The sequence below is a fragment of the Mycolicibacterium boenickei genome, assembly GCF_010731295.1.
Lineage (GTDB): Bacteria > Actinomycetota > Actinomycetes > Mycobacteriales > Mycobacteriaceae > Mycobacterium > Mycobacterium boenickei.
Genome location: NZ_AP022579.1, coordinates 5,681,603 through 5,738,257, shown reverse-complemented (window position 1 = coordinate 5,738,257; position 56,655 = coordinate 5,681,603). Strand labels below are relative to the sequence as shown.

General features: G+C 67.7%; 54 protein-coding genes, 1 tRNA gene and 2 pseudogenes (2 of these 57 only partly in view). 33 read left to right on the top strand and 24 right to left on the bottom strand.

What is annotated here, in order from left to right:
• On the top strand, positions 1-1,873 hold the 3' portion of the coding sequence (locus G6N57_RS27455) for an ATP-dependent helicase (RefSeq protein WP_097926405.1). The gene continues 1,454 nt to the left of window position 1, outside the view; the window shows 1,873 of its 3,327 coding nt (coding positions 1,455-3,327); its start codon lies off the left edge, out of view; its stop codon occupies positions 1,871-1,873.
• Here G6N57_RS27455 and G6N57_RS27450 read toward each other — a convergent pair.
• The 3 genes from G6N57_RS27450 to G6N57_RS27440 all read right to left on the bottom strand — a co-directional run bounded on the left by G6N57_RS27450 (position 1,870) and on the right by G6N57_RS27440 (position 3,645).
• Positions 1,870-2,361, bottom strand: a complete 492-nt coding sequence (locus G6N57_RS27450; protein ID WP_077743596.1) for a DUF2231 domain-containing protein — start codon at positions 2,359-2,361, stop codon at positions 1,870-1,872. The genes G6N57_RS27455 and G6N57_RS27450 overlap by 4 nt on opposite strands.
• Before the next feature lie 35 nt (positions 2,362-2,396).
• Positions 2,397-3,110, bottom strand: a complete 714-nt coding sequence (locus G6N57_RS27445) for a VIT1/CCC1 transporter family protein (protein WP_077743597.1) — start codon at positions 3,108-3,110, stop codon at positions 2,397-2,399.
• A gap of 145 nt (positions 3,111-3,255) precedes the next feature.
• Positions 3,256-3,645, bottom strand: coding sequence for a DoxX family protein (locus tag G6N57_RS27440; RefSeq protein ID WP_077743598.1), 390 nt, complete (start codon positions 3,643-3,645; stop codon positions 3,256-3,258).
• 75 nt (positions 3,646-3,720) lie between these two features.
• Here G6N57_RS27440 and G6N57_RS27435 point away from each other — a divergent pair, with 75 nt between their 5' ends.
• Positions 3,721-4,815: a potassium channel family protein gene (locus G6N57_RS27435; protein WP_077743599.1), complete on the top strand. Its 1,095-nt coding sequence runs from the start codon at positions 3,721-3,723 to the stop codon at positions 4,813-4,815.
• A complete protein-coding gene (gene nudC / locus G6N57_RS27430; RefSeq protein ID WP_077743600.1) occupies positions 4,812-5,759 on the top strand; it encodes an NAD(+) diphosphatase in 948 nt (315 codons plus the stop codon). Before G6N57_RS27435 ends, nudC begins: the two co-directional genes overlap by 4 nt.
• Positions 5,760-5,777: 18 nt before the next feature.
• On the opposite strand, the gene G6N57_RS27425 is transcribed toward nudC, so the two are convergent.
• On the bottom strand, positions 5,778-6,026 hold the full coding sequence (locus tag G6N57_RS27425; protein WP_036439997.1) for a mycoredoxin: 249 nt from the start codon (positions 6,024-6,026) through the stop codon (positions 5,778-5,780).
• Between the two features lie 94 nt (positions 6,027-6,120).
• On the opposite strand from G6N57_RS27425, the gene G6N57_RS27420 reads away from it, so the two are divergent.
• The 3 genes from G6N57_RS27420 to G6N57_RS27410 all read left to right on the top strand — a co-directional run bounded on the left by G6N57_RS27420 (position 6,121) and on the right by G6N57_RS27410 (position 8,913).
• The gene (locus G6N57_RS27420) at positions 6,121-7,263 is read left to right on the top strand and encodes an acyl-CoA dehydrogenase family protein (protein ID WP_077743602.1); all 1,143 of its coding nucleotides are present in this window, start codon (positions 6,121-6,123) and stop codon (positions 7,261-7,263) included.
• Positions 7,260-8,273 carry an acyl-CoA dehydrogenase family protein gene (locus G6N57_RS27415; protein ID WP_077743603.1) on the top strand — a complete coding sequence of 338 codons (1,014 nt, stop codon included), beginning with the start codon at positions 7,260-7,262 and terminating at the stop codon, positions 8,271-8,273. The genes G6N57_RS27420 and G6N57_RS27415 overlap by 4 nt, the downstream gene beginning before the upstream one ends.
• 112 nt (positions 8,274-8,385) lie before the next feature.
• On the top strand, positions 8,386-8,913 hold the full coding sequence (locus tag G6N57_RS27410; RefSeq protein WP_077743604.1) for a helix-turn-helix domain-containing protein: 528 nt from the start codon (positions 8,386-8,388) through the stop codon (positions 8,911-8,913).
• 19 nt (positions 8,914-8,932) lie between these two features.
• Here G6N57_RS27410 and G6N57_RS27405 read toward each other — a convergent pair whose 3' ends face one another.
• Positions 8,933-9,232: a hypothetical protein gene (locus tag G6N57_RS27405; RefSeq protein ID WP_065461075.1), complete on the bottom strand. Its 300-nt coding sequence runs from the start codon at positions 9,230-9,232 to the stop codon at positions 8,933-8,935.
• Positions 9,233-9,470: 238 nt separating this feature from the next.
• Here G6N57_RS27405 and G6N57_RS27400 point away from each other — a divergent pair, with 238 nt between their 5' ends.
• Both G6N57_RS27400 and G6N57_RS27395 read left to right on the top strand, forming a co-directional pair.
• Positions 9,471-10,256: an aldolase gene (locus G6N57_RS27400; RefSeq protein WP_077743606.1), complete on the top strand. Its 786-nt coding sequence runs from the start codon at positions 9,471-9,473 to the stop codon at positions 10,254-10,256.
• Between the two features lie 37 nt (positions 10,257-10,293).
• Positions 10,294-11,172 carry a dihydrodipicolinate synthase family protein gene (locus G6N57_RS27395; protein WP_077743607.1) on the top strand — a complete coding sequence of 293 codons (879 nt, stop codon included), beginning with the start codon at positions 10,294-10,296 and terminating at the stop codon, positions 11,170-11,172.
• A gap of 3 nt (positions 11,173-11,175) precedes the next feature.
• Here G6N57_RS27395 and G6N57_RS27390 read toward each other — a convergent pair whose 3' ends face one another.
• Complete coding sequence (locus G6N57_RS27390; RefSeq protein ID WP_077743608.1) at positions 11,176-11,643, bottom strand: RrF2 family transcriptional regulator; 468 nt, start codon at positions 11,641-11,643, stop codon at positions 11,176-11,178.
• Between the two features lie 72 nt (positions 11,644-11,715).
• On the opposite strand from G6N57_RS27390, the gene G6N57_RS27385 reads away from it, so the two are divergent.
• From G6N57_RS27385 to G6N57_RS27370, 4 genes are all read left to right on the top strand, one after another.
• A complete protein-coding gene (locus tag G6N57_RS27385; RefSeq protein ID WP_077743609.1) occupies positions 11,716-12,459 on the top strand; it encodes an SDR family oxidoreductase in 744 nt (247 codons plus the stop codon).
• Between the two features lie 36 nt (positions 12,460-12,495).
• On the top strand, positions 12,496-14,619 hold the full coding sequence (locus G6N57_RS27380; RefSeq protein ID WP_077743610.1) for an ATP-dependent DNA helicase UvrD2: 2,124 nt from the start codon (positions 12,496-12,498) through the stop codon (positions 14,617-14,619).
• Between the two features lie 105 nt (positions 14,620-14,724).
• Positions 14,725-14,943 (top strand): hypothetical protein, encoded by a 219-nt coding sequence (locus G6N57_RS27375; protein WP_179968383.1) that lies wholly within the window; start codon positions 14,725-14,727, stop codon positions 14,941-14,943.
• Between the two features lie 158 nt (positions 14,944-15,101).
• A complete protein-coding gene (locus tag G6N57_RS27370) occupies positions 15,102-15,401 on the top strand; it encodes a WhiB family transcriptional regulator (RefSeq protein WP_097926403.1) in 300 nt (99 codons plus the stop codon).
• Between the two features lie 128 nt (positions 15,402-15,529).
• Here the strand turns inward: G6N57_RS27370 and G6N57_RS27365 are convergent, their stop codons facing one another.
• The 3 genes from G6N57_RS27365 to G6N57_RS27355 all read right to left on the bottom strand — a co-directional run bounded on the left by G6N57_RS27365 (position 15,530) and on the right by G6N57_RS27355 (position 19,235).
• Positions 15,530-16,864, bottom strand: coding sequence for a macrolide-binding ATPase MABP-1 (locus G6N57_RS27365; RefSeq protein ID WP_163646673.1), 1,335 nt, complete (start codon positions 16,862-16,864; stop codon positions 15,530-15,532).
• A 42-nt stretch (positions 16,865-16,906) separates the two neighbouring features.
• The gene (locus tag G6N57_RS27360) at positions 16,907-17,767 is read right to left on the bottom strand and encodes a bacteriocin biosynthesis cyclodehydratase domain-containing protein (protein WP_077743613.1); all 861 of its coding nucleotides are present in this window, start codon (positions 17,765-17,767) and stop codon (positions 16,907-16,909) included.
• A 61-nt stretch (positions 17,768-17,828) separates the two neighbouring features.
• Positions 17,829-19,235 (bottom strand): zinc-dependent metalloprotease, encoded by a 1,407-nt coding sequence (locus G6N57_RS27355; protein ID WP_077743614.1) that lies wholly within the window; start codon positions 19,233-19,235, stop codon positions 17,829-17,831.
• 91 nt (positions 19,236-19,326) lie between these two features.
• Here G6N57_RS27355 and G6N57_RS27350 point away from each other — a divergent pair, with 91 nt between their 5' ends.
• From G6N57_RS27350 to G6N57_RS27335, 4 genes are all read left to right on the top strand, one after another.
• Positions 19,327-20,355, top strand: a complete 1,029-nt coding sequence (locus G6N57_RS27350; protein ID WP_077743880.1) for a YlbL family protein — start codon at positions 19,327-19,329, stop codon at positions 20,353-20,355.
• 96 nt (positions 20,356-20,451) lie between these two features.
• Positions 20,452-23,463, top strand: a complete 3,012-nt coding sequence (locus G6N57_RS27345) for a UPF0182 family protein (protein WP_077743615.1) — start codon at positions 20,452-20,454, stop codon at positions 23,461-23,463.
• 170 nt (positions 23,464-23,633) lie between these two features.
• Complete coding sequence (locus tag G6N57_RS27340; RefSeq protein WP_077743616.1) at positions 23,634-25,025, top strand: FAD-binding oxidoreductase; 1,392 nt, start codon at positions 23,634-23,636, stop codon at positions 25,023-25,025.
• 84 nt (positions 25,026-25,109) lie between these two features.
• Positions 25,110-25,186, top strand: a tRNA-Met gene (locus G6N57_RS27335).
• A gap of 78 nt (positions 25,187-25,264) precedes the next feature.
• Here the strand turns inward: G6N57_RS27335 and G6N57_RS27330 are convergent.
• Together G6N57_RS27330 and G6N57_RS27325 are read right to left on the bottom strand one after the other, a co-directional pair.
• Positions 25,265-26,044, bottom strand: a complete 780-nt coding sequence (locus G6N57_RS27330; RefSeq protein ID WP_133118402.1) for an RsiV family protein — start codon at positions 26,042-26,044, stop codon at positions 25,265-25,267.
• A 9-nt stretch (positions 26,045-26,053) separates the two neighbouring features.
• Positions 26,054-27,139 (bottom strand): class I SAM-dependent methyltransferase, encoded by a 1,086-nt coding sequence (locus tag G6N57_RS27325; RefSeq protein ID WP_077743618.1) that lies wholly within the window; start codon positions 27,137-27,139, stop codon positions 26,054-26,056.
• Positions 27,140-27,318: 179 nt separating this feature from the next.
• On the opposite strand from G6N57_RS27325, the gene G6N57_RS27320 reads away from it, so the two are divergent.
• The 3 genes from G6N57_RS27320 (at position 27,319) to G6N57_RS27310 (ending at position 29,984) form a co-directional block, all read left to right on the top strand.
• Positions 27,319-28,764 carry a DHA2 family efflux MFS transporter permease subunit gene (locus G6N57_RS27320; protein ID WP_077743619.1) on the top strand — a complete coding sequence of 482 codons (1,446 nt, stop codon included), beginning with the start codon at positions 27,319-27,321 and terminating at the stop codon, positions 28,762-28,764.
• 112 nt (positions 28,765-28,876) lie between these two features.
• A complete protein-coding gene (locus G6N57_RS27315) occupies positions 28,877-29,170 on the top strand; it encodes a hypothetical protein (protein WP_075921447.1) in 294 nt (97 codons plus the stop codon).
• Between the two features lie 67 nt (positions 29,171-29,237).
• The gene (locus G6N57_RS27310; protein WP_097926518.1) at positions 29,238-29,984 is read left to right on the top strand and encodes an SDR family oxidoreductase; all 747 of its coding nucleotides are present in this window, start codon (positions 29,238-29,240) and stop codon (positions 29,982-29,984) included.
• Between the two features lie 72 nt (positions 29,985-30,056).
• Here G6N57_RS27310 and G6N57_RS31735 read toward each other — a convergent pair whose 3' ends face one another.
• The gene (locus G6N57_RS31735) at positions 30,057-30,206 is read right to left on the bottom strand and encodes a hypothetical protein (protein ID WP_097926517.1); all 150 of its coding nucleotides are present in this window, start codon (positions 30,204-30,206) and stop codon (positions 30,057-30,059) included.
• Positions 30,207-30,447: 241 nt separating this feature from the next.
• On the opposite strand from G6N57_RS31735, the gene G6N57_RS27305 reads away from it, so the two are divergent.
• Positions 30,448-31,941, top strand: a complete 1,494-nt coding sequence (locus G6N57_RS27305) for a PucR family transcriptional regulator (protein WP_077743621.1) — start codon at positions 30,448-30,450, stop codon at positions 31,939-31,941.
• A gap of 153 nt (positions 31,942-32,094) precedes the next feature.
• Positions 32,095-34,158 (top strand): acyltransferase family protein, encoded by a 2,064-nt coding sequence (locus G6N57_RS27300; RefSeq protein WP_077743622.1) that lies wholly within the window; start codon positions 32,095-32,097, stop codon positions 34,156-34,158.
• Positions 34,159-34,162: 4 nt separating this feature from the next.
• Here the strand turns inward: G6N57_RS27300 and G6N57_RS27295 are convergent, their stop codons facing one another.
• The 3 genes from G6N57_RS27295 to G6N57_RS27285 are packed head-to-tail and all read right to left on the bottom strand — an operon-like array spanning position 34,163 to position 36,572.
• Positions 34,163-34,585, bottom strand: a complete 423-nt coding sequence (locus tag G6N57_RS27295; protein WP_077743881.1) for a nitroreductase family deazaflavin-dependent oxidoreductase — start codon at positions 34,583-34,585, stop codon at positions 34,163-34,165.
• 47 nt (positions 34,586-34,632) lie between these two features.
• Positions 34,633-35,820 carry a Cmx/CmrA family chloramphenicol efflux MFS transporter gene (locus G6N57_RS27290; RefSeq protein ID WP_097926516.1) on the bottom strand — a complete coding sequence of 396 codons (1,188 nt, stop codon included), beginning with the start codon at positions 35,818-35,820 and terminating at the stop codon, positions 34,633-34,635.
• Positions 35,820-36,572: an SDR family oxidoreductase gene (locus tag G6N57_RS27285; protein ID WP_077743624.1), complete on the bottom strand. Its 753-nt coding sequence runs from the start codon at positions 36,570-36,572 to the stop codon at positions 35,820-35,822. The genes G6N57_RS27290 and G6N57_RS27285 overlap by 1 nt, the downstream gene beginning before the upstream one ends.
• A gap of 77 nt (positions 36,573-36,649) precedes the next feature.
• Between G6N57_RS27285 and G6N57_RS27280 the strand changes: the two genes are divergently transcribed.
• The gene (locus G6N57_RS27280) at positions 36,650-37,237 is read left to right on the top strand and encodes a TetR/AcrR family transcriptional regulator (RefSeq protein ID WP_077743625.1); all 588 of its coding nucleotides are present in this window, start codon (positions 36,650-36,652) and stop codon (positions 37,235-37,237) included.
• A 6-nt stretch (positions 37,238-37,243) separates the two neighbouring features.
• On the opposite strand, the gene G6N57_RS27275 is transcribed toward G6N57_RS27280, so the two are convergent.
• Entirely contained in the window at positions 37,244-38,218 is a 975-nt protein-coding gene (locus G6N57_RS27275) for an NADPH:quinone oxidoreductase family protein (protein ID WP_077743626.1), read from the bottom strand.
• Positions 38,219-38,286: 68 nt separating this feature from the next.
• Here G6N57_RS27275 and G6N57_RS27270 point away from each other — a divergent pair, with 68 nt between their 5' ends.
• On the top strand, positions 38,287-39,372 hold the full coding sequence (locus G6N57_RS27270) for an NAD(P)-dependent alcohol dehydrogenase (protein WP_077743627.1): 1,086 nt from the start codon (positions 38,287-38,289) through the stop codon (positions 39,370-39,372).
• 42 nt (positions 39,373-39,414) lie between these two features.
• Positions 39,415-40,341 (top strand): alpha/beta fold hydrolase, encoded by a 927-nt coding sequence (locus G6N57_RS27265; protein WP_077743628.1) that lies wholly within the window; start codon positions 39,415-39,417, stop codon positions 40,339-40,341.
• On the opposite strand, the gene G6N57_RS27260 is transcribed toward G6N57_RS27265, so the two are convergent.
• On the bottom strand, positions 40,331-41,683 hold the full coding sequence (locus G6N57_RS27260) for a flavin monoamine oxidase family protein (RefSeq protein WP_077743629.1): 1,353 nt from the start codon (positions 41,681-41,683) through the stop codon (positions 40,331-40,333). The two genes, G6N57_RS27265 and G6N57_RS27260, sit on opposite strands and share 11 nt — an antisense overlap.
• A 27-nt stretch (positions 41,684-41,710) precedes the next feature.
• On the opposite strand from G6N57_RS27260, the gene G6N57_RS27255 reads away from it, so the two are divergent.
• Positions 41,711-42,694, top strand: coding sequence for a TIGR03617 family F420-dependent LLM class oxidoreductase (locus G6N57_RS27255; protein WP_077743882.1), 984 nt, complete (start codon positions 41,711-41,713; stop codon positions 42,692-42,694).
• A 44-nt stretch (positions 42,695-42,738) separates the two neighbouring features.
• A complete protein-coding gene (locus tag G6N57_RS27250) occupies positions 42,739-44,256 on the top strand; it encodes a flavin-containing monooxygenase (protein ID WP_077743630.1) in 1,518 nt (505 codons plus the stop codon).
• Between the two features lie 64 nt (positions 44,257-44,320).
• Here the strand turns inward: G6N57_RS27250 and G6N57_RS27245 are convergent, their stop codons facing one another.
• Positions 44,321-45,076, bottom strand: coding sequence for a helix-turn-helix transcriptional regulator (locus G6N57_RS27245; RefSeq protein ID WP_077743631.1), 756 nt, complete (start codon positions 45,074-45,076; stop codon positions 44,321-44,323).
• Between the two features lie 30 nt (positions 45,077-45,106).
• Between G6N57_RS27245 and G6N57_RS27240 the strand changes: the two genes are divergently transcribed.
• Positions 45,107-45,472 (top strand): DUF4345 domain-containing protein, encoded by a 366-nt coding sequence (locus tag G6N57_RS27240; protein ID WP_097925989.1) that lies wholly within the window; start codon positions 45,107-45,109, stop codon positions 45,470-45,472.
• A 74-nt stretch (positions 45,473-45,546) separates the two neighbouring features.
• On the opposite strand, the gene G6N57_RS27235 is transcribed toward G6N57_RS27240, so the two are convergent.
• The gene (locus G6N57_RS27235; protein WP_077743632.1) at positions 45,547-46,659 is read right to left on the bottom strand and encodes an Rv3169 family protein; all 1,113 of its coding nucleotides are present in this window, start codon (positions 46,657-46,659) and stop codon (positions 45,547-45,549) included.
• Positions 46,660-47,805: a phosphotransferase family protein gene (locus G6N57_RS27230; RefSeq protein ID WP_077743633.1), complete on the bottom strand. Its 1,146-nt coding sequence runs from the start codon at positions 47,803-47,805 to the stop codon at positions 46,660-46,662.
• 45 nt (positions 47,806-47,850) lie between these two features.
• On the opposite strand from G6N57_RS27230, the gene G6N57_RS27225 reads away from it, so the two are divergent.
• From G6N57_RS27225 to G6N57_RS27210, 4 genes are all read left to right on the top strand, one after another.
• A complete protein-coding gene (locus G6N57_RS27225) occupies positions 47,851-48,459 on the top strand; it encodes a TetR/AcrR family transcriptional regulator (protein ID WP_036439914.1) in 609 nt (202 codons plus the stop codon).
• A gap of 96 nt (positions 48,460-48,555) precedes the next feature.
• Positions 48,556-49,845, top strand: coding sequence for an MFS transporter (locus G6N57_RS27220; RefSeq protein WP_162564030.1), 1,290 nt, complete (start codon positions 48,556-48,558; stop codon positions 49,843-49,845).
• On the top strand, positions 49,842-51,206 hold the full coding sequence (locus G6N57_RS27215; protein WP_077743635.1) for an LLM class flavin-dependent oxidoreductase: 1,365 nt from the start codon (positions 49,842-49,844) through the stop codon (positions 51,204-51,206). The genes G6N57_RS27220 and G6N57_RS27215 overlap by 4 nt, the downstream gene beginning before the upstream one ends.
• A 33-nt stretch (positions 51,207-51,239) precedes the next feature.
• Positions 51,240-51,635, top strand: a complete 396-nt coding sequence (locus tag G6N57_RS27210) for an SgcJ/EcaC family oxidoreductase (protein ID WP_077743636.1) — start codon at positions 51,240-51,242, stop codon at positions 51,633-51,635.
• Positions 51,636-51,692: 57 nt separating this feature from the next.
• Here the strand turns inward: G6N57_RS27210 and tnpB are convergent, their stop codons facing one another.
• Positions 51,693-53,153, bottom strand: coding sequence for an IS607 family element RNA-guided endonuclease TnpB (tnpB, locus tag G6N57_RS27205; RefSeq protein ID WP_077743884.1), 1,461 nt, complete (start codon positions 53,151-53,153; stop codon positions 51,693-51,695).
• Positions 53,146-53,570, bottom strand: a pseudogene (locus G6N57_RS27200) (recombinase family protein); the annotation flags it as partial. The pseudogene G6N57_RS27200 and the gene tnpB, both read right to left, overlap by 8 nt.
• Positions 53,571-53,619: 49 nt before the next feature.
• Between G6N57_RS27200 and G6N57_RS27195 the strand changes: the two are divergent.
• Both G6N57_RS27195 and G6N57_RS27190 read left to right on the top strand, forming a co-directional pair.
• Positions 53,620-54,318 (top strand): annotated as a pseudogene (locus tag G6N57_RS27195) (PIG-L deacetylase family protein); the annotation flags it as partial.
• Positions 54,319-54,357: 39 nt separating this feature from the next.
• Positions 54,358-55,401, top strand: coding sequence for a zinc-dependent alcohol dehydrogenase family protein (locus G6N57_RS27190; protein WP_077743886.1), 1,044 nt, complete (start codon positions 54,358-54,360; stop codon positions 55,399-55,401).
• Here G6N57_RS27190 and G6N57_RS27185 read toward each other — a convergent pair.
• Entirely contained in the window at positions 55,398-56,165 is a 768-nt protein-coding gene (locus G6N57_RS27185) for an enoyl-CoA hydratase (RefSeq protein WP_077743637.1), read from the bottom strand. The genes G6N57_RS27190 and G6N57_RS27185 overlap by 4 nt on opposite strands.
• Before the next feature lie 33 nt (positions 56,166-56,198).
• On the bottom strand, positions 56,199-56,655 hold the final stretch of the coding sequence (nuoN, locus tag G6N57_RS27180; RefSeq protein ID WP_077743638.1) for an NADH-quinone oxidoreductase subunit NuoN. It continues 1,109 nt past the right edge of the window; only the last 457 of its 1,566 coding nucleotides appear in the window; its start codon lies off the right edge, out of view — the gene reads right to left on this strand; the stop codon is at positions 56,199-56,201.

Genomic DNA, 56,655 nt, shown 5'->3' with positions numbered 1-56,655 from the left:
CGGGTCGGCGGTGATGCGAGTGCTGACCGGGCCGCGGTGGCGGTTCGGTGCCCGCGACATCGCCGCGTTGTGGAGGCGCGCCAGGGAACTCGACGATCGAGCGGCGGGGGAGCCCAGCCCGGCCGAGATCGTGGCACAGGCCGCCCCCGACGCCGACGCGGCCTGCCTGGCGGATGCGATCTGCGATCCCGGTGCCGCCGAGCACTATTCGCCGGCCGGATATCAGCGGATCGAGGCCCTCGGGCGCGAGCTGACCGTGTTGCGTGCGCACCTGAGTCACCCGCTGCCCGAGCTGGTGGCCGAGGTGCGGCGCGTCGCCGGATTGGATGCCGAGGCGCGTGCCGCCCGGCCGGTGGCCGCTGGCTGGACGGGGACCGAGAACCTCGACACGTTCTGCGATCTCGTGGCCGACTTCGCCGGGCGGCCGGGCGGTTCGGTGCTCGCGCTCCTGGCTTATCTGGACGTGGCGGCCGACGTGGAGAACGGCCTGGCGCCTGCCGAGTTGACGGTGTCGCACGACCGGGTGCAGATCCTCACGGTGCACGCCGCCAAGGGGCTGGAATGGCAGGTGGTGGCGGTTCCGCATCTGAGCGGCCGGGTGTTCCCGTCGACGGCTTCGGCGCGCACCTGGCTGACGGATCCGTCGGATCTGCCTCCGCTGCTGCGCGGCGACCGCGCAACCGAGTCCGAGCTCGGTGTCCCGGTGTTGGATACCTCCGACATCAACGACCGGAAGATCTTGTCGGACAAGATCTCCGATCACAAACGCAGCCTCGAGCAGCGTCGTGTCGACGAGGAGCGGCGGCTGCTGTACGTCGCGATCACCCGGTCGGAGGACACGTTGCTCATCTCCGGGCATCACTGGGGTGCTACCGAGAGCAAGCCGCGTGGCCCGTCGGAGTTCCTCTGCGAGATCAAGGCCATCATCGAGGACGCCGCCGCGCAGGGCCGGCCATGCGGGGAGATCGAGCAGTGGGCTCAGGACCCGCCGCCCGGTGAAGTGAACCCGTTGCGGGACAAGGCTGTCGAAGCCGTCTGGCCGGCGGCTCCGGCCCGAGTTTCTGATGTCGGCCGAGGCGCGGCACTGGTGGCCCAGGCTCAGGCCCACGCGCAGGCGGGCGACGACGACCAGGAGGGCAGCGGGCAAGGCGCTGCTGCCGACGCCGAGGGCTGGGCTGCCGACGTCGACGCATTACTGGCCGAACGTGATCGCGCACCACAGGCCACCCCGATGGAGCTGCCCGGTCAGTTGTCGGTCAGCACACTGGTGGAGCTCAGCCGTGATCGGCAGGCCGCGTTGCAGCGGCTGCATCGCAAGCTGCCGCAGCGGCCGGATCCGCATGCCTTGTTGGGCACCGCATTCCACGAGTGGGTGCAGCGGTACTTCCACTCCGAGCGGTTGTTCGACCTCGATGATCTGCCCGGCGCGGTGGACGGCGACAGTGGTCGTGCCAGTGCGGCCGAACTGGCCGAGTTGCAGGACGCCTTCGTCATGTCGTCGTGGGCCGCGCGCACCCCGATCGAGGTGGAAGTTCCGTTCGACATGGCGATCGGGCGGACCCGGACGACCGTCGTGCGGGGCCGGATCGATGCGGTGTTCGCACAGGAGGACGGCACCACCACGGTGGTGGACTGGAAGACCGGCGAGCCCCCGTCCACCCCGGAAGCCATGGCGCAGGCCGCGGTTCAGCTCGCGGTGTACCGCCTGGCCTGGGCGTCACTGCGTGGGTGCCCGCCGGAGTCGGTGCGGGCCGCGTTCCATTACGTGCGTTCGGGGCAGACCGTGAGCCCCGAATCGCTGCCCGGCGAGGATGAACTCGTCGCCCTGCTCACCGACCCCGTGACCGCCCCGGATCTCGGGGAGGAGTTCTAGCGGTCGCCGGCCGAGGTCAGGTTGGCGATCTCGGATCCCCAGACCGACCGTGCTCCGAGATCGCCTATGCGGTAGATCTGCACGATCGAGGTCACGCCCACCAGCACGGCGACCACCCCGACAATGCCGTGGTAGAGCAGCCTTCGGCTGGTGTCGCGCCGTTCGGCGAAATGCAGCCCCACCAAGGCCAGGGCCACGACGAGCAGCGCCAGTGAGAAATAGATCATGGAGTCCCCGCGTTCGGCGTGCTCTTGCAGCACCGCATCCTGGGCAGGTCGCAGGTCGTAGAGCCATTCCCCGGCGTAAGTCGTCAACGGGGTCAAAACCGTTGTCAGGACGGCCAGGACGAGGGTGAGCCACAGCAGGTGCCCGCGGCGGGCGGCGGGCCACAGCGCGCAGAGCATCTCCAGCACCGCCGTCAGCGGCACGAGTACGACCAGCGCGTGGACGAGCAGGACATGGGCCGGCAGGCCGTTGATGATCGTCACGGGGCTCCTTGGCTGGTCGGGATGACGCGAAGAGGTCAGGTGATGGTGGTGCCCACCAGCAGTCCGATCAGATAGGTGATCACCAGGGCCAGACCGCCACCGATCACGTTGCGCAGCACCGCGCGTCCCTTCGGCGCGCCGCCCAACCCGGCCGACACGGCGCCGGTCAGCATGAGCGCCAGCAGCACGGCGACCACGGTTACCGGGATCCGCCAGGTCGTCGGCGGGATCAGGATCGCGAGCAACGGCAGCAACGCGCCGATGGTGAACGACAGCGCCGAGGATGCCGCGGCCTGCCACGGATTCGTCAGATCCTTGGGATCGATGCCCAATTCGACCTCGGCGTGCGCGGCGAAGGCGTCGTGGTCGGTGAGTTCCTCGGCCACCGTGCGGGCGGTCGCCGTCGTGAGGCCCTTCGCCTCGTAGAGCGCGGTCAGCTCGTCCAACTCGGCGGCCGGGTCGTCTCGCAACTCGCGGCGCTCCTTGCGCAACAGTGCGCGTTCGGTGTCCCGCTGCGTGCTCACCGAGACGTACTCGCCCAACGCCATCGAGACCGCGCCCGCTGCCAGGCCGGCGATTCCGGCGGTCAGAATCGGCGCCTTCTCCACCGTCGCGGCCGCCACGCCCACGACGATGCCGGCCGTGGACACGATGCCGTCGTTCGCGCCCAAAACCCCGGCGCGCAGCCAGTTCAGCCTCGACGACAGGGAACCGACGTGCGGCTCGGACGGATGGTTGGGGATCGTCACGGTCCGACGATATCGGTGAAAACCGTGCGCCACCAGCAACGATAGCCTTGCCAAACTTCGTCCTGCGCGGCTCGGGGCGCGGCTGGGTAACGAATCAGGCTGTTGCCCAGGTGTTCTGGTCAGCGGGTGGGCAGGACGTGCGCGACTAGGAGTTGCGGTACACGCGCAGTGCCGAGGTGATCATCGGGATCTGCAGCGGCAGTCGGGCGATGGCCACGATCCGCATGGGCCATGGCTTGTCCCACCACAGCCGGACCATGTTCACGTTCCCGGGAAACACGGCGATGAACAGCGCCACGGCGGCCAGCGCGCCGAGCCGTCGGGTGCGGGGCACCGCCAGCAGCGCGCCGGTGGCCAGCTCGCCCACCCCGGAGGCGTAGGTGTAGAACCGGGCGCTGCCGGGCAGCTCGGCCGGGATGATCGAGTCGAAGGGCTTGGGGGCGACGAAGTGCAGGGTGCCCATGCCAAGGAGCAGGGCTGCCATGCGTTGGGCGGCGGGTGCGGCGGAGATCCGCTGAGGCTCGGGTGCGGTCATGGTTACATTGTGGCGTGCGTCTGATCAGATTGATCCCGGCGCGTCCCGGGGCGCTTTGCTCGTTGATGGGGTCGCGTGGCTAAAGGCAGGCTGCGGCGCCGGCTCGCCGCGATCGACTCGAACCTGACCTCGCGCCCGGACGCCGCGCTCGTCGATGTGTTGCGCATCCCCGAGCCGTTCGTCAGCCCGGCCCGCAAGATCTTCATGCGGGTGATGTACGCGTTGGGTGCGCTGTTCGCCGCGGTGCTCATCGTGTACGCGGATCGTTACGGCTATCGGGACAACGACAGCGCCCCGGATGCGAACAATCCGCTGTCGTTCTTGGACTGCCTGTACTACGCCACGGTGTCGTTGTCGACGACCGGCTACGGCGACATCACGCCGTACACGGATTCGGCTCGTCTGGTGAACGTCATCGTCATCACGCCGCTGCGGGTGGCCTTCCTGATCGTTCTCATCGGTACCACGGTGGAAACCCTGACCACACAATCCCGGCAGGCGCTGAAGATTCAGCGATGGAGGAACAAAGTGCGTAACCACACCGTCGTCGTCGGATACGGCACCAAGGGGCGGACGGCGGTCGCCGCGATGGTCGGCGACGAGGTCTCCCCGGCTGACATCGTCGTCGTCGACGAGAACGCGGCCGCGCTGGAACGCGCCAAGGGCGCCGGCCTCGTGACGGTGCACGGTGACGCCACCAATTCCGGTGTGCTGCGGCTGGCCGGTGCCCAGCACGCGAAGTCGATCATCGTCGCGGCCGACAACGACGCCAGCGCGGTGCTGGTCACGTTGACCGCGCGTGAGCTGGCCCCCAAGGCCAAGATCATCGCCGCGGTGCGGGAGTCGGACAACCTGCATCTGCTCAAACAGTCCGGTGCGGACTCCACGGTGGTGTCCTCCGAGACCGCCGGCCGGTTGCTCGGTATCGCGACGCAGACCCCCAGCGTGGTGGAGATGATGGAGGATCTGCTGACGCCCGATGCGGGCTTCGCGATCGCCGAACGGGAGGTGAGTCCCAAGGAGGAGGGCGGCTCGCCGCGGCATCTGCATGACATCGTGCTCGGCGTGGTGCGTGAGGGCCGCCTGGTGCGGGTCGACGCACCCGAGGTGGATGCACTGGAGTCCGGCGACCGGCTGCTCTACATCCGCAGCGCGGACGCCGAGCGATGACCGAACGCCTCACCTTCGGCCTGCGCAACGTCCCCCTGCTCTCGCGGGTCGGTGCCGATCGGGCCGATGCGCTGCGCACCGATATCGATGCCGCGACCGAGGGCTGGCCGGACGCGCTGCTGCTGCGGGTCGACCGGCGCAACCAGGTACTGATCTCGGGTGGCCAGGTGGTGCTCGGCAAGGCCTCGAGCCTGGGCGGCGACAGGCCGCCGGAGCACGCGGTGTTCCTGGGCCGACTGGGGGACGGTCGGCATGTCTGGGGAATCCGCAGTGCCCTGGAGGCGCCCGACGACCCCGACACGCCCGCAGAGGTACTCGATCTGCGCCGGGCCGGCGAGGTGTTCGATGACGTCAGCGCACAGCTGGTGGCGACCGCGACGGCGTTGCTGAACTGGCATGACCGGGCCCGGTTCAGCGCAGTGGACGGTGCGGCGACGCGTTCGGCGAAAGGCGGCTGGTCGCGGGTCGACCCGGTCAGCGGCCACGAGGAGTTCCCGCGGATCGATCCGGCGGTGATCTGTCTGGTGCATGACGGCCACGATCGGGCGGTGCTGGCCCGGCAGACGGCGTGGCCCGAGCGGTTGTTCTCGATCCTGGCCGGGTTCGTCGAGGCGGGCGAATCGTTCGAGACCTGCGTGGTGCGCGAGATCGCCGAGGAAGTCGGCCTGACGGTCACCGACGTGCAATATCTGGGCAGCCAGCCGTGGCCGTTCCCGCGGTCGCTGATGGTGGGCTTCCACGCCATCGGCGATCCGGAACAGCCGTTCTCGTTCAATGACGGCGAGATCGCCGAGGCCGACTGGTTCACCCGGGCCGAGATCCGTGAGGCGCTGGATCGGGGTGACTGGAGTGCCGCCGACAGCGATTCCCGTTCGAGGCTGCTGCTGCCCGGGTCGATCTCGATTGCCCGCGAGATCATCGAGTCCTGGGCCGCCCTGGACTGACGGCCTGCGGGCCAAGCGTCAGCTGAGCTTGGCCTTGACCTGCTTGATCGTGGGATTGGTGAGCGTCGACCCGTCGGCGAACTTCACGGTCGGTACCACGTGGTTACCGCCGTTGACGGAGCCGACGAACTCGGCGGCTGCCGGATCCTGCTCGATGTCGACCTCGGTCCACGCGATGCCCTCTGACTTGAGCGCCATCTTGAGCCGCGAGCAGTAGCCGCACCACGTCGTGGTGTACATGGTCAGAGCAGTGGGTGTAGCAGTCATAGTGCACATAACGTAGCCGAACCGCCGTCCCATGCCCGCGGTGACGCAGGTCTCCCACCGTCACCGGTAAGTTGCTAATCCGCAGTGGACGGAGCTGAACATGACCCGATTGGTGCCGCCGGTGGCCGGCGACCCGCATGCGCTCGACGAGTTACGGCTGCAAGTGCGGCAGTTCATCGCCGAGCAGCAGCAGGCCGGAACCATCGGCCGCTACGCCGACAGCTGGCTGACCGGTTGGGACGAGAACTTCACGCGGGCGTTGGCGGCGCGCGGTTGGCTGGGGATGACGGTGCCGGTCGAATACGGCGGGCACGGGCGCAGCCACCAGGAGCGGTTCGTGGTCACCGAGGAACTGCTGGCGGCCGGGGCGCCGGTGGGGGCGCACTGGATCGCCGACCGTCAGATCGTTCCGTCGTTGCTCAAGTACGGCACCGAGGAGCAGCGGCGAAAGTTCTTGCCCGCCATCGCCAAAGGCGAGTGTTACTTCGGCATCGGGATGAGCGAGCCGGATTCCGGATCGGATCTGGCCAGCGTGCGCACCAAGGCCGTACAGGTGGACGGTGGGTGGGCGATCACCGGCGCCAAGGTGTGGACGTCGGGGGCGCATCTGGCCCATGCGTTCATCTGCCTGGCCCGCAGTGCGCCTGTCGATCCCGCGCACCGGCACGACGGTCTGAGCCAGTTCATCGTCGATCTGCGCGCACCGGGCGTCGATATCCGGCCCATCATCTCGATGAACGGCAAGCATCATTTCAACGAGGTGATCCTGGATGAGGTGTTCGTGCCCGACGCCATGGTGTTCGGCACCATCGGCAACGGCTGGCAGCAGGTGACCTCGGAGCTGAGCTTCGAGCGCAGCGGACCCGAGCGCTTCCTGTCGACGTTCCCGCTGCTGGCCGACATGGCCACCCATGTGCGGGACGGATCGCTGCCCCGTCATACCGACCTCGGGCGTTACCTGGGCCGCATCACCGGTCTGCACCAGATGTCGATGGCGGTTGCCGGCGCGCTGGAGCGGCATGAACCGGCCGACACCGCGGCGGCCGTGGTCAAGGTGCTGGGCACCTCCACTGAAGGCGACATCGCCGATTTCGCCGATGTCCTCGGCGAGACCGATGCCGAGGGTTACCGCGCGATGCTGGCCGATGCGGTGGTCCAGCGCCCGGGCTTCACCCTTCGCGGCGGGACCAACGAGGTGTTGCGAGGTGTCATTGCGCGGGGACTGGGGATGAGATGAGTGTCGACACCGAACTGGTCGAGATGATGTCGGCGGTCTTCGCCGCGCACCGCGAGCGGCACGCGCCCGGTGACGCCACCGCCGAATTGTGGGATCGGCTCGACGAACTCGGCCTGGTGCGGCTCACCGGCTCCGAGGCGTCCGGCGGCAGTGGCGCCGGCTGGCCCGAGGCGGTCGAGCTGCTGCGCGCCGCGGCCTGGCACGGGGTGAAAATCCCGTTGGCCGAACATGATCTGCTGGCCTGCTGGCTGTTGGAGACGGCGGGGCTGGAGGTGGACGGCAAGCGCCGCACCGCCTGTCTGCTCGACGACGCCGGTGTCGCCCGGGGTGTGCCGTGGGCCGCTGACTCCGAGCGGGTGGTGCTGCTCTGGCGCGACGGCACCGGCCACCGCGTGGCCGATGTGGACACCGCGTCGCTGTCGGTGAGCGCGGGGCGCAACAACGCGGGGGAGCCGCGCGACGATGTCCGGGCAGACCTCGCAGCGCTGTCCGGGACCCCGGTGTCCGACCACGTGATCGCCCAGTTCGCGCACCGTGCCGCTCTGGTTCGTGCCGTTCAGGTGTGCGCGGCGCTGGACCGGATTCTGGAGTCGTCGGTGGCGCACACCCGCGAACGCACCCAGTTCGGCCGACCGCTGGCCAAGTTCCAGGCCGTGCAGAATCTGGTGGCGGACATCGCCGCCGAGTCGGCGCTGGCCCGGGCGGCCACCGATGGGGCGCTGGCCGAGGCGTTGCGATCGGACTGGTCGTCGCCGCACCTGGATTTCCTTGTCGCCGTGGCACGTTCGTGCGTGGGGCACGCAACCTCGGTGGTGGTGCGCAACGCTCATCAGGTCCACGGTGCGATCGGCACCACGCTCGAGCACCGGCTGCACGAGTTCACCATGCCTGCGTTGTCCTGGCGTTCGGAGTACGGCTCGGTTGCGCACTGGGATGAGGTCCTCACCGACTACGCCACCGGTGCCGGGGCGGAAGGCTTGTGGGCGTTGGTCACTGGCGCCGGCGAGTAGTTCGCGAACCCTGGAGATCGTGCGGCCGGACGGAATGTCGACCATATGACACCCGCTGTCCTATGGGACCATTGGTCGAACTGGGTATTCTTCGCTGTGGGCAGGAGGTGTGATGAGCGCTCTGTTACGTGCTGTGCGTCAACAGCGGGGTATGACGCTTGAGGAGCTCGCCGAGGCAACCGGGTTGACCAAGAGCTACCTGTCCAAGGTCGAACGTCAGCGTTCCACACCGTCGATCGCGGTGGCGATGAAGCTGGCACGTGCGCTCGAGGTCGATGTCGCACAATTGTTTTCCGAGGACCCGGCGGTCACCACGTTGTCGATCGACCGCGCGGGCGAGCGCGGCAACAGTCGCTATCAAGCCGTGGCGGCGGGGATGCTCGGTAAGTCGATGTCGCCGTTCATCGTGCGACCGACCCTCAAGTTCTCCGAACATCCGCATCCAGAGCACGCCGGACAGGAGTTGGTGTTCGTCCACGCGGGCGTGGTCGAGCTGCGGTACCAGGACGATTTGATCGTCCTCGAGACCGGCGACTGCGCGTACTTCGACGCCTCGTTGCCGCACCAGCTGCGTCAGCGGGGGAGTACGCCCAGTGAGGTTCTGGTGATCACCCACACCGAGTACGGCCGCAATCGCTGACTCGCGCTCTTGTGTCCCGTCAGCATGTGAGGTTCACGTGCACGGTGGGGATGGGTTCGAAATCCGGTAGGCCGTGGATGGTGACGGTCCTCGCTTGCGGGCGTACGACGACCGTGTGGACATTGGTCACCGTGCATTGACCGAGCGGACCGCTGCCGACCTTGTTGATGATCACCCGCTTGCCATCGGCCTGTAGCTGCGCGATGGTTTCGGCCGCCGACGGGCCGGTGGGGGCCGCTGCGGCGACGGCGGCCCCCGCGGCGAGCCAGGCGGCGACCGCGCCGATGGAAAACGCCGTGGACGTTGCTATGTGTTTCATGGCTACTCACTCCTTCTTCGACGGTTCGATCGAGATGTCTCGATCATAGGACACAAAGTGTCATAAAGGAAACAAGATCGGCTGTGCGTCGGAGTGAAGGGGCGGGGCCGCCGCTCTCGAACCGATGCCGGCGACGCTGCGATTCTCGTGCATGTCGAAGAAACTGTTGACTAGATGACACACGGTGTCCTACAGTCGGACGTGTTGCCGACCCCTCGATGTAGAAAGGTAGGCCGAGATGAACACCACGCTCGGTGATTCGAAGCAGGTTCTGATGCAGCGGGCCCTCGATGGGCTTTCGACCCATATCGCGGAGTCGACGCTGACTCCGCGGCAGAAGCTGGCCTTGACCTGCCGCGCATTGTTCGACGCGGGCCACGACTCGGGATTGGCCGGGCAGATCACAGCGCGGGCCGAGACGCCGGGCACGTACTACACCCAGCGGCTCGGCCTGGGCTTCGACGAGATCACCGATGAGAATCTGCTGGTCGTCGACGAGGATCTCAACGTTCTCGAAGGCGAGGGAATGGCGAACCCCGCCAACCGATTCCATTCCTGGATCTACCGTGCGCGGCCCGATGTGCAGTGCATCGTGCACACTCACCCGTTCCACGTCGCCGCGCTCTCGATGCTGGAAGTTCCTTTGCGGGTGTCGCAGATGGACATCGCCCCGCTCTATGACGACTGCGCCTTCCTGGCTGACTGGCCGGGTGTCCCGGTCGGCAATGAGGAGGGCGAGATCATCAGCGCCGCACTGGGGGACAAGAAGGCGATCCTGTTGGCTCACCACGGTCATGTGATCGCCGGGGCCAGCATCGAGGAGTCATGCTCGCTGGCGATGCTGATCGAGCGTGGCGCCAAACTGCAACTGGCGGCCATGGGCGCGGGAACGATCGCCGACCTGCCTCCGCGGCTGGCGCGGGAGGCCCATGACTGGACGTTGCGGCCCAAGCGCAGCCAGGCCAACTTCGCCTACTACGCCCGCCGCGCGCTCCGCAACCATCCCGACGCATTGACCAGCTGACCCCTGAACCACCCAACCGCACGGAAAGGACATCAACATGCCCTCCACCACTGAGATCCACGGAATCCTGGCCTATCCCGTGACTCCCTTCACCGAGGACCAGCGGGTCGACACGGACAAGCTTGCCGCTCTCGTCGACCGGTTGGTGACCGACGGAGCCCACGGGATCGTCCCGCTGGGCAGCACCGGCGAGTCGGCCTATCTCGCCGAGGCCGAGTTCGATGCTGTCATCGACACCACGATCGGCGTGGTCGACCGTCGGGTTCCCGTCATCATCGGTGCGTCAGATCTCACCACTGCCAACACGATTCGCCGGGCGCGGTATGCCGAGCGCGCCGGTGCGGATGCGGTGATGGTGCTGCCGATTTCCTACTGGAAACTGTCCGAACGGGAGATCGCCCAGCACTACGCGGCGATCGGCGCCGCGATCGGAATTCCGATCATGGTGTACAACAACCCGGCCACCAGTGGTATCGACATGCGGCCGGAGCTGCTGGTCCAGATGTTCGACGACATCGACAACGTCACCATGGTCAAGGAATCCACCGGGGACATCACCCGCATGCAGCGCCTGTCCGAGCTCACCGACGGCCGGCTGCCGTTCTACAACGGCAGTAATCCCATGATTCTCAAGGCTTTCAAGGCTGGGGCCAAGGGCTGGTGCACAGCGGCGCCGAATCTGCTGCCGCAGCCGTGCCTGGACCTCTACGCAGCGGCGCAGGCCGGAGACTGGGCCAAGGCCGAGGCCATCTACACCGAGCTCAAGCCCTTCCTGGAGTTCATCGTGGCGGGCGGCCTGCCCACCACGATCAAGGGTGGACTCGAGCTGCTCGGCCGGGGCGTCGGAGACCCGCGTCCGCCGCTGCTGCCGCTCGACGGCGGCGGCCGCGAGGAATTGGGCCGGCTCCTGCTCTGAGTCTCACCTGCCCAACAACTTTCGGGTGCGGGCCGGTGCTGCGGCCGGGATGTCGGCGAGGATGTCGGCAAGTGTGACGCCGTCGAGGCTGGCCCGCCAGGCCTGGTGGGCGTCAGCCATCTTGACCGCGAGGATGCACTCGTGGCGGCACCACGAGGCGGGCAGGGCGCCGCGACCCTGCCGGCGGATCTCGCGGCACTCGTATGGCGGCGACGCGCCGTCGACCGCCTCGACGATCTGCAGCAGGGTGATGTCAGCGGGTGCCCGGCCCAGCCGGAACCCGCCGCGCGGGCCGGTTGTCGCGACCAGTACACCCGCGCGCGTCAGGGCCTGCAGTTGCTTGGCGAGATAGGCCGCTGGCAGGTCGAAATACTCGGCGAGATCTGCGGCCGACGCGGTGGTCCCCGGCTCGAGCTGCGCCAGCGACGTCGCGCAGTGCAGGGCCCACTCGGTGGCCACGGGAAGTTTCACAGCCCGTAGTTTATTACAGATATTACGGACCTATATAGTCCGAGATATTCATCGGCGAGGACGGGAGACATCATGCGAGTCGCAGTTGCCGGAGCTACGGGAAACATCGGGGCGCGCGTGGTCGCCGCCCTGCAGGCCGCAGGACACGAGGTGGTGGCCATCAGCCGCTCGTCGGGGGTGGACCTGTCCACCGGGGAGGGCCTCGACGCGGCTCTGGCCGGGGTGCGGGCGGTGGTCGACGCGATCAGCGCCCCGCCCACCGATCGGGACAGCACTGTGGACTATCTGGGCACCGCCACCCGCACCCTGCTGGCCGCCGAGGAACGCGCCGGGGTGAGCCATCACGTGCTGCTGTCCATCGTGGGGATCCACGGCATCGACGGCAATCCGCACTACGCCGGAAAACGCGAGCAGGAGCGGCTGATCGAGGCCGGGTCGGTGCCGTGGACCATCGTGCCTGCCACCCAGTTCCACGATTTCGCCGAGATGGTGGTGAGCTGGACCGAGCGGGACGGGCGGGCCGAAATCGCTCCTCTGCTGGTTCAGCCCATCGATCCCGACGACGTCGCAGCAGTGCTCGCGGAGGTCGCCGTGGGCCACCCGCAAGGCCGCTACGCCGACGTGGCCGGCCCACAGACCCAGGATCTGGTGGACCTGGCCCGGCGGACCCTGGCAGCCCGTGGCCGGGAGGTGACCTTGGTGCCGACGTGGTCGTCGGTCTTCGGTGTCGAGATGGCGGGCAATGCGCTGCTGCCCGGCGCCGGCGCGCGCATCGCGCCCACCACCTTCGACCAGTGGCTGAGCCGGCAGCGATAGACGGCGCTCCCAGACCTGTCACCGGTCTCTGACACCATGGAGCGCATGCCGTTGGAGGCTCCCTCGCCCGCGCTGGGTGATCTGGACGATGAGCAGCGGGAGGCTGTGCTGGCCGCCCGCGGTCCGGTGTGCGTGCTCGCAGGCGCGGGTACCGGCAAGACCCGCACCATCACCCGTCGGATCGCGCACCTGGTCGCAGGCGGTCATGTCGCGCCAAGCCAGGTGCTCGCGGTGACCTTCACCGCGCGGGCCGCGGGGGAGATGCGCGGCCGGTTGCGGGTGCTCGGCCAGGAGTCGGGCGTGAACACCTCTGCGGTGCAGGCGGTGACATTTCACGCCGCAGCGCGCCGGCAGTTGCAGTACTTCTGGCCCCGTCTGGTCGGCGACACCGGGTGGGAGCTGCTCGACAGCAAGTTCGCCGTGGTCGCGCAGGCCGCGAACCGCGCAGGCATGCAGACCAGCACCGACGACGTCCGCGACCTGGCCGGCGAAATCGAGTGGGCCAAGGCATCTTTGATCACCCCGGAGGGCTACGGCACTGCGGTGGCCAAGGTCGGCCGCGACATCCCGTTCGATGCGGCCAAGGTCGCCTCGGTCTATTCGAACTACGAGAAGCTCAAGGCCCGCCGGGACGGCTCGGCCCTGTTGGATTTCGACGATCTGCTGCTGCACACCGCCGCGGCCATCGAGAACGACGCCGCCGTCGCGCAGGAGTTCCGCGATCGCTACCGCTGCTTCGTCGTCGACGAGTACCAGGACGTCACGCCCCTGCAGCAGCGCGTGCTCGATGCCTGGCTCGGGGAGCGCGACGACCTCACCGTGGTCGGTGACGCGAACCAGACCATCTATTCGTTCACCGGTGCCACCCCGCGCTTCCTGCTGGACTTCTCGCGGCGCTTCCCCGACGCCGCGGTGGTGCGGCTGGAGCGGGACTACCGGTCGACACCGCAGGTGGTGTCGTTGGCCAACCGGGTGATCGCGGCCGCCCGCGGCCGGATGGCGGGCAGCAAGCTGCATCTGGTGGGGCAGCGTGACCCTGGTCCGGAGCCGACGTTCTCCGAGTATCCCGACGAGGTGGCCGAGGCCAATGCCGTCGCCCGGTCCATCAAGAAGCTGATCGAAAACGGAACGGAGCCCGCCGAAATCGCGGTGCTCTACCGGATCAACGCGCAGTCCGAGGTGTATGAGGAGGCGCTCACCGAGGCCGGGATCGCCTTCCAGGTGCGCGGTGGCGAAGGCTTCTTCAGCCGCCAGGAGATCCGCCAGGCGCTGGTCGCAATGCAACGCTTCGCCGAACGTGACATTCCCGAGGACGATCTGCCCGCGCTGGTACGCGAGCTGCTCGAGCCGCTCGGATTGACCGCCGAACCGCCGGCCGGCACGAAGGCCCGCGAGCGCTGGGAGGCGCTGACGGCGTTGGCCGAGTTGGTCGACGAGGAGGTGGCGCTGCGTCCGGAGCTGGATCTGCGGGCGCTGGTCGCCGAGCTGCGCCAGCGGGCCGACGCGCGGCATCCACCGGTGGTGCAGGGCGTGACGCTGGCGTCTCTGCACGCGGCCAAGGGCCTGGAGTGGGATGCGGTGTTCCTGGTCGGCCTGGCCGACAACACGCTGCCCATCTCGCATGCCCTTGCGCACGGGCCCGACAGCGAGCCGGTGGAGGAGGAGCGTCGCCTGCTCTATGTCGGGGTCACCCGGGCCCGGGTGCACCTGGGGCTGAGTTGGGCACTGGCCCGCACGCCAGGCGGGCGGCAGGGCCGTCGGCCGTCGCGGTTCCTCAACGGCATCGCACCGCAGCTGCAGAATTCGGTTGGCTCGGGCCCGGATCGGACGCGTCGTCAACGTGGCCCGGCGCCGCGCTGCCGGGTGTGCAATGCCGCGTTGACCACCCCGCCGGCGATCATGTTGCGCCGCTGCGAAACCTGTCCTTCGGACCTGGACGAAGAGCTGCTCGCCGAGCTCAAGGAGTGGCGGCTGCGGGTCTCCAAGGAGATGAAAGTGCCGGCGTATGTGGTGTTCACCGACAACACCCTGATTGCCATCGCCGAGTCGTTGCCGGCCGACGAAGCCGCGTTGGTGGCGCTCCCGGGAATCGGTGCGCGCAAGCTCGAGCAGTACGGCCCGGACGTTCTCGAGTTGGTCAAAGGCCGCCAAAATTCGTAAAGATCACGCCAAAACCGCAGGTAGAAAATAGGTTGTGCGATTCGGCTGTTAGGCTTTAGCCTCGTAACACAGCTCTGGTGACGAGACGGAAGGAGGGTGCCCGCAATGGATAACAACATCGAATTCAGCGGTGTAGCGGTTGCAGGCATGCCGTCCGTGCTTGCCGTCGCCGCTGCCGCGGTTTCCCCGGCAGTTCACCGGTACGCCGCACCCGCTGCCCCCGCCGCCGCCGCCGCATGGTTGGCCGCCGCTGCTATTTCCCCGCAGCACAAGCGCCGTCCGGCCGCCGCGACTGGCGCGTCCGTGGATCGGAGCCCCTACTAGGTAGAGCTCCCATCACCGCCAAATGGCCACGGACCCGCAGTCAACCGGATCCGTGGCCAAATTTTTTGGGAGTCGTTCCACCCCGAAAAAACTGGTCGCAGATCCCTCGAAGAGACAGATCGCCGACAACTACGACCAGGAAGCAGGGGGACAAACACATGTCCATTGCGATGACCGCTCCAGAGATGAGCGTCGCGCCGGTGACATGCGAACAGCGGCTACCGGCGGTGCCGTGCCACATCGGGAATCCCGATCTGTGGTTCGCCGAGAGCCCAGTCGATCTGGAGCAGGCCAAGGCTCTGTGCGCGGATTGCCCGATCCGCCGCGAGTGCCTGGCTGCCGCGCTGGAAAGGCAAGAGCCGTGGGGCGTTTGGGGCGGCGAGATCCTCGACCGCGGAACCATCGTGGCGCGCAAGCGGCCGCGCGGGCGTCCGCGGAAGAACGTGGCCGCGGCCTGACGCGCCGACGTCGGCGCTGCCGCGCTCGACCATTGTCACGCTGGAGTGGCGCCCGAGTTCGGGCGCCACTCCAGCGTGACGTTCGAGACGTAGCGAGGGCCGTCAAGCGCTCGGCGTCTGCCGAGTTTCTAGGCGGCTTCCTCGTCAAACCCCGGAACGAATTGCGTGGCAATCGCTTTCACCGGCACGTGGGCGTCGAGCTGACAGCAGATCGCCGTAATCGAGGCGATAACCCGGGCCGGGATCGCCAGATTCGCCGGGAGGTCGAGCTGGCGTGCCATTTTGATCTGCGCCACGGAATTGTCCATCTGGCCTGCGGCCATCTTCTGCAGCCACCGGCGGGTGTAGTGGAAGACGTCGACCTCGATGGGTTCGACATACTGGCGCAGCATGTCGTTGACCTCCTCGATGGAGACCTGTTCACCCTTCTGGATGAAGCCCGCCGCTTCCATGACCGGCAGCAGCTCGTCGTAGTTCTTGTCGCGGGCCAGCCGGATCATCTCGCCGAGCGCGTAGGGCAGCCCGCCGGGCAGCGGCGCCACCGCTCCGAAGTCGATGACACCCATCCGGCCATCGGGCAGAAGCATGAAGTTTCCGGGATGCGCGTCGCCGTGCATCATCTCGAGCCGTTCCGGTGCCCCGAACGTCAGCTCGGTCAGCCGGGTGCCCATCAGGTCGCGTTGCTCAGGCGTCCCGTCGCGGATGATCTCCGACATCGGGATGCCTTCCATCCATTCGGCGATGACCACTTTGGGGGCGCTCGCCACGATGTGGGGAATCGCGAAATGAGGATCGTCGGCGTAGGCCTTGGCGAAGGCCCGCTGGTTGTCTGCCTCCAGGCGGTAGTCGAGCTCCATCTCGGTGCGTTCGATGAGCTCGTCGACCACACCTTGGATGTCGGCGCCCGGGGCGAGCTGTTTGAACACACCCACCAGACGCTGGATGGTCTTGAGGTCGGCGCGCAGGGCCTCGTCGGCACCGGGGTACTGGATCTTGACGGCGACCTCACGCCCGTCCGACCACACCGCCTTGTGCACCTGACCGATGCTGGCCGAGGCCACCGGGGTGTCGTCGAATGAGGTGAACCGCTCCCGCCACTTGGTGCCCAGCTGGGCGTCGAGCATCCGGTGCACCTTGGCGGCGGGCAGCGGCGGGGCTTCCCGCTGGAGTTTGGTGAGTGCCTCGCGGTACGGCTTGCCGTACTGCTCGGGGATGGCTGCTTCCATCACCGACAGGGCCTGGCCCACCTTCATCGCGCCGCCCTTGAGCTCACCCAACACGGTGAACAGTTGTTGGGCGGCCTTGTCCATCAACTCGGCAGTGACCTCGTCCCTGGACTTGCCGGTCAGACGCTTGCCGAAGCCCAGTGCGGCCCGACCCGCCATGCCGCCGGCCAGGCCGGCGAGCTTCGCATTCCGTGCCACGCTTCCACGTTTGATGTCAGACACCAGACCATCATCCATGACGGGTCTGAATCGCCCACAACCAACTGGCAACAAACGTTTTCAACAAGGACAGTCGGGATGCCGGGACCAACGTCGCGCGACGATCGAGTACCCCTCGGGGTCGAGTTGCAGGGTGGTGTTCAGGGTCGGCGGCGCTTCGGGGGCGGGCTGGTCGCCGCCGGTGTGCCCGACCGCACGGATCACCAGGTCGACCTGGCGCATCGCCAGCGCCGCGGTGGCCAGGATGGTCGACCGGCTGGCGCTGCCCACCGCGCCGCGGAGCTGCGTGGCCAAAGCCGGCCATGCCGCATCCCGTTCGGTGCGGTGAAGGTCGGCGCAATGCAGGCAGCTCGTCAGCCCGGGGATCACCAGCGGCCCCACCAGCCCGGCGCCGTCGCGGACGCACACCGACAGGTGGGCGATGCCGTCGCGGTGCAGGTCCTGCAGCAGCCGCGGGTCGGTGAGCTGATCGTCGGCCAGCACCACCAGGTCGGTCGAGGTTGCCACGTTCCCCGTGTGCGGGTTGGCGCTGCACCTGACTTTCGCGCCCGAACAGCGCAGTCCGTTGGCCAGTAGTTCGGACAGGGGGCCGCGGCCGTGGACGCGGATGGACGCCGCGCGGACTCGCCGGGCGCGCCGTGTCGGTACCGCGGTGAGCAGGCCGGTTTCGGTGAGCGCCGCGAGCAACTCGTCGATCGCCGCGCCGTCGTCGAAGGATGCTGCGGCCATGACCAATTCGTCGACCAATTCGTCACGGGTCGCACCGGCCTGCAGTATGCGCAGCAGTCCGGCCAGCTGGTTCTGCGACATCCCGGCGGGGGGACGGACCAGCACCGCGCGTCGGGGATCCCAGCCCACCTGAACCGCCTCGTCAGGACGCAGCAGGATCTGCCGGCCCGCGGCGAGCACATAGCGCGTCATGCGATGACTCTGCCACGGCGGCGACAACCGCCGTTTCAGTTATCCACAGGCCGTGCAGGGCTCAGTTGCCGCTGTCGCCGCCTTCGTCGCGGCGCTTGCCCTCTTCCTTCTCCAGATCGGCGATGGCCTGTTCGAAGGCGCTGTCGAGGCCCGTGGTGTCGCCGCCGATCATCCGGTCGATGAATCCTGCCGGCTCGTCGAGATCGGCCGCGCTCGGCAGCAGGTCGGGGTGCTGCCAGACACTGTCGCGGGCATCGGTGCCGACGGCCTCGGTGAGCCGCTCCCACAGCACCGCGGCCTCGCGCATCTTGCGGGGACGCAATTCCAGGCCGACCAGAGTGGCGAAGGTTTGTTCGGCAGGCCCGCCGGTGGCGCGACGACGACGCAGCATCTCGGCCAGTGCCGAGGTACCGGGGATGCGATCGCCCAGTGCCGCGGTGACCACGGTCTGCACCCAGCCCTCGATCAGCGCGAGCAGGGTTTCCAGCCGCTCCAGGGCGGCTTCCTGCTCGGGGGTGGCCTTCGGCTCGAAGATGCCCTGGTTGAGCAGCTGCTCCATCTCCGAGGGGTCCCCGAGGGACGCGGGGTTGAAGCCGCGGGCGAAGTCTTCGATGCCGGTCATGTCGACCTTCATGCCCTTGGCGAAGGCCTCGACCGTGCCGAGCAGCTGGCTCGACAGCCACGGCACATGGCTGAACAGCCGGTGATGGGCGGCTTCGCGGGCGGCCAGGAAGGTCAGGATCTCGCTGCGGGGCCGTTCGAGCCCTTCGGCCAGCGATTCGATGGCCTCGGGCATGAGCGCCGCGACCCCCTTGGGGCCCAGCGGCAGGCCGACGTCGGTGGAGGTCAGCACCTCGCGTGACAGCTTGCCCAGCGCCTGGCCCAGCTGGGAGCCGAATGCCATGCCGCCCATTTGCGACATCATCGCCAGCAGGGGACCGGCCATGCTCTTGGCCTCTTCGGGCAGCGCCGACGCCCACACCGAGGAGATCTGCTCGGCCACCGGGTCGCACAACCGCTTCCAGGTGTCCAGGGTGTTGTCCAGCCAGTCGCTGGGAGTCCAGGCCACCGATCGGGTGGTGCCCGCGGGCAGCGGGGTGACCCCGTCGAGCCAGGTCTCGGCCAACCGGACCGCGTCGGCGACCGCCCCGGTGGTCTTCTCCGGCACCGGCGCGACGAACCCGATCGAGTTGGACGCCAGCTGGCGGGCCAGGTCGTAATTCACCGGGCCGGATTGTTTGCCGCCGGCCATCGCACTGCCGGCGCCGCTGAACATCTCGCCGAGCTTGGTGAAGATCTGCCCCAGGTCACCCATGTCGAAGTTGGCTCCGCCCATGCCGAAACCGAACGGATCCGAGCCCGGACCTGGTCCGGAGTTGCCGGAGCCGGACCCCGAATCGGGGTCCTTCTTGTCTTTGTCTCGGTCGGGGTCGTTCCCGGCGGAGAAGCCGAAAGGCAGGTCAGCCATACCCACAACGGTACTCATGACCGGGTGTCCGGGTGCGGTCGTGGGTCACGCTGTGGGTGAACACGGAGGCGCAGGCTTTACTGTGGGCGGCGTGAACAGGCGGATTTTGACGCTGCTGGTTGCGCTGGTGCCGATCGTGGCGTTCGGCGTACTGCTGTCGGTGGTGACGGTGCCCTTCGTGTCGTTGGGGCCCGGTCCGACCTTCAACACCCTGGGTGAGGTCGAGGGCAAGCAGGTGGTCGATATCGAGGGGCCGGACGCGCACCTGCACCCGACCTCGGGGCATCTGAACATGACCACGGTGTCCCAGCGCGACGGCCTGACCTTGGGGCAGGCGATGGCGTTGTGGATGTCGGGTCGTGAGCAGCTGGTGCCGCGTGACCTGGTGTACCCGCCGGACAAGTCCAAGAACGAGATCGACGAGGCCAACAACTCCGACTTCAAGAAGTCCGAGGACAGCGCCGAGTACGCGGCGCTGTCGTTCCTGAAATACCCGGTGGCGGTGACCGTGCAGAGCGTCACCGACCCCGGTCCCTCGGCGGGCAAGCTTCGCGACGGCGACGCGATCGACGGGGTGAACGGCACGCCGGTGGCCAACCTCGACGCGTTCCAGGCGATCTTGAAGAAGACTAAGCCCGGTGATCAGCTGGTGATCGACTTCCGTCGCAAGAATGCGCCGCCCGGGGTCGCGACCATCACACTCGGCGACAACCCCGATCGGGATTACGGGTTCCTCGGCGTCGGCGTCCTCGATGCCCCGTGGGCACCGTTCGACATCGACTTCAACCTGGCCAACATCGGCGGCCCGTCGGCCGGGCTGATGTTCAGCCTCGCCGTCGTCGACAAGCTGACCACCGGTGACCTCAACGACGGCAAGTTCATCGCAGGCACCGGGACCATCACCGGCGAGGGCAAGGTCGGATCCATCGGCGGCATCACGCACAAGATGCTGGCCGCCAAGGAAGCAGGCGCGACCGTGTTCCTGGTGCCCGCCGACAACTGCACCGAGGCGCGCTCGGCACCCCAGGACGGCATGGATTTGGTCCGGGTGGAAACGCTGACCCAGGCGGTCGACGCGCTGCACACGATTTCTGCCGGTGGCGAACCACCTCGCTGTTAGGCCGCACCCGGCCGGTGGATGACTAGAGTTGTAGAAAATCGGGCGGCCCCGTCGGGCATGTCACGAGTCCACCGAGGCTGAAACGGGAGTTCACGAGTGGGGATGCGGCCGGCGGCGAGGATGCCGAAGCTGACGCGACGTAGCCGAGTACTGATCGGGCTGGCACTGGTGGCGGTGTTGGCGTTGTTGATCGGACCTCGGGTGGTCGACGGCTACGTCGACTGGCTGTGGTTCGGCGAGCTGGGGTACCGCTCGGTGTTCACCACCGTGCTGGCCACCCGTCTCATCGTGTTCCTCGTGGTGGGTCTGCTCATCGGGGCGGTGGTGTTCGCGGGGCTGGCGTTGGCCTACCGCAGCCGTCCGGTGTTCGTCCCGGCCGCCGGCCCGAATGATCCGGTGGCGCGGTACCGCACCACTGTGCTGGCCCGGCTGCGGCTGTTCGGGATCGGGGTACCGGTCTTCATCGGCCTGCTCGCCGGTGTGATCGCGCAGAGCTACTGGGTGCGGGTGCAGCTGTTCCTGCACGGCAGCGATTTCGGGATCACCGATCCGCAGTTCGGCCGGGATTTGGGCTTCTACGCGTTCGATCTGCCGTTCTACCGCTTGGTGCTGACTTATCTGTTCGTCGCGACGTTCCTGGCGTTCGTGGCGAACCTGCTGGGGCACTACGTGTTCGGCGGGATCCGGCTGACGGGTCGCAGCGGAGCGCTGAGCCGCGCCGCGCGTATCCAGCTGATCAGCCTGGTCGGCTTCCTGATCCTGCTCAAGGCATTCGCGTACTGGCTGGACCGCTACGAGCTACTGAGCAACACCCGCGCCGCCAAGCCCTTCACCGGCGCCGGCTACACCGACATCAACGCCGTGCTGCCGGCCAAGCTGATCCTGTTGGCCATCGCGCTGATCTGCGCGGCCGCGGTGTTCTCGGCGATCGTGCTGCGCGACTTGCGGATTCCCGCCATCGGCGTGGTGCTGTTGCTGCTCAGCTCATTGGTGGTGGGTGCGGGGTGGCCGCTGATCGTCGAGCAGTTCAGCGTCAAGCCCAACGCCGCGCAGAAGGAAAGCGAATACATCAGCCGCAGTATCGCCGCGACCAGGCAGGCCTATGGGCTCACCGACGACACGGTGACGTACCGCAACTACGAGAGCAACGGCCAGACCACGGCGGCGCAGGTGGCCGCGGACCGCGCCACTACGTCGAACATCCGGCTGCTCGATCCGACGATCGTCAGCCCCGCGTTCACCCAGTTCCAGCAGGGTAAGAACTTCTACTTCTTCCCCGACCAGCTGGCCATCGACCGCTATGCCGGTCCTGACGGCGGCCTGCGCGACTTCGTAGTCGCCGCACGCGAACTCAACCCGGACCGGTTGATCGAGAACCAGCGCGACTGGATCAACCGGCACACCGTCTACACCCACGGCAACGGCTTCATCGCCTCACCGGCCAACACGGTGCGTGGAATTGCCAACGACCCCAACCAGAACGGTGGTTACCCCGAGTTCCTCGCCAGCGTCGTCGGCGCCAACGGCAAGGTGATCTCGCCCGGACCGGCACCGCTGGATCAGCCCCGGGTCTACTTCGGTCCGGTGATCGCCGACACCTCGGCCGACTATGCGATCGTCGGCAAGAACGGTGACGTCGACCGCGAGTACGACTACGAGACCAACACCGACACCAAGAACTACACCTACTCGGGCACCGGCGGTGTGCCGATCGGCAACTGGCTGGCCCGGACGGTGTTCGCGGCCAAGTTCGCCGAACGGAACTTCCTGCTGTCCAACGTGATCGGTGAGAACAGCAAGATCCTGTTCAACCGGGATCCGGCCGAGCGCGTGGAGGCGGTGGCGCCGTGGCTGACCACCGACACCAGCGTGTACCCGGCGATCGTCAACAAGCGCATGGTCTGGATCGTCGACGGTTACACGACGTTGGACAACTACCCGTACTCGGAGTTGACCACGCTGTCGAGCGCGACGGCCGATTCCAACGAGGTCGCGGTCAACCGGCTGGCTCCCGACAAGCAGGTGTCCTACATCCGTAACTCGGTCAAGGCCACCGTCGACGCCTATGACGGCACCGTGACGCTGTATGCCCAGGACGAGCAGGATCCGGTACTCAAGGCCTGGATGAGCGTCTTCCCGGGCACCGTCAAGCCGAAGGCGGACATCTCTCCGGAACTGCAGTCGCACCTGCGGTATCCCGAGGATCTGTTCAAGGTGCAGCGGTCCCTGCTGACCAAGTACCACGTCGACGATCCGGTGAAGTTCTTCACCAACGCCGACTTCTGGAATGTCCCGCTGGACCCGAACCCGACGGCGAGCAGCTATCAGCCCCCGTTCTACATCGTCGCCAAAGACCTTGTGAACAACGATGGTTCGGCGTCGTTCCAGCTGACCAGCGCGCTGAACTGGTTGCAGCGCGAGTTCCTCGCCGCCTATGTCAGTGCCAGCTCGGATCCCGCGACGTACGGCAAGATCACCGTGCTGACGATCCCGGGTGAGGTCAAGGGCCCCAAACAGGCATTCAACGCGATCAGCACCGACACCGCCGTCACGCAGGACCTCGGTGTGATCGGACGCGACAACCTGAACCGGATCCGGTGGGGCAACCTGTTGACCCTGCCGGTGGCCGATGGCGGGTTGCTCTACGTGGCACCGGTTTACGCATCGCCGGGAACCAGCGACGCGGCGTCGACGTACCCGCGCCTGATCCGGGTCGCCATGCTCTACGGCGACAAGGTCGGCTACGGCCCGACCGTTGGTGCCGCGCTCACCGAACTGTTCGGCCCGGGGGCGGGTGCCACCGCCACCAATGTGGCTCCCACCGACGGCAAACCGCAGGCCGCCGGTACGCCTGAAGTCGCTCCGCCGGCCGCTCAACCGCCGGCCAATGCCGACGGTCAGGCGCCGCAGGTCGTCGCACCACCGCCCGCGGCGGTCCCGCCGGGAGAGCCCGTGCAGCTGTCGCCGGCCAAGGCCGGCGCGCTCAAGGAGGTCGAGTCGGCCCTGTCGGCGGCGCAGGATGCGCAGCGCAGCGGTGACTTCGGCAAGTACGGGGAGGCGTTGCAGCGGTTGAACGATGCGATGAACAAGTTCAATTCGTCCAAGTAGGTCCTCCCGCGAGCAGACGCAAAACCCCCCATTTCGGAGCAGAAATGGGGGGTTTTGCGTCTGCTCGCCGTGAGTTGACCTGGGCACCAAGTCAACACCAAGAGGTCCCGGTCATGCTTTGCGCCGAGTATTCGCACCGGCTGCTGAGCAGCATTCCTGGGAGGACCCCGATGACCCTGACCGACCTTGCGCACGACGGCCTGGACGACGCGCTGGAGGGGCTACGTGCCCACGTCGCCGCCCCGGTCGCGCTGCCTGGAGAGGCCGGCTACGAGCGCGCCACCCCGTGGAATCTGGCGGCCACCGTGCAGCCCGCCGCAGTCGTGTTGGCGTCGTCGGCCTACGACATCGCCAACACCGTCGGTTACGCGGCCGCCCGGGGATACCGGGTGAGCGTCCAGGCCACCGGCCACGGTGCCCTGTCGGTCACCTCCGACACGATCCTCGTGGTGACGTCCGGCATGACGGACGTCGCTGTCGACCCGGTGGCCCGCACCGCCCGGGTGGCGGCCGGGGCGACGTGGCAGCACGTGCTCGACGCGGCGACTCCGCACGGTCTGGCCGGATTGTGCGGATCCTCACCACGCGTCGGTGTTGTGGGATACCTGACCGGTGCCGGGATCGGGCCGCTGGTGCGCACCGTCGGGCTGTCGTCGGACTACGTGCGGTCCTTCGAGTTGGTCACCGGTGCCGGGGAGTTGTTGCGGGCCTCACCCGAAGAGAACGCCGAGTTGTTCTGGGGTCTACGTGGCGGGAAATCGACCCTGGGCATCGTCACTTCCGTCGAGATCGACCTGCTGCCGATCTCTGAGTTCTACGGCGGCGCGGTGTATTTCGACGCTACCGATGCCACGGTGGTGCGCGAGTGGGCCCGATGGTGTGCCGACCTGCCGGAGTCCATCTCGACTTCTCTTGCACTGCTGCAGCTTCCACCGTTGCCCGGAGTTCCCGAGCCGTTGGCCGGCCGCTTCACCGTCGCGGTGCGCTACGCCGCCCTAGGCGACTTCGCCGAAGCCGAACGACTCCTGGCGCCGATGCGTGCGGTCGCCACGCCGGTGCTCGACACCGTCGCGGTGATGCCGTACGCCGCGATCGGTGCGGTGCATGCCGATCCGGTCGATCCGATGCCGATCTACGAACACCACACGCTGCTACGAGAATTGACCGCGGATGCGGTTGAGGTGCTCCTCGATGCGGCCGGTCCGGAATCCGGCTCGGTGCAGACGATCGTCGAAGTCCGGATGCTCGGTGGCGCCCTGGCGCGTGAGGCGCAACACCGCAGTGCGTTCTGCCACCGCGACGCTGCCTTCGCGGTGGCCGTCATCGGAGTGCTGGCGCCTCCGGTCGCCGAACGGGTGGTGCCGCAGGCCGGTGCGCTGATCGTGGCGCTGTCGCAATGGTCCAGCGGCGGCCAGATCGCCAATTTCGCGCCGTCTGAGGACGCCGGACGGGCCGTGCGGGTCTACGACGAGGAGACCCGGCACTGGCTGGCCGCTCTGGCCGAGCGGCACGACCCGGCAGGGGTGTTCCGGTGCGGCCAGGTGGTGCGCTTCGTGGGTTGATTTCCGGTCGTTTCCGGGCCAAAAAACGCTCTGAGCACCCGATTTGGAGCTCCACGTAAGACCCCGGTAACCTTGTATTCGCAACGCGGGGTGGAGCAGCTCGGTAGCTCGCTGGGCTCATAACCCAGAGGTCGCAGGTTCGAATCCTGTCCCCGCTACCAAGAGGAAATGGCCCTCGGAGATTATCTCCGGGGGCCATTTTCATGCCGTGATCCTCGGTGCGCTCACCAGTCGCGGACTTACTTCGTCAGCTTCTCCCGCACCCCTGGCGCGAGAACGCCGGCAATCGTGTCCCAGCTCACCGTGACCGGGTAGTAGTCGCCGAGCACGTGGGCGACCGATAGGTAGAACACCAGGCCGTCGTCGTCGGGCAGCCAGTTGGCGAGCTGATCGGCGACCGGCTCCGGTGGCGTCTGGTTGGCCAGCTTGTCGTCGCCGGCCATCTCGGCCTTGATGGCCTGCACCACCGCGTTCAGGCCGGCGTTCTGGTCGGCGAACAGGTCGGTGATCATGATCGGCGCGGCGGTATGGGCGTCGATGACCGTCGTCGAGACTGTGTTGAACGGATGCGCCGCGTGCTCGACGTAGATGTTGAGCAGCAGCACGCCGGCCACCACACCGCTTCCGATGTGGGACACCCTGCTGCGTTCGTCCTCGAGCAGCGTGCCCGGAGCGACCGTGACCGGGAGGTTGTCCTCGGTGGGCCTCAGATAGTCGTCGAGGGCAGCGCGGACCGAGGCGTTGAACTTGTCGCGGACTGCGGCGGCCCCGCCTTTCAGCTGCGGAAGCTCTGCCTTGTAGGTGACGATTCCTCTTGTACCGTCGACGGTTTCGAGGAAACCGGTGAACGGTTGGGCCTCGGCATCCGGCGATGCAGGTGTTGTGGTGGCGTCGACCGTGGTCGGTGCCGGTCCGGTGCCGCTGCCCGGATCGGGTGAATTGCACGCCGCCCCAACGCCGATCATCGACACGATTGCCGCCGCTGACACCAGGCGGCGAATCACAGGTGACCCAGTCATTTTTCGACCCTAAACCCGCTTGTGGCCGCGCGAACCAGGATTGGACATCTCATTCACTGGCCGGCTGGCCGAGGCGAACAGGTTGATCCCGGTGGCTTCGCGTCGCACCTCGACGGGCGCGCCCGCGAACTTCGACTGCGCGAACAGGTCTTCCAAGTCCTGTGGTGAGCGGTGGATCAGTTTCCAGTCGAGCAGGTGGTCCATGAAGGCCCGATCGGGATTGTCGATATCGAAGTTCCCGACCAGCGCTGTCCCGCCCGGGCGCAGGTGATGGTAGATCCAGTCCAGCAGCTTCACCACGAGATGATCGGCCAGATAATCGATGAGGCCGATCGAATACACCAGATCCTGATCGCCCAGCTCGAGGGTTTGACGTCCCAGCGCGACCTTGACGATGTTGGCTTGTACGAACGCAACTCGCCCCGTCACACCGGCGTTGTGCGCGACGCCCTTGGCATAGCCCAATGCCTGGTCGTCGATGTCCAGGCAGGTGGCGATGATGTCCGGGTACTGCGTCTGGCCGAAGATGTCGAAGATCTCCCTGGCCGGCCCGCAGGCCAGGCTCGTGATCGCAGCGGGCCGGTCGTGGCAATGCTGCGCGGTGTCGAAAATGATGTCGCGCAACAGTTTTCGTCGGTTCTTCACCGCGCACGAGGCGGGTATGCCGAGAAACCACCGGTCGATGTACGGGCCGAGTCGGCGCACACCGTCCGGCTGGTCGTCGTACACCATCTGCAACGTCAGATAGTCACCCGCGTACCCGCGGGGCTTGGCGTAGGAGCGGTCGATCAGAGTGCTCAGCCCCAGATACGGGTAGGTCTCCCGGTGCACGAACGCGCCCAGCTCGTCGGCGTCAGGGGCACCGGCACACAGGTGGACCCGGATCTGGTCGGATAGGGCATTGCAGGCGGCGATAACTCGGGCCTGCACGTCGTCGCGAGTGGCACGACCGTCGATGATCAGTCGGTCCGCGGCCGACATCGCCGCCTTGAAACTCGCTGTCGTGAGGGCAAGTGGATGCGGCGTCCCGTTGGTGGCGAGTGGGAATGACGGGATGGCGCTGTCGAGGTGCGGTGCTTCGTCGATGATCGTCATTGCCCGATGCTTTCGTCCGGCCGGCGCGAAGTCTGTAGTAGTCCACTACTCAATTTCTGTCTGCGTTAATTTCCCGCGACGCGACCACCGCAGCAAAAACCGGTTTCCCTGATGTCGGGTGCCCCACCTACCCTGGGTGGCTGCGCAAACGAAGTCTCGGGGGAGACAGGGGAGAGGTAATGAGTACGGGCCCGAGCACGGGGGAGATCGCGACGCAACCGCGTACCCAGGCGAGCGCCAACGTCATCATCGCGCTGCTGGTGGGCTCGGCGTTCGTGATGATCCTCAACGAGACGATCATGAGCGTGGCACTGCCCGCGCTGATCGTGGACCTGGACATCTCCGCGAGCACGGCGCAATGGCTGACCAGTGGCTTCCTGTTGACGATGGCCGTGGTGATCCCGATGTCCGGATCGCTGCTGCAGCGCTACCCGGTACGGAGCATCTACCTGGCGTCGATGGCGTTGTTCTGCACCGGCACCCTGATCGCCGCGCTGGCCCCGGGGTTCGCGGTGCTGCTGGTCGGGCGGATCGTGCAGGCGTGCGGGACCGCTGTGATGATGCCGCTGCTGATGACGACGGTCATGACGTTGATCCCGGCCGATCGGCGCGGCCAGATGATGGGCACCATCTCGATCGTCATCGCGGTAGCTCCGGCGATCGGTCCCACGCTGTCCGGGTTCATCCTGGGCTCGCTCGACTGGCGCTGGATGTTCTGGATCGTGCTGCCCATCGCGCTGGTGGCGCTCAGCGCCGGTCTGGCCTGGCTGCGCGTCGACGATGAGCGAGAGGAACCGACGCCGATCGATCCGGTCTCGGTACCGCTTTCGGCGGTTGCGTTCGCGGGCTTGGTGTTCGGGCTGTCGCTGATGGGTGAGGCGGCCCACGGTCAGCAGTCGCTACCGGCGTGGGTGCCGATGACGGTGGGTGCGGTGGCGATGGTGCTGTTCGGTGCGCGGCAGATCCAACTGCAGCGACGCGACCGCGCGTTCCTCGACCTGCGCCCGTTCACGTATCGCCGGTTCTCGGTGTCGCTGGGCCTGGTGATCCTCGGGTTCATGGGGTTGTTCGGCGCCATCATCATGGTGCCGCTGTACGTCCAGGACGTGTTGAAGCAGAGCGCGTTGGTCGCCGGATTGGCGACCCTGCCGGGTGGGCTGCTGATGGGGTTGGCCGGTCCGCTGGTCGGGCGGGCGTATGACCGGCACGGTGCCAGGGTGCTCGTCGTGCCCGGTTCGCTGCTGCTGTGCGCATCACTGTGGGGATTCACCCTGCTGTCGGCGGCGTCTCCCGTGTGGGAACTGGTTGTGCTGCAGACGATCATGATGGTGGGCCTGTCGATGATGTTCACCCCGTTGATGACTGACGCGCTCGGCGTTCTGCCCGACCGGTTCTATTCACACGGCAGTGCCATCTTGACGACGCTGCAACAGGTTGCGGGCGCGGCCGGAACCGCCTTGTTCGTGACGGTCATGACGAAGGCGTCCCAATCGGGCGGGGCCCCGGATCTACCGGGTGTCCATGCGGCATTCACGGTCGCGGCGATGATCAGCGTGATCGCCGTGGTGGCGGCGTTCTTCACCGCGCCGCGCCCGAGTCCCGCGGGCGGTACGCCGACGCATTAGCTCCGGATCCCAGTCGAGTAGTGCACTACGCGTGCGCGACGCCGTGACCGCGGCCGACAGTGGATGTGCCCATCGACCACGGGCGCATCGGCACTCGACACAGGAGTTCAACATGAGCTGGAGATGGACTGGCAATCACGGGGACGCACCATCGGCGGCGGCTGCGGCCACCGCATCGGGAGCAGGGCCCGGTGAGGCGATCTTCGAGGTCAACGACGGCGGGACCGTCGGCCTCTATATATTCGACAACCACACCGGCACCGGCGGTCGCGCATGGCACTGGACCGGCAATCACGCCGACGCTCCGTCGGCGGTGGCCGCGGCCAACGCTGCCGGCGCCGGCCCGGGTGAAGCCGTCTATGCCGTGAATGACGGTGGCACGGTAGGCCTTTACCTGCTCAACTGAACTCCCTCGCCTCAGCGCAATCGGCGATCCCGGATGCGCTGAGGCGAGGTCGGGCACAATCGAACCCGTGCAGAAAGACCAGAAGGTCGTGGTCATCACGGGTGCGGGTAGCGGTATCGGCGGCGCAACGGCTCGGGTCCTGTTGGGGGCAGGCCATCGGGTGGTGCTGTCGGGGCGTCGCCCCGAGCCGCTGAGGGCCGTCGCCGACGGGAACCCGAATGCCCGCGTCGTCCCGACCGACGTCACGGATTCAGCCTCGGTGCAGGCGCTGTTCGCCGATACGGTGTCGACATTCGGACGCGTCGACGTGCTGTTCAACAACGCCGGGGTATTCGGACCGTCGGCGTCGATCGCCGACATCGACGACGAGCAGTGGCATTCCACGTGGCGCACCAACGTCGACGGCGCGGTGTTCTGCGCCAGGGAAGCCGCGCGTGTCATGGCGGCTCAGCTGCCAAGGGGCGGCCGGATCATCAACAACGGATCGATCTCGGCGCACCGGCCCCGCCCCAAGAGCCTGGCCTACACCGTCACCAAGCACGCGATGAGTGGGCTGACCGCGTCAATGTTGTTGGATCTGCGCGATATCGACATCTGTGTCACCCAGATCGACATCGGCAATGCCGCGACGGACATGACCGCCGGATTCAGCCATCAGACCTTGCAGGCCGATGGAAGCCTCGCGGCTGAGCCGACTTTCGACGTCGAGCATGTGGCCCGCGCCGTCGCGCACCTCGTCGAACTGCCGCTGGAGGTGTCGGTTCCTTCCCTGACCGTGATGGCTCGGGCCATGCCGTACTTCGGCCGCGGCTAACCGATCTGACCGCCGAAAACAACAGAGCCGGAGGCCTTGGGGCCACCGGCTCTGTACAGCGGGATCGTCATTTCAGTGATGTGCATCCTGAAGCTCGTGCCGCTGGACGACTGCGATCAACTCTTCGCGCACCGACGAGTCGGGCAGTTCGTTGATCCGCGCGTAGATGCGGCGCCGCATGTTGGCCCGCTTCTGGTTTGCACGGAATTGTGCGAACGACATACTTCTCACTCCTTGAAAGTGCCCCGGATCACGGGTACTCGTTTGTTTCTACATCCACACATCGGGGATCGCCCGAAGAAAGGGATGCCTCCATGCTCCCGCTCGGCGTTGATTAAAACCAATTCTTAGAGTGTGAGTTTGACTACAGCTCAAGCCGTTTGGTCGCAGAGGAGTGCCTGCCGTCACAGGCGCGTGCTCGGGGTGATGCCGGCGACCGCCGAAAAGGAGTAAGACTGCTTCTGTGGCGCTCACGGTGCGGGACCTGTCCGAGGTCGACAGCCTAGGCCTTGTCGTGGTGGCCGGGGCGCTCGGCGCCGACCGCGAGATCTCCTGGGCGCATGCGATCGAACTGAGCGATCCGACGCCGTACCTGGCCGGTGGTGAGTTGGTGATGACGACGGGCATCAACATCGGTGCCGACGACGCCGCGCAATCCGCCTATGTCGCGCGCCTGGCCGCGGCCGGCACGGCGGCGCTGGCCATCGACACCGGCACCACGCTCGCCTATGTGCCACCTGCGGTGCGGGCAGCCGGTGACGAATTCGGACTGCCGGTGCTGGAGGTGCCGCCGTCGACCCCGTTCATCGCGATCGCGCGGGTGGTGATCGATGCGCTCAGGGCCGACGAACTGCGCTCGGTGCAGCGCGTGGTCGACGCTCAGGAGGTGCTGGCCCGCGCCACATTGCGTGGTGGCATTCCGGGGGTGGTCGGCGCCCTGGCCGACGCTCTGTCGGCGACGGTGGTGGTGGTCGACACCGACGCCACGGTGCTGGCGGCCGCAGGCGGTGCGCAGGAGCGGCTGATCGCCGTGCTCGGCGAGCAAGCCGGCACCGCGGGCCGGCGCGGTGCCCATGTCACCGCGGACGGGGATGCCTACGTCACGATCCAGAATCTGCGTGCCGCCCAGCCGGTACGCGGGCGGCTCGCGGTGCGCACGTCCGCCGCGATGTCGAACGCCGACCGCCTCCTGGTCGCACATGCGGTGTCGCTCATCTCGATTGCGATCGAGAAGCCGGCCCGGGTGGTCGACGCCGAGCAGCTGCTGCGGATCGCGGTCACCCGCGAGATGCTCGCCGGGTCGGGTGGCGTCGACGATGCGGTGTTGCGCTACTTCGGTTTCGAGCCTGATAGCGACGTAGTCGCGGCGTCGTTCACCGGAGCGGGGCCGTTGTTGGCGGCCGAGCATGTGCTGGGCCGGGTGCTGACCACGTTTCTGATGGCACCGACGGGCGAGGAGATCGTGATCGTGGTTCCGGCGGCCGGGAGCCGACGCCGCATCCGCACCGTCGTCGAGGAGCTCGAGCGGCAGACAGGCCTGACGATCGGCGGCGGGATGAGTCTTCCGAGCCGTCTGTCAGAGGTGCAGACGGCTCTGGAGCAGGCCCGCATCGCGGCCCACTCCGGCGCCGGGCGGTTCAGCGAGTTCGGCGAGCTCAGCCCGATGGGGGTGCTGCTCGACGGCCGCAGCGCCGCCGAACTTCGCGTTCTGGCCGCGCCGTTGGATGCGCTGGCCGGTGGGGACGAGCTGATCCCGACGCTGGCTGCGTTCCTCGGACGCAACGGCCAGATGGAAGCCGCGGCCGCCGAGCTCGCGGTCCATCGCCATACCATGCGCAACCGGATGCGACGCATCTGCCAGTTGTTGGGTGACGACCTGGAATCGGCCGATACCCGGGCCCAGCTCTGGCTGGCGCTCAGGGCGTGGCAGCTGCTGGAGTCTCGCCGGCCGGGCTGAGGGCATCGGAGTCCGTCCGCTTTGGCGCTTCGTGGCGCCTGGACGCCGGAGGTGACCGCCCGTCGCGGTGGCCTATGCTCGGTCGACGAACGGCGTGGCCCCAGGTGTTCTCGTCGTCGATGACCGGCGAATACAGCCCAGGGGAAGTTCAGCGTGCAGGCGATTGTTGGCGATCTGGTTCGCGTTCCCGTTGTCCGGCGGCGGGTGCGTGATGACCTGATCGGGCTGAGTGGCGTCGCCGCCGTGATGGTCGTCGTCTGCCATCTCTGGTTCGGCCGGGCACCCGGTGGGATGGATGTCCTGCTGGTGCTCTCCGGCTTCTTCATCGGCGGTCGGGTTCTTCGCGACATCGGTACGGCGAGCCCGAGAATCCTGGCCGCCGAGTTCGGGCGGGTGGTGCGCTGGTTGGTGCCGCCGCTGGTTCTGGTGGTGGTCGTGAGTGCGGTGCTCACCGTGCTCGTGCAACCGGAGACCCGGTGGGAGGCTTTCGCCGACCAGACGCTGGCGGGTCTGGGCTTCTATCAGAACTGGGAGTTGCTCGGCTCGGCGGACGACTATGTGCAGGCCGGTGAGACGGTCACCCCGCTGCATCACCTGTGGGCCGTCTCGGTGCTGGGCCAGTTCGCGCTCGCGTTCTTCGTGCTCGCCGGTGTCGTTCTCGCGGTGACGGTGCGTCGGGGTCGCGGCGCGCGACGCACGAGCCTGGTCGCCGTGTCGGGTATCGCGGCGGCGGCATCGCTGTACTACGCGATCACGACCCAGGCAGACAATCCGATGCTCGCCTACTACAGCACTGCGGCGCGCGCCTGGGAGCTGCTGGTCGGTGTGTTGGCCGCGGCGCTGGTCGCGGGCCCGGCGAGGCTGACCCGGTGGCCTGGCTGGTTGCGGGCCGGTGCGGCAGCGACCGGCCTGGTGGCGATCCTGGTGTGCGGCGTGCTCACCGGCCGGGCCGTGCAGTCGCCGGGCATCTGGACATTGATTCCGGTCGCGGCGACGGTGCTGGTGATCGTCGGTGCAGCCCAGGGGACGTCGCCCAGGGCGAACGAATTCCTGTGCAGCGCCCCGCTGGTCGCCATCGGGGCGGCGGCCTATCCGCTGTATCTGTGGCACTGGCCCCTGCTGATCTTCTGGCTGGCGACCATCAACGACGATGCGGTCGGCCTGGCCGATGGCATCGTGATCATGCTGGCCGTGGGGGCGTTGGCGACGCTCACCGCGCGATGGGCTCAGCTGCCGTGGCGTCGGGGGCCGGGCCTGCGAGTGGTGTCGGGCGCAGTGGTGGTGCTCGTGGCGGTGGTGCTGGTGGCGACGTCGCTGATGTGGCAGGGGCATGTCGCCCGCGCCCGCGCCAGCGGTGCCGAACTCGGCATGCTCTCGATCCGCGACTATCCGGGCGCGCAGGCGCTCATCGAGAACCGGCCGGTCGCCAAGCTGCCGATGCGCCCGAGCGCGTTGGAGGCCGACGACGACATTCCACCGTCAGCGGTCGACCATTGCGTCACCGGATTCACCGGTGCCGAGGTCATCACCTGCGTATACGGAGACCCCAAGGGGGCCCACACGATCGCGCTGGCCGGTGGGTCGCATTCAGAGCACTGGCTGACCGCGCTGCACCAGATCGGGCGTCAACACGGCTTCAAGGTGACCACCTACTTGAAGTTCGGCTGCCCGCTGACCACCAAGCGGCTGCCCATCATCGCGGGATCCTTCGAGCCGTATCCGTCCTGCCGTACCTGGTCGGACAACGCGCTGGCGCAGATCATCGCGGACCGGCCGGATTATGTGTTCTTCACCTCGACGCGCCCGATCCTCAACAGCCCGGGCGATTATGTGCCCGACTACTACCTCGGGATCTGGGATGAGCTGTCCGCCAACGGGATTCCGATGCTCGGCATGCGTGACACGCCCTGGATGATCCGGGACGGATGGTTCTTCTCGCCGGTCGACTGCCTGTCCAGAGGCGGCGACGCCGAATCCTGTGGGTTGCCGCGCGACGAAGCCCTCGCCGACCGCAATCCCACCCTCGACCATCTGGCCGACTATCCGCTGATGAAGGCACTCGACCTCACCGATGCGGTGTGCCGCCCGACGATCTGCCGTGCCGTCGAGGGCAATGTGCTCGTGTACCACGATGCCCATCACCTCTCGGCGGCCTATGTCCGCACCCTCACCACCGAGCTGGCGCGGCAGATGTCCGACGCCCTCGGCTGGTGGTGACGCGTCACTCGACGACGAAGACCGGAATCTGTCGGTCGGTGTTCGTCTGGTACTCGGCGTACGGCGGGTAGGCCTTGACGGCCAGCTTCCACCAGTGCTCGCGCTCGTCGCCGTCCAGTTCGCGAGCGGTCAGCGACGACGTCTTGTCGCCGTCCTGCACCGTCACGGCCGGGTTGGCCTTGACGTTGAAGTACCAGGACGGGTGCTCCGGGGCGCCACCCTTGGAGGCCACCATCGCGTAGCGGCCGTTCTCCTCGACGCGCATCAGCGGTACATACCGCTTCTTGCCGGACTTGGCGCCCGTCGTCGTGAACAGCACGATGGGGCGGTCCAGCACCTCGATGCCCTCGGTGGTGCCTTGTTCCAGGATGCGCTGGGTCTGGTCGCGTACCCAGTCGGTCGGGCTCAATTCGGCATGTTCAGTCACGCACCCCGCAACACCGGGCGCCTCGCCGCTATTCCGCGGACCGTGGGTCAGGTCGGGCACGGCACGCTGGGCTGTGGCCGTGCGACGGCCCGGTGACCCCGAGCCAGCGCGGCATCCACGGCGAACAGCATCAGAGCGACGACGGCCAGTCCGGCGCCGATCCACGGCACCACCGGGTAGCCCGCCCCGGCGGTCAGGGCCATTCCGGCCAGCCACGGTCCGAGGGCGATCCCGACGTTGAACGCGGAGGTGGTGCCGGCCGCGGTCAGCGTCGGGGCGGACGCGCCCAGGGCGAAGACCCGCGAATTCAGCGCCGGGTTCGTCCCGAAACCGGCCAGCCCGAGCAGCACGCTGAGCGCGCCGACCGGCAGCGCATGGTGGCTGACGATCGCGATCGCGACCAGCACGGCGCACAACGCGGTGAATCCGATCAGCAGTACCCCGCGCGGCCATCGGTCGGCCGCGTAGCCGCCCGCCGCCATCCCGGTCAGTGCGCCGACGCCGTAGCCGAGCAGCACCAGCGGCACCCACCCGGACCCCAGGCCGCTGGTTGTGATCAGCATGGCGCCGAGATAGGTGAAGGTGCCGAGCAGTGCCGCGGTGCTGACCGCGGTCATGGCATAGGACAACCACAGCCGGGGCACGGCCAGCCCGCGCAACTCGTCGGCCATCCGTGGCGCGGTGGCGGGGCGTGCCGTCGGGACAGCGGCCAGCACGGCGCCCGCGGCCAGGGTGGACATGGCGGCGACGGCCCAGAATGCGCCGCGCCAGCCCAGATTCTGACCGATCCAGGTGCCCGCGGGCAGCCCGATCACCGTGGCGACCGTGAGTCCACCGGCGACGACGCTCATCGCGCGCCCGCGCCGGTCGGGGGAGACCAGTGACATCGCGGTACCCGCGCCGACGGCCCAGAAGCCGGCGTAGACGAAAGCCGCGACGAATCTGACCGCCACCAGCACCGAGTAGGAATCGGTGAGCGCACCGGCGACGTGCGCCAGGACGAAGATCGCCAGGAATGCCAGCAGGGCCCGTCGGCGCGGCCAGCGCAGGGTGACGACGGCGAGGACGGGAGCGCCGATCAGCATGCCGAGCGCGAACACCGATACCAGCAGCCCGGCTTGTGGAATCGTCACGCCGAGATCGGCCGACATCTCGGGAAGCAGGCCGGCCAGCATGAGTTCGCTTGTGCCCTGGGCGAATATCGCGGCACCGATGATCCAGATCGCAACTGGCATCAGAGCATCGACCCTCCGCTGGCGTCGATCCACTGGCCGGTCACCCACCGGGAATCCCCGGAGGCCAGGAACGCGACGATATCGGCGACGTCGTCCGGCTGGGCGACCCGGTTCAACGGTGACTGTGCCGCCACGGCCGCCCGGCCCTCCGTAGAGGCCAGCCGGGCCGCGTTCATGTCGGTGTCGGTGCTCCCCGGTCCCACCGCGTTCACCGTGATACCTCGCGGCGCAACGTGTTTGGCCAGGGTCGCGGTGAACGAGTCGAGGGCGGCCTTGGACATCGCGTAGGCCAGCAGTTCCGGTATCCGGGCGCCGTGGGTGAACCGCGTCGAGATGTTGACGATGCGGCCGTTGTCGCGGAGCCGGGACAGCCCCTGCTGGGTGATGAAGACCGGCGCGCGGGTGTTCACCGCGAAGATCTCGTCGTAAGTCGATTCGTTGAGATCGTCGAAACCGATTCGCCCACCCAGTATCCCGGAATTGTTCACCAGGATGTCGAGGCCGTCGGCGTGGCGGTCGAAGGCCTCCCAGAGTCGCGATGCGTCGCCGGCGACGCCGAGTGCCGCCGGAACCGCGAAGGCCTCGCCGCCGGCCTCGACGATCTGCCGCACGGTCTGTTCGGCGGCGTCGGCGCGGCTGCCGTAGTGCACGCCGACCCGGGCGCCGTCGTGGGCCAGGCGAAGGGCGATGGCCCGGCCGATTCCCCGGCTGGCGCCGGTCACCAGTGCGGTCTTGCCGTTCAGAGCGGGCACGTTGCCATCCTTTCTTTAGCGGTCGATACAAAATTCGACGCTAGCACATTAACTAGCGGTCGCTATAGAATGGCTGGGTGACCCCGGTACGTGGACGGCCCCGCTCATTCGATCGTGACGCGGCCCTGGACAAGGCGATCCTGCTGTTCTGGGAGCGCGGGTACGAAGCCACGTCCACGCGCGATCTGAGCAGTGCGCTGGGTATCGGAATCCCCAGCATCTACGCGGCTTTCGGGGACAAACAGTGTCTGTTCAACGAAGCGGTGCAGGTCTACGACGAGCGGTACGGCGGGTTCATCAACGCCGCGTTGGGCGAAGAGCCGACCGCCCGCGAGGCCTTCGCCCGCATTCTGCGCGAAGCTCCGGCCCGCTATACCCGCCGCGGCCTGCCCAACGGATGTCTCATCGTCAGCGGCGACGACGGCACCGCCGATCCGGCCGTGCGGGCCGCCCTGCAACGCATCCGTCGTCAGAAGACGGGTGAGCTCGCCGACAAGGTCAGCGCGGACATCGCGGCGGGGGACGTGCCGACCGATACCGATGCGCAGGCGCTGGCCCAGTTCGTGATGTCCACGCTGAGCGGCATCGCCCAAGCTGCCCGAGACCGAGTTCCGCGGGCCACCCTCGACCGGGTTGCCGCGATCGCAGCCCGGGCGCTGCCGTGAGTACGGCTACCTGAGTTTGAGGACCACTTTGCCTTTGGCGCTGCGGTTTTCCAGTGACGCGATGGCCTGGGCGGCCTGCTCCAGCGGGTACACCTCGGGTTGCGGGGCGGGCACCGCGCCGGAGGCCAGCAACGGCTGCAGTTCGGCCCACTGCTCCTGCAGGTAGCCCGGGTGGGAGAACGTCCAGGCGCCCCAGCCCGCGCCGATCACGTCGACGTTGTTGAGCAGCAGCCGGTTGACCTTGACCGTCGGGATCTCACCGCCGGTGAAGCCGACGACCAGCAACCGCCCCCCGACGGCGAGTGATCGCAGGGAGTCGGTGAAGCGGTCACCGCCGACCGGGTCGAGGACGACATCCACCCCGCGGCCGCCGGTGAGTTCCTTGACCGCGTCACGGAACCCGTCGGCCAGCACCACATCCGATGCTCCTGCGGCCCTGGCGATCTCGGCCTTCTCCTCGGTGGACACCACCGCGATGGTGCGTGAGGCGCCCAGCGCCGGGGCCAGGCGCAGCGCCGAGGTGCCGATGCCGCCGGCCGCGCCGTGCACCAGCACGGTCTCGCCGTGGGCCAGCCTGCCGCGGGTGCGCAACGCGAACTGCACCGTCAGGTCGTTGAACAGGATGCCGGCGCCGGCCTCGAACGACACCGAGTCCGGCAGCGCGAACACCCGCTCGGCCGGCAGCGCCACGACCTCGGCCATGCCGCCGGACAGCATGGTCAGACCGAGCACGCGGTCGCCGGCTGAGACATGGGCGCCGGCAGGCGCGCTGCGCACCACGCCGGCGACCTCGGCGCCCGGGGTGAACGGCAGGTCCGGCTTGTACTGGTAGAGCCCGCGAGTGAGCAGGGCGTCGGGGAAAGCGACCCCGGCGGCATGGACATCGATCACCACGGTGCCGTCGTCGCCGTTGGGTTCCTCGACCTCGGCCACCCGCACCGCGTCGGGGCCGTCGAGGGCGGTGATCTGTGCTGCACGCATCGGTGTCTCCTTCTGGTGGGGTCGCCAGCCAATTGTGACAGGTGTCAAGTGGTGGTTAGCATCACCGGATGCTCAACGCCCGCGCCGCGGTGGTGCTCGACGCCGGAGCCGATCCACAGCTCACCGACGTCCAGATCCGCGAACCCGTCGGTGACGAGGTGCTGGTCCGCATCGACGCGGTGGGTATCTGCCACACCGATGTGAGCGTGGCCGCGCGGTTTCGCAAGCTGCCGATGGTGTTCGGTCACGAAGGTGCGGGCACCGTGGTCCAGGTCGGGCCGGACGCCGCGCACCGGGTCGGTGACCAGGTCGTTCTCACGTTCGCCAGCTGTGGCGCCTGCGGCAACTGCCGGTCCGACGCCCCGGCGTACTGCGAGCATTCGACCGACCTCAACATGCGTGGCAACCGCGGCGCGCTGCACCTCGACGGTGCCCCCGTCGGCGGCGGATTCTTCGGCCAGTCCAGCTTCTGCACCTATGCGATCGCAGGCAGCCGTAATGCGGTGGTGCTGCCCGAGCCGATCGACCCCGCGCTGGCCGCGCCGCTGGGCTGCAGCGTGCAGACCGGCGTCGGGGCCGTGCTCAATGTGGTTGCGCCCCAACCGGCGGACGCGCTCGTGGTGTTCGGGGCCGGCGCCGTCGGGCTCTCGGCGGTCATGGGAGCCCGGATCGCCGGGTGCCGCACCATCGTCGCGGTCGACCCGATCGAGCAGAGGCGCACGCTGGCAACCGAATTGGGCGCCACCGCCACCGTCGACCCAACCGCGTGCGACGCCGCCGCGGCGGTGCACGAACTGACCGGGGGAGTGGCTGCGGCCGTCGATACCACCGCCCGGCCCGAGGTCCTGGCCGCTGCGGTCGGGGTGCTGCGTGAGCGCGGCACCCTGGCGCTGCTGGGGCTCGGCGCGTTGACGGCCGACCTGCCCGTCGCGGCCATCATGGGCAAGGGCCTGACCTTGCGCGGCGTGGTGGAAGGCGACAGCGAGCCGCAGACCTTCATCCCGCGCCTGGTCGCGCTGCACCGACGTGGCGAACTTCCACTCGACAAGATGGTCAGCCGCTACCCGTTCGACGACTTCGACCGGGCCTGGGCCGCCGCCAAGGCCGCTGACGTCGTCAAACCGGTGTTGACCACCGGCGCGGTAAGCTCATAAACCCTCGGTTTCACCCGGCAACGACGCCACGATCGGAGGATCATGCCCCTTCCCCAGCTACCACCGGGACGCGCTGTCGAGGTTCGCGCCGTCGACGGCGTGCGGTTGCATGCCGAGGTGTTCGGGCCTGAGGACGGCCACCCGATCGTGCTGGCCCACGGCATCACGTGTGCCATCGGGGTGTGGGCCCACCAGATCGCCGACCTGGCGGCCGACTACCGGGTCATCGCCTACGACCATCGTGGGCACGGCCTCAGCGAGACCCCGCACGGCCGGAGCCGGTACAGCCTCAATCACCTCGCCGCCGACCTCGACGCGGTACTCGACGCGACGCTGAGGCCGGGCGAGCGGGCCACCATCGCCGGACATTCCATGGGCGGTATCGCGATCACCTCGTGGTCGCAGCGCTACCCGGCCCGGGTGGCGGCCCGCGCCGACGCTGTCGCGCTCATCAACACCACCACCGGGGACCTCGTGCGGGACGTGAAGTTGTTGCAGGTCCCGGGACCGCTGGCGTCGACGCGTATCCGGGCCGGCGGCACCGCGATCAGAACGTTCGGCGGCGCATGGGTGCCCCGAATCACCGAGCGTCCCAACAAGCGGCTCGTCGCGCACCTCGCGGTGGGGCACGACGCGGAGCCGTGGGTGGCGGAGTTCGTCTATCGCCTGTTCGCCGAGACCCCCGCCGCCGGCCGTGGCGGCTGGGCCAGGGCGCTGGTCAACAGCCTCGGACCGCAACATATCTCGCTGCAGAACCTGTCGGTGCCGACGCTCGTGATCGGTAGCGCCAAAGATCGGCTGCTGCCGATCAATGCCGCCCGCCGCATCGCCGCTGACGCCCCGAATCTGAGCGCCTTCGTCGAGATGCCCGGCGGCCACTGCGCGATTCTGGAATGCCCGTCTCAGGTGAACGCCCAATTGCGGGCCTTGGCCGAGTCGGTGGCGTTGCCTCCCGCCGTCAATCAGTAAGCCGGGCCGCGACTTCGGCGGCCGCGCGCTGCCCGGATCGGACCGCGCCGTCGAGGAAGCCGGTCCACTCGTCGGCGGTTTCGGTGCCGGCCCAGTGGATGGAGTCCACCGGTTCGCGCAGCCACCGGCCGTACTGTGTCCACGATCCCGGTGGTACTGCCGCGGTCGGCCCGCCGGGCGCGAATTGTTCTGTGCTCCAACAGTGGTCGATGTAGTCGATCGGCTGTAGCGCGGCGTCACCGAACAACGTGGCGAACCCGGACAGGGCCTGCTCGCGTCGCTGGTCCGGTGACAGCCGGTCGAACGTGCGGGCATCGGTGAACCCCAACAGAATGCCGGGACCACCGTCACCCGGGCTGACGTCGAAGGTGATGAACACCGGCCCTTCGTCGGACAACGCCTCGCCCGAACAACCGTTGGTGCGCCAGAACGGTTTGTCATAGGCGGCGTATGCCTTGCTGAGGTTGCCCTGCGGCCAGTGCTCGGCCAGCTCGGTGTAAACCTTGGGCAGTGGCGGGTTGAACTCGATACCGGCCCGGTGCTGAGGCGGGATCGCCACGATCACCGCCCGTGCCAGTACCTCACCGGCCGGCGAGCTCACCGCCACGGTGCCGTCGGGGCGACGTCCGATGCCGCTCACGGGGGCGTTGAGCACCACCCGGTCTCCGAGTTCATCGGCCATCTTGACCGCGATCTGTTGGGTGCCACCGGGAAACCGGTCCTGCTGGGCGCCGTCGCGGACATCCAGCATGCGGTCCAGGCCGCCGGCCGCCTTGACGTAGCGGGCGGCGTGCAGCATCGACACCTCGTCGGGCTCGGCGCCCCAGGTGACCCGGGACATGATCGCCATGAGGTTGCGGGTCGAGGCGTTGGCGCCGGCCGAGCGCAGCCACTGTTCCAGGGTGAGTTCGTCGAGTTTCTGGGCGTTCGCACTCTTCCACGGCTCACTGACCCGGATCGCCCGGCAGAGCCGCTCGAAGCGCCACTGGATCCGGGACACGTCGAACAGTTCCATCATCGACAGGCGGGGGATGGTGCTGCGGTACGAGCGCACCCGGCCGTGCCACCGGATCAGGTTCTTGCCACGGTCATAGGTGGGCACGGTGCGGCACCCGAGTTCGTCGGCCAACGCCAGCACCGCATCCTGGGTGGGCCCGACGAACGTCCCGCCGAGGTCGACCGGCACGTCGGCGATGGTGGCGGTCGACGAGCGCCCGCCGACGCGGTCGCGGCCCTCCAGCACCACCACCTCATGTCCGAGCCGGACCAGGGCGCGGGCTGCGGTCAGGCCGGCGAAACCGGCGCCGATCACGACGACGTCGGTGCTCGTTGGGATGCTCACCTGTCTAGGCTCTCACGCGTGAAGGTCATGACAGCGTTGTTCGGGCCGCGAGGCGCGATCGATCGGGCGGCGGCCCTGCGTGAGGCCGGTGCCAGTGGGGTGTTCACCTTCGAGGGGCCCCACGATGTGTTCACCCCGTTGACACTGGCCGCCACGGTCGAGGGCCTCGACCTGATGACCAATGTGGCAATCGCCTTTCCCCGCAACCCGATTCACCTGGCGCACCAGGCGATCGACCACCAGATCCTGTCCGGCGGACGCTTCACCCTGGGGCTCGGCACGCAGATCCGCACGCAGATCGAGAAACGGTTCGGCGCGGACTTCGACCGGCCGGTGGCGCGGATGTCGGAGTTCGTCGCGGCGTTGCGGGCGATCTTCTCGGCGTGGGACACCGGCGAGCGGCTGGATTTTCGGGGCGAGTTCTATCGCCACACCTTGATGACGCCGACGTTCACGCCGCGGGACAACCCGTACGGTGCGCCGCCGATCTATGTCGGCGCGCTCGGCCCACGGCTGACGCGGGCCACCGCACAGTTCGCCGACGGTCTGCTGGTCATGCCCTTCGGCTCCAAGCGGTTCCTGCACGAGGCCACGCTGCCCGCGGTGCGTGAGGGCCTCGCCGCCGCCGGGCGCGACGAGGGGGAGCTGGCCATCGTCCCGGAGATCATCGTCTCGGCCGGATCCGAAACGGACCCGACTCACGAGGCAACACGCCGGTTGCTCGCCTTCTACGGCTCCACGCCGGCCTACCGACCGGTGCTGGAGGTGCACGGCTGGGGCGATTTGCAGCCCGAGCTCAACGCGCTGTCCAAGCAGGGACGGTGGCAGGAGATGGGTTCGCTGATCGACGACGAGGTGCTGCACACCATCGCGGCCTGCGGTAGTCCAGCCGACATCGCGGCCCACATCCAGGACCGCGTGGGTGGCGTGTCGGACCGGATCTGCCTGTACCAACCCGGGCCGATCGCGCTCGATTCGCTTGCCCAGATCGTTGACGCACTGCGTGACTGAGCACATAGGGTGGTGGTACTGCGCGGGACCAAAGGAGGTTCGCCATGGACGGTGCTCGTCGCGCTGAGGATCCGGACTACTCGGACGTGCTCATCATCGGGGCCGGCATCTCGGGGTTGGGCGCGGCCTACCGTGTCCATGAGAAGAGCCCCGGGCTGACCTACACCGTCCTCGAACGCCGGGAGCGGATCGGTGGTACCTGGGACCTGTTCCGCTACCCCGGGATCCGCTCGGACAGCGATATCTTCACGCTCAGCTTCCCGTACCATCCGTGGACCCGGCCGGAGAACGTCGCCGACGGTGACGACATCCGCGACTATCTCACCGAGACCGCCCGGGCGTACGGCATCGACCGCCACATCCAATTCGACACCCATGTGCTGTCGGCAGATTGGGACTCGAACACCGACACCTGGACGGTGCAGACCGAACAGGCCGGACAGGGGCGGACCTACCGGTGCCGGTACCTGTTCTGCGGCACCGGCTACTACAACTACGACGAGCCCTATACCCCGGAATTCCCCGGCATCGAGAGCTTCGGTGGTGACGTGGTGCACCCGCAGTTCTGGCCCGAATCGCTGGACTATTCCGGAAAGCGGGTGGTGGTGATCGGCAGCGGTGCCACCGCGGTCAGCCTGGTGCCCGCCCTGGCACAGCAGGCGGAGCACGTGACGATGCTGCAACGCTCACCGACCTACATGATGTCGATGGCTCGTATCGATCCGATGGTGCAGGCCATCCGGAAGGTGTTGCCGCGCCGGCTGTCTCACCAGGTGGTGCGGGCGCGCAACGCGATGATCCACGTGCTGACGTATTTCATGTTCCGCAAGGCGCCCAAGTTCGGGCGCTGGCTGATCCGGAACCGGACCGTCGCCGCACTGCCCGAGGGCTATCCCGTCGACGTGCATTTCAAGCCGCGATACAACCCGTGGGACCAGCGCATGTGCCTGGTGCTCGACGGTGATCTCTACGAGCACATCAGTGACGGCAGGGTCGATATCGTCACCGATCACATCGACCACATCGATTCCGCGGGCATCGTGCTGAAATCCGGTGCGCGGGTGGACGCGGACGTGATCGTCACCGCGACCGGCCTGCAACTGCAGGCGCTCGGCGGGATCCGGCTGGCGGTCGACGGTCACGAGGTCAAGCCGACCGAGCGGTTCGTCTACAAGGAGTTTTTGCTGGAGGACGTGCCGAATCTGGCCTGGTGCATCGGGTACACCAACGCGTCATGGACGCTGCGGGCCGACATGACCGCGCGGGCATTCGCGAACCTGTTGGCCTACATGGGGGCTCACGGTTACACCCATGCCTATCCGCACAAGGGCGCGGCACCGATGCCGGAGAAGCGGACCTGGGACCTGGAGGCCGGCTACATCCAGCGTTCCGAGCATGCGCTCCCGCGCTCGGGCACCAAGCGGCCTTGGCACGTGCGGCACAACTATGTGCTGGACGCCATCGACCACCGCTTCGATCGCATCGACGAGTCGATGGTGTTCGGTCGTGCCCCCGCCGCATCCGCCGCCCCCGCCGCCCCCGCCGCCGAGGCGGCTTCCTGAGCACCGCGAGCGTGCGTGATTGCTGCCCGACACACCGCATTTCGTCAGCAGTTACGCACGCTCGTCACGGGATGCGGATACGCAACCCTGTCGTCAGCAGTTGCGTGGCAGACAGCCCGAACGTGTTCTTGAAGCTGTCGGCGAGGTGTGACGGGCTGGCGAATCCGGACTCGGCGGCGGCTGTGGTCAGATTCCGACCGGCCGCCACGGCGGTTCCTGCTGCCACGAGCCTGCTCCACATCCGGTAGCGGCGCAGGCTGGTCCCCGCCTCGCGCCGGAACAGATGCAGGAACCGCGATTCTGACAAGCCCGCGGTGGCAGCTAGCTCGCGTGCCGGCACCGCCTCCGCCGGGTTTTCGCGAATCTGCTTGGCCACCAGCTCGATCCGGGGATCGATTCGGTGGGGCGCTTCCGGGGCGGCCGCGTCCAGCCAGCGCCGCGCCGCCTCGTCGTCGTCGGGCATCACGGTCAGTCTCGCCTCGGCGGCATGGCCGACACCGATGCCGTCCCGGAACTCGGTGAACTGCCGGCGGCACGCCGCGCTGCGCTGCGAACTCGGATCGAGATAGCTCGACACCAACCCACTCTGCATCGACAGATGGTGGGTGAGCCGCGGTGGAATCAACACACTGCGCGCGACGATCGCGCTACCTGACACCGTTACCGTCAACGGTCCGTCGACCCCGACGGCCAGGCACCACACCGATCCCGAGTGCGGTTCCAAACCCAGACCGTGCCCGGCGTAGAGGGCCTGCCCTGGCCACAGCCACACCGTGGGGCAGCAGGTTTGTGGAAGCGCCGGCACGGTTTCAGTCTGCATGCTGAACGGAAAGGTGAACAGGAGGCTACCGTGACTATCGCTGTCATCGCCGTCGTCGGCGTGTTCTTCGCCGGGATGGGCGCTTACGCACTGGCGGCTCCGAAGGCGATTCTGCGTCCCTTCGACTATGACCTCAGAACGGCCGCGTCCCGCGCGGAAGTTCGTGGCGTGTATGGCGGTTTCGGTCTTGCCATCGCCGCGGTGTTGGCGTACGCCGCCGTGACGCCGGGGGAGGTGCGCACCGGGATATTGATCACTGTCGGAGCCGCACTGGCTGGTATGGCAGTCGGCCGGGCCGTCTCGGCGCTGTTCGACGAACGGACGGCCTTCTACCCCAACTGGTTCTACTGCCTGGTCGAAGCAGTCGGAGCCGCCGCGCTGTTCTGGGCGGCCTGATGTCGGTTTGTCATGCCAGAGTGGCTGTCGCCGTTGACAGCCACTCCAGCGTGACGTTTTAGGTGCTCGAGAGGTTACGGGGCGACGGTGAGCCAGTCGGCGAATCCGGACGGGTCGTGCCGGCCGAGCGCACCGTGCTCGAACAGGCCCCAGCCCTCGGACGTCGTACCGCCCTCGGTGCACACGGCTCGTCCGACGTGGTCGATCACGCCGAACGCGGTACGCCCGACGACCGCCGGGTCGTTCATGTCGTAGGTGCGGCGCTCGGTGAACTTCTCGCCCTTCCACACGCCGTGGATCCAGTCGACGTCGCCGCCGTAGCCGCCTCCGACGTGAATCGGCACGGGCAGTTTGGATTCCACGTCGAACCGGACCGGAGTGCCGTCGGGTGCGGTGGCGTCGATGGTGGCTCCGGTCGGGATCCTGGTGCCGGAACGGTAGTGGATCTTCACCCGCGGCCAGCCGAGCTGCTCGACGCGGCCGTCCTTGAAGACCCGGCTGCAGTCGTTGAGCGAGCGGAACCCGCTGGGATCCTCCTGGATGATGAAGACGATCGAGAAGTCGTCGAACGCCATCGGCACGTACAGCCACCACATGCCTTCGAACGGCGGGTCGGCCGGACGCCCGGCGGGTTCGGCCTCGCCGACCGGGCGGATGCCCCATGACCGGTCGCGCGAGCCGATCCAGGTGTCCGGGTCGACGTCGATGCGCCGGCCGTCGATCTCCAGATACCCGCTCCAGGAACCCAATTGGGCGAAGCGCTGCGCGTCGAGCGTGACCCGGTTGCCCTGGCGCATCAGGTGGGGTTGTTCCTGGACGACGTCGAACAGCCCGTTCCAGGTGAGATCCGCTGCGATGCCCTCGGTTTCCTCGAGCACGATGCGAACCTTCTTGAGCGGCTCGGGGACCTCGACCCGGTAGGCGCCGACATGCTGGTTGAGCCGGTCCTGGTCGATCGCGTCGGACAGGTGCACGGCGGTCTGCTCATCCCCGCGCCTCACCAGGAAGTAGGCGTCTTTCACCCCGAGGTTGGGGTAGTAGCCCATCCCGGTGATGACGAAGATGTCGCCGGTGCGATCATGGGCGTTGAAGTACGAGCGGTCGTAGAAGTTCCGGTCCGAAGAACCGGGCCAGGCGATCGGCTGGGGGACTTGGTGGACGGGGAATTCGTCCAGCGGGCCGAGCATTTAAGACTCCTCGATCAGGCGCCGCAGCAACGGCGCGTGGTAGAACATCGTTTCGACATCGTCGGGCTTCTCGGTTTCGCCGAAGTGCACGCGCCGGGCGCCGGTGCGCATGAACACGCAACACCAGATCACGCCCGAGTAGATGTAGAACCAGCGAAGGTCGCCGAGCTCGGCCCCGGTCAACTCGCGGTAGGTGGCGCGGACATCCTCTTCACGCATCACGTCCGGCAGACCCGGCAGCCCGGCCATGCCGGCCAGTTCCTGGAACACCATGTGCGCGAAGATGATCCACGAGACATCGAGCTCGCGGGGGCCGATGGTGGCCATCTCCCAGTCGAGCACGGCAGACGGCCGGAAGTTGTCGTAGAGCACGTTGCCGATGCGCGAGTCGCCCCAGATCAGGACGGAGTCCGACGCTGCGACATCTTCGGGGAAGTTCTCCTCCAGCCAGGCCAGCGCGCGCTCGACCAGCGGAGAACGGCCGATGTCGGGTACGGCGTACTCGTACCAGTCCTTGAGCCAGCCGAAGTGCCGGCGCAGCGGGGTGTCGCCGGGCGGGTCGATCTCGGACAGGAAGCCGAACCGCTCGGCGGCGTCGGGGATGGCATGCAGCTTCGCGAGCACCTCGACGGTGCTGTCCTGCAGCTCGCGCTGACGTTCGAGGGGAGCATCGGCGAACCAGTTGCCGCCGAAGGTGTAGGGCATGACGTCCGGCGGCACCTGACCGTCGACCCGGTCCATCAGGAAGAACGGCGTTCCCAGCACCTCGCCGGTGGTGTCCATCCAGCGCACGTTGGGGACCGGCACATCGGTGAGTTCACCGACCTGGCGCATCACCTCGAACTGGTGATCAAGCCGGTAGGACGAGAACACCGGAACGTCGTCGGCGGTGGGGGCGACGCGGGCCACCCACTTCTGCTCCTTGGGCTCGCCGTCTTCTTCCCAGCGTCCGGTCAGCATGATCGTCTCTGACGACATGCCGTTGGAGTCGACTCCGCTCTCCACGGTGATCTCGGGCGTGATGCCGCCGGGCATCACGGTGGACAGCCATTTCGACAGCACCGATGGCAGGGTGGTGACGTCACGGCTGGAGCGTTGCAGGTGTTCGACGTTCTCCACAGGAGCGTCCACGGCCTCGTTTGCCATTCAACTGTTCCTTACGGCCACAATTACGATACTGTTAGTAGCGTTATGAAAGCAGAGCCATCACCACTTGGCAAGAGTGCCGGCGCGGGACGCCCCCGTGACCCGCGCATTGACGCTGCCATATTGCAGGCGACCACGGACCTGCTTGTCGAAATCGGTTACGCGAACCTGACCATGGCGGCGGTAGCCGAGCGGGCACAAACCACGAAAACCGCGCTGTACCGCCGGTGGTCGAGCAAGGCGGAGCTGGTGCACGAGGCGGTGTTCCCCGCCGCAGCGACTGCGTTGACGACGCCGGCCGGTGACATCGCCGGTGACATCCGGGCGATGATCGGTGCCGCCCGCGACGTGTTCACCAGCCCGGTGATGCGGGCGGCTCTGCCCGGGCTGGTCGCCGATGTCGTCGCCGACACCGACCTCAATGCCAGGGTGATGCAGCGGTTCGCGGGGACCTTCGTCACCGTCCGCGCGCGGATCGTCGACGGCATCATGCGCGGTGAGGTCCAGCCCGACGTCGACCCGGACCGCCTGGTGGAGCTGATCGGTGGGTCGACGATGCTGCGGATGCTGCTGTGGCCCGAACGCGAACTGGACGACGAGTGGGTGGCGCAGACGGCCGCGATCCTTGTGCACGGGGCCACAGTCAGCAAGTAACGTCTGACGCCTTTACGTCAGACTGAGGACAAATCTTCCGAGCCGCTCCCAGGCCGCATAGCCTGCGGCCACGTGACTATTACCGACCCAGGTTCCCTGGCGACTGCCAAGCCGAGTGCGCGCACCGTCGCGTTGGGCAGTGCGGTCGGCACCACGATCGAGTGGTACGACTTCTACCTCTATGCCACGGCTGCGGCGCTGGTTTTCAAACCGCTGTTCTTCCCGAACATCTCGTCGACGGCCGGCACGCTGGCCTCGTTCGCGACCTATGCCGCCGGGTTCGGCGCCCGGCCGCTGGGCGCCCTGATATCGGGCCACTACGGAGATCGGCTGGGACGCAAGACCGTTCTGGTGATCGCGCTGGTGGGCATGGGCTTGAGCACGTTCGCGATCGGACTCCTGCCGACCTATGCCCAGATCGGACTGCTCGCACCGACACTACTGGTGGTCCTGCGGCTGCTCCAGGGCTTGGCGGTGGGGGCCGAATGGGGCGGTGCGGCACTGCTTTCGGTGGAGCACGCGCCGCCCGGGCGCCGCGGCCTGTTCGGTAGCTTCACCCAATTGGGTTCCCCGGCAGGTATGTTGCTGTCGACGGCAGTCTTCTACCTCACGCGGTCGGCGACCGGCCCAGACGCCTTCCTCGATTACGGGTGGCGAATCCCCTTCCTGCTCAGTGCCGTTCTGGTTGTCGTCGGTCTGGTGATCCGGCTCCGGCTGACCGATGCCGAGATGTTCACGCAGGTCCGGGACCGCGGCGAGGTCGCGCGCCTTCCGGTGCTGGAGGTGCTGCGTACCCAGCCGCGCAATGTGTTGATCACCACCGGACTGCGGTTCTCGCAGATCGCCCTGTTCGTCCTGTTGACCACGTATTCGCTGACCTACCTGCAGGATTCGGCGGCAGGCAGCCAGGTCGGCCTGACCGCCGTGCTGATCGCATCGGCAGTCGGACTGATCAGCACGCCGGCCTGGGCCGTGCTGTCCGACCGGATCGGCAGACGGCCTCCGTATCTGTTCGGCGCGGTGGCCGGAGTGCTGGCCCTGATCCTGTTCTTCGTCGCGGCGGGAACCGGATCGCACCTCGCGATCATCTTGTCGATCGTGTTCGGCGTCAACATCGCTCACGATGCCATGTACGGGCCGCAGGCCGCCTGGTTCGGGGAGCTGTTCGACACCCGGGTGCGCTACAGCGGTGCTTCGTTGGGCTATCAGATCGGTGCCGTGCTCTCGGGTGGTTTTGCACCGTTGATCGCGGCGGCCCTGCTGGTCGCCGGGGGCGGTAGCCCCTGGCTGATCGTCGCGTATTTCGCGGTGCTGACCGCGATCACCTTCACGGCCGCCTATTTCGCGCGGGAGACACATCTGGACGAGATCGGGGACGCGCGATGACCAGGATCTATCTCAACGCCTTCGACATGGCCTGCGTCGGGCACCAGTCCGCGGGTTTGTGGCGTCATCCCGAAGACCAGGGCTACCGGTACCGAGAACTGGGGTACTGGACGGAACTGGCCCGCACGCTGGAGGCCGGGGGCTTCGACGCGCTGTTTCTGGCCGACGTGCTCGGCGTCTACGACGTGTACGGCGGTTCGCGGGATACGGCGGTGGCCGACGCCGCACAGGTGCCGGTCAACGACCCGACGCTGGCGGTTTCGGCCATGGCCGCGGTCACCGAGACCCTCGGCTTCGGTGTCACGGCGTCGTTGACCTATGAGCAGCCGTACGCGTTGGCGCGCCGGTTCTCCACGCTGGATCACCTGACGGGCGGTCGGGTTGCCTGGAACATCGTCACCTCGTATCTCGACAGCGCCGCCCGGAATCTGGGTCTGGATGCCCAGATCCCGCATGACGAGCGGTACGAGATCGCCGAGGAGTACCTCGAGGTCTGCTACAAGCTCTGGGAGGCGTCCTGGGAACCCGACGCCGTCGTCCGCGACCGGGAACGCGGCGTGTTCACCGATCCGGCGAAAGTCCATGACATCGAACACAAAGGGCGCTACTTCAGCGTCCCGGGACCGTTCCTGTGCGAACCGTCTCCGCAGCGCACGCCGATGTTGTTTCAGGCGGGCGCCTCGCCGCGAGGGGTCCGGTTCGCCGCGGCACACGCCGAGGCCGTGTTCGTATCGGGCCCCACGCCGGAAATCGTGGCCAAGCCGGTCAAGGCATTGCGCGCCGCCGCCGCTGAACACGGGCGAGATCCCCGGTCCATCAAGGTGTTCACGATGGTGACCCCGATCGTCGCCGAAACCCACGACGAGGCGGTCGCCAAGTTGCACGACTACCGGCGGTTTGTCAGCACCGAAGGCGCGCTGGCGCTGTTCGGTGGCTGGACCGGGGTCGATCTGGCCGAACTCGGGGCCGACGAACCCCTGCGGTACGTCCAGACCGAGGCCAATCGTTCTGCGCTGGCATCGTTCACCACGTCGGACCGGAACTGGACGGCGGGGGAGTTGGCCGACGAGGTCGGGCTCGGCGGGCGTGGCCCGGTGGTGGTGGGGTCACCGGCCGAGGTGGCCGACGAACTCGAACGTTGGGTCGACGAGGCCGACGTCGACGGGTTCAACCTCGCCTACGTCACGACCCCGGGCACCTTTGCCGACTTCGCCCGCCATGTCGTGCCCGAACTGCGTCGTCGGGGCCGGGTGCCCGACCGAGCCGAGCGGGGCACACTGCGGGAGCGGCTCGGCGGCGGTGGGCCATTGCTGGCCCCTCAGCATCCGGGCGCTGCCTACCGGCCGCAGGACTGGGGTTGACATGAACCATTGTTGAGGTCCAACACTGGTGCTATGAACGCGAAGGACCAGCACGACATCAGGACCGTCATGGCCGCGACGACCGAGCTGTGGATCGCGCACGATATGGACGGATGGGGCCGGTACTTCACCGAGGACGCCGACTTCGTCGCGCACAGCGGCCTGTGGTGGACCTCGCGCGACGACAATGTCGCAGGCCACCGGGATGTGCCGGAATCCGTTGTCCGACAGAAGCGGAACTACAGCCAGCGGGTCGAGACAATCGACGAGATCGCACCGGGTGTGGCGCTCGTGCACACCCGGTGGGACTGGCCGGGTCACGTCCAGCCGGGAGCGCAGGCGCAGAATCGCAGTGGCATCATCAGCTACGTTCTCGTCGAACACGACGGACGCTGGCTGATCCGCTCCGCCCACAACACGCGGGGGTGAGGGCCGTGCAACCGTTCCCGTTGCCTTTTGGTGTGCGAATGTGAGTTCGCGGGTTCATCAGGCAGCCTCGCCTTGCGGTGAGGCGGTCCCCGTCTGATCCACCGGGTGGCGTTGCGGGGTTGACGTTTCATCGCCGGCTGCGTCGCCCGCTGGCGCGGGGTCGGTCTCACGCGTGGCTCCACGTCCTGCCACCGGGCCACTCCCGGCGGGACTCTGTTCACCCAACGATGTGGGTACGCCGAGTCGGGCGAGGTTGATTGCAGCACCCAGATCACGATCGATCCGCATACCGCAGCCGTCACACTCAAAGATCCGGTCGGCCAGGGTGAGGTTTGACTTTCGCCTCCCACAGGCCGTGCAGGTCTTCGACGACGGAAAATATCGGTCGGCCTCCACCAGAGTGCTGCCGTACCAACGACTTTTATAGCTCAGCATGCGACGGACCTCGGCCAGAGCAGCATCAGCCAGCGCTAGGTTCAGGCCCCGCTTGCGGGTTCCTCCCTTGGCGCGCATGCCCGCGGCGTTCAAGGTTTCGGCCACCACCACATCGTGGGACTGGGCCAGGGCGGTGGTGGCCTTGTGCAGCACGTCGCGGCGCATCGCCGCGGCATGGGCGTGGGTGCGGCCGATCCGGGCCTGGGTGCGCCGCCACCGCTTTGACGGCCTCTGTTTGGTGCGGCTAGCCGGATCGTAGGGGCCGTGCTGGCGGGCCGCTCGGCGCTGCAGGGCCCGCAACCGGGCTTGCGCGGCGGTCAGCGACTTCGGCGCGGCGATACGCTCGACTTCGAGACCATCGGGCGTGGCGACCACCAGCAGGGCATCGGCTTTCACCCCGACATCGACACCAACCACCGGATGGGCCGACCGGCGTGCGTGCGCCGGCCGGGTCTTGGCTTCGACAATGGTCTGCAGGGCGCAGTGCCAGCGCCCGGCGCTGTCTTGGCGCACGGTGGCCGACAAGATTCTCGCCGTACCGGCCTCTATGCGACGGGCCAGCTTGCGGGTCGATTCATGGGTGCGGACCGCACCCAGCCGCGGCAGGGTGACATGGCGGCGGTCAGCCTCGATCCGGATGGTCCCGGTGGTGAACCGCACAGACTTCGGCACCCGAGCCGACTTGAACCGGGGAAACCCGATCACCGGTCCCTTGCGCTCACCTTTACGGGACTTCGACCACGCGTCGAGTCCGCGGGCCAACCCATCCAGGCCGGTGTTGTAGGCCTCCTTCGAGTTCACACCCCACCACGGTGCGTATGACGCCTTGCGCTGATTCCAGACCTTTCGCAGTGCCGGCAACGACCACCCCAACACCGGCGTCAACTGCGCCTCGTCGATGTCGTAGCTGCGTTCAGCGGCGCGCTGATCCATCACCGCCTTCACCAACGCCAACATGTGATTGTGCGCGAACCGTGCCCCACCAGCATGAGAAGCCAACGCCCGCACCTGCGTCGGCGTGGGATCCAGCGCGAACCGGTATGCCTGTGCAGTCCACCCCTCGAGGACCTCGAATCTAGCCACCGCCACCCACCTCGACAGCAGGCTCAGTCTGATTGATAGCGGTGACCGCCAGCAGCGCCCGGTCCCGCGCGCCACCGCAGCCAGACCGGCCCGCGCACAGCGAGGTCAGCACCTCGATCATGTCGCCACCAACTCATCGGTGGTCTCGCCCGGATCAGCCATCATGATGCGGCGGCCCTGCGCGGACAACGCCGCGTCGAGATGCTCAACCCCCAAGCGGGCCAACCCGTCACGGTGTTCCACGACCACTACCCAAGCAGACAGGTCCGACAGAATCCGGCACAACGTCGACCGCTTCCCGCTCCACCCCGACCCGACCTCGGTCATGACTTCGCCAACCACATACCCGTTCGAGGTGGCCCAATCAGTGACCCGTGCGACCTGGCGGACAAGATCACGGCGCCGACCATGTGAGGCACCCAAGCCAACCCGGAGTCCGGCCCGTACGGCGCGATTCACACACCCACTGAAACACACCTCTGATCACGAATACTCACATCCCGGCGAGCAGTTCGAACCCTCGGACTGGCGTATCGCGCTGGTGCTGGTGCCGCACCCGGACGACCCTGAGTACGGGGTCTGCGCGGCGGTCGCGAAGTGGACTTCGGCGGGCAAGACCGTGCATTACGCCCTGGCCTCGCGGGGCGAGGTGGGCATCGCGGGTATGGCACCCGAGGAGGCCGGACCGCTGCGGGAGGGGGAGCAGCGCCGGTCGGCCGCCATCGTCGGGGTGGACGACGTGCAGTTCTGGGACTTTCCGGACAGCAACATCCGCGACACGCCCGAACTGCGCGCGAAGATCGCCGAGACGATCGTGGCGCTGCGTCCCGACGTGGTGATCACCCTGTACAGCGGGCCGAGTTGGGCGCCGGATGCGCCCAACCAGCGTGATCACATCGAGTTCGCCCACGCGGTGGCGGCGGCGTATGACAGCCTCGCCGACCCGCCGGCCTGGCTGTTCGAGAACGGGCCGGATCCGACGCATTGCGAGGTGGTCGACGGTTACACCGACGTGGCGGTGAATTCCCTTGCCGCCCACGAGGTCTACCTGTCGGTGCTGGATCCGGAGACGCCCGTCGTCGAACAGGCACGCCGGCAGGTGGAGAGCTCGACACCGCCGATTCCCGGACTTGGCGAACGAACCGTCGGCTTCATCCTGAAACGCCCGTCCGGAACCGGGCGGGCCCGGCCTACCATCGCACCTGTGCGTGCAGTGGTGTATTCCGAGGTGGGCGTCCTACCGACGGTGGTCGAGGTGGCCGATCCCGAGTGTCCTGACGACGGAGTGGTCATCGAGGTCGCCGCCACCGGCCTGTGCCGGTCGGACTGGCATGCCTGGCGCGGCCATGACCCGGTGGGGCTGCCGATCATTCCGGGACATGAGTTCGCCGGGACCATCGTGGCCGTCGGTGACGACGTGTCGGGCTGGCAGGTGGGCGACCGGGTGACGGCGCCCTTCGTGCTGGGCTGCGGGCGGTGCGAGTTCTGTGTGGCCGGTGACGCGCAGGTCTGTCCCGACCAGGAGCAGCCTGGCTTCACCTTGCCGGGATCGTTCGCCCAGCAGGTGGCCGTACCGCGGGCTCAGGCCAATCTCGTTCGGTTGCCCGACGAGGTCTCCTTCGCCTCGGCCGCCTCGTTGGGCTGCCGGTTCGCGACGTCGTTCCGGGCGCTGGTCACCCATGGAGAGGTGGCGTGCGGTCAGTGGGTCGCGGTCTACGGCTGCGGCGGGGTCGGGCTGTCGGCGGTGATGATCGCGAAAGCATTCGGCGCCAACGTCATCGCGGTCGACGTGAGCGAGGCGGCCCTGGCCGCCGTGCGTGACCTCGGTGCCGACGAAATCGTCAACAGCAGCGAAAGTGCCGACATTGCAATCGAAGTCGTCGCCCGCACCGGAGGTGGCGCGCACATCGGTGTTGATGCGCTCGGTCATCCGGACCTCGCGGCCGCTTCGGTCTCCTCATTGCGGCGGCGTGGGCGGCACATTCAAGTCGGCCTGCTCCTCGGGGATGCCGCGCTGACGGCGTTCCCGATGGACCGGGTGATCGCCCAGGAACTGGCGATCCTCGGGTCGCACGGTATGCCTGCCGTCGACTATCCGGCGATGCTCGACCTCATCGCGTCGGGTGCGTTGGATCCGGAGCGGTTGGTGACCCGGCGAATCGGCCTCGACGAGGCGGGTGCGGCGATGGCGGGTATGGATGACCCGGCAGCGGGGATGACGATCGTCGAGCCCACCCGGGGCGGCTAGGTATCGATCTGGCCCCGGTTACGCTGGGCCACAGCCTGATAACGGTCGCCCAACCCGTCGAAATCGCGCGCCTGCGCACCCGCGATCGCCTGCTCGGCGGCGAGCGCGGGACCGATCACCGGCTCGCTACCACGGGTGTAGATCTCCTTGAGCCCAACCATGATTGGGCCCGGCACCTCGGCGATCTGACCGGCCAGTTCCAGCGCCCGGTCGAGCAGCTGATCGTGCGGTACCACTTCGGTCACCAGGCCGAGGCGCTCGGCACGGGCGGCGTCGACGACCTCGCCGGTCATCGACAGCCTGCGCGCCATGGCGGCGCCGACCACCTGGGGCAGCCGCGCCGTCATCCCGCCGCCGGGCAGGATGCCGACTCGGGCGTGGGTATCGGCGAACACCGCCCGTTGGGAGGCGATCAGGAAGTCACAGCCCAGCGCCATCTCCAGTCCACCGGTGAACGTCGCGCCGTTGATCGCCCCGATGATCGGGGTACGCAGCTCGCCGGTCTTGGTGATGCAGTTGTGCGACCGGAACTCCGCGAAGTACTCCATGCCGAGCGTCTGCGCCTCTTTGAGGTCGACGCCGGCGCAGAACGCGGGGTCCGTCCCGGTGAGCACGACCACGCGTACTGCCGCGTCGGCGTCGGCGTCATCGAGGGCTCCGTACAGTTCCTCGATCAACTGACGTCCCAGGGCGTTCCGCGCCTGCGGTCGATTGAGGGTGATGATGCGGACGGCACCGTGGTCAGTGGTCAGGACGGTCGTCATCGTTCGAACCTAATCTGCTCGCTGGAGGAACCATCAGCGCAGGAAGGTCTCGGCGCTGTTGGCCAGGTCCAGCAGCGGCTGCGGCAAGGCGCCGAGCGCGAATGTGACGGCAGCGGTGACGGTGATGACGGCCGTGCTGAGGCCGCTGGGGACGACCACCTCGGGTGCGTCCTCCGGCGGCTCGGTGAAGAACATCAGCACGATCACCCGGACGTAGAAGTAGGCCGCGACGGCACTGGCGACGACGCCGACGACGACCAGCGGAATCGCCCCGCCCTCGCCCGCGGCCTTGAACACCGCGAACTTGCTGACGAATCCACTGGTGAGCGGGATTCCGGCAAACGCAAGCAGGAACAGTGAAAACACCACGCCGACAATCGGATACCGCCGGCCCAGGCCGGCCCACTGGGCCATGCCGGTGGCCTCTTCGCCGGTGCTGTTCCGGACCAGCCCGACGACCGCGAATGCGCCGAGCGTGCTGAAGCCGTAG

Bases quoted from the DNA above. Each gene is read 5' to 3' on its own strand.
- G6N57_RS27255 (WP_077743882.1), top strand. From the start codon at position 41,711: ATGACAGCGTTGTTCGGGCCGCGAGGCGCGATCGATCGGGCGGCGGCC.
- nudC (WP_077743600.1), top strand. From the start codon at position 4,812: ATGACCGAACGCCTCACCTTCGGCCTGCGCAACGTCCCCCTGCTCTCG.
- G6N57_RS27265 (WP_077743628.1), top strand. From the start codon at position 39,415: ATGCCCCTTCCCCAGCTACCACCGGGACGCGCTGTCGAGGTTCGCGCC.
- G6N57_RS27375 (WP_179968383.1), top strand. From the start codon at position 14,725: ATGGATAACAACATCGAATTCAGCGGTGTAGCGGTTGCAGGCATGCCG.
- G6N57_RS27330 (WP_133118402.1), bottom strand. From the start codon at position 26,044: ATGACTGGGTCACCTGTGATTCGCCGCCTGGTGTCAGCGGCGGCAATC.
- G6N57_RS27340 (WP_077743616.1), top strand. From the start codon at position 23,634: ATGACCCTGACCGACCTTGCGCACGACGGCCTGGACGACGCGCTGGAG.
- G6N57_RS27415 (WP_077743603.1), top strand. From the start codon at position 7,260: ATGAGTGTCGACACCGAACTGGTCGAGATGATGTCGGCGGTCTTCGCC.
- G6N57_RS27395 (WP_077743607.1), top strand. From the start codon at position 10,294: ATGCCCTCCACCACTGAGATCCACGGAATCCTGGCCTATCCCGTGACT.
- G6N57_RS27385 (WP_077743609.1), top strand. From the start codon at position 11,716: ATGCGAGTCGCAGTTGCCGGAGCTACGGGAAACATCGGGGCGCGCGTG.
- G6N57_RS27320 (WP_077743619.1), top strand. From the start codon at position 27,319: ATGAGTACGGGCCCGAGCACGGGGGAGATCGCGACGCAACCGCGTACC.
- G6N57_RS27275 (WP_077743626.1), bottom strand. From the start codon at position 38,218: ATGCGTGCAGCACAGATCACCGCCCTCGACGGCCCCGACGCGGTGCGG.
- G6N57_RS27325 (WP_077743618.1), bottom strand. From the start codon at position 27,139: ATGACGATCATCGACGAAGCACCGCACCTCGACAGCGCCATCCCGTCA.
- G6N57_RS27425 (WP_036439997.1), bottom strand. From the start codon at position 6,026: ATGACTGCTACACCCACTGCTCTGACCATGTACACCACGACGTGGTGC.
- G6N57_RS27355 (WP_077743614.1), bottom strand. From the start codon at position 19,235: ATGGCTGACCTGCCTTTCGGCTTCTCCGCCGGGAACGACCCCGACCGA.
- G6N57_RS27365 (WP_163646673.1), bottom strand. From the start codon at position 16,864: ATGGATGATGGTCTGGTGTCTGACATCAAACGTGGAAGCGTGGCACGG.
- G6N57_RS27215 (WP_077743635.1), top strand. From the start codon at position 49,842: ATGACCAGGATCTATCTCAACGCCTTCGACATGGCCTGCGTCGGGCAC.
- G6N57_RS27410 (WP_077743604.1), top strand. From the start codon at position 8,386: ATGAGCGCTCTGTTACGTGCTGTGCGTCAACAGCGGGGTATGACGCTT.
- G6N57_RS27250 (WP_077743630.1), top strand. From the start codon at position 42,739: ATGGACGGTGCTCGTCGCGCTGAGGATCCGGACTACTCGGACGTGCTC.
- G6N57_RS27370 (WP_097926403.1), top strand. From the start codon at position 15,102: ATGTCCATTGCGATGACCGCTCCAGAGATGAGCGTCGCGCCGGTGACA.
- G6N57_RS27360 (WP_077743613.1), bottom strand. From the start codon at position 17,767: ATGACGCGCTATGTGCTCGCCGCGGGCCGGCAGATCCTGCTGCGTCCT.
- G6N57_RS27225 (WP_036439914.1), top strand. From the start codon at position 47,851: ATGAAAGCAGAGCCATCACCACTTGGCAAGAGTGCCGGCGCGGGACGC.
- G6N57_RS27290 (WP_097926516.1), bottom strand. From the start codon at position 35,820: ATGCCAGTTGCGATCTGGATCATCGGTGCCGCGATATTCGCCCAGGGC.
- G6N57_RS27245 (WP_077743631.1), bottom strand. From the start codon at position 45,076: ATGCAGACTGAAACCGTGCCGGCGCTTCCACAAACCTGCTGCCCCACG.
- G6N57_RS27405 (WP_065461075.1), bottom strand. From the start codon at position 9,232: ATGAAACACATAGCAACGTCCACGGCGTTTTCCATCGGCGCGGTCGCC.
- G6N57_RS31735 (WP_097926517.1), bottom strand. From the start codon at position 30,206: ATGTCGTTCGCACAATTCCGTGCAAACCAGAAGCGGGCCAACATGCGG.
- G6N57_RS27400 (WP_077743606.1), top strand. From the start codon at position 9,471: ATGAACACCACGCTCGGTGATTCGAAGCAGGTTCTGATGCAGCGGGCC.
- G6N57_RS27235 (WP_077743632.1), bottom strand. From the start codon at position 46,659: ATGCTCGGCCCGCTGGACGAATTCCCCGTCCACCAAGTCCCCCAGCCG.
- G6N57_RS27315 (WP_075921447.1), top strand. From the start codon at position 28,877: ATGAGCTGGAGATGGACTGGCAATCACGGGGACGCACCATCGGCGGCG.
- G6N57_RS27230 (WP_077743633.1), bottom strand. From the start codon at position 47,805: ATGGCAAACGAGGCCGTGGACGCTCCTGTGGAGAACGTCGAACACCTG.
- G6N57_RS27270 (WP_077743627.1), top strand. From the start codon at position 38,287: ATGCTCAACGCCCGCGCCGCGGTGGTGCTCGACGCCGGAGCCGATCCA.
- G6N57_RS27210 (WP_077743636.1), top strand. From the start codon at position 51,240: ATGAACGCGAAGGACCAGCACGACATCAGGACCGTCATGGCCGCGACG.
- G6N57_RS27440 (WP_077743598.1), bottom strand. From the start codon at position 3,645: ATGACCGCACCCGAGCCTCAGCGGATCTCCGCCGCACCCGCCGCCCAA.
- G6N57_RS27380 (WP_077743610.1), top strand. From the start codon at position 12,496: ATGGAGCGCATGCCGTTGGAGGCTCCCTCGCCCGCGCTGGGTGATCTG.
- G6N57_RS27185 (WP_077743637.1), bottom strand. From the start codon at position 56,165: ATGACGACCGTCCTGACCACTGACCACGGTGCCGTCCGCATCATCACC.